This is a genomic window from Proteus genomosp. 4 str. ATCC 51469 (genome assembly GCF_003144375.1).
In the GTDB taxonomy this organism is placed as follows: domain Bacteria; phylum Pseudomonadota; class Gammaproteobacteria; order Enterobacterales; family Enterobacteriaceae; genus Proteus.
In genome coordinates this window covers 1-57,671 of record NZ_PENV01000007.1, presented here as the reverse complement: position 1 = coordinate 57,671, position 57,671 = coordinate 1, and the positions used below count along the sequence as shown (strand labels likewise).

The following is a 57,671-nucleotide window of genomic DNA, read 5'->3' as shown; positions in this document are numbered from 1 at the left end:
TGGCGTGATAGACCGTTTCAAGTGGAATTTCTAATTGCAGTACAATTATTTTGCATTTTTTCAGACTATCGGTCGCTCTATCAATATCTTCTGGCGACAAATGCTGATTAGCACCTTTAACAATTAAAATGCTATTTGACGATTGGGAAGTCACAAAAATAGGTGCAACACCACTTGTTGTACCTGGTACTTTTTCAACATAACGTGTATTGATGCCATAAGATCCTAAATTCATGATGGTGTTATCCGCGAAAATATCATCGCCGACTTTTGTTAACATCATCACTTTTGAATTTAATTTAGCAGCAGCAACCGCTTGATTTGCTCCTTTACCACCACAACCAATTTTAAATGCTGGCGCCTCAAGGGTTTCCCCCTCTTTTGGCATCCTATCTATATAGGTGATCAAATCCACCATATTTGAACCAATCACTGCGATATCCATAGCGCCTCTTACTCTTATGTAAAATTTATAAATGTGAAAATAGTGACATTTTGATAGATGTATAACAGTATCATGTTATTTAAATATCATTTGTGATTGTTATCTCGTTAAAACAGCACTAATATGTTGCCAAACTAACATGAGTGATAAATAACAATCTTCTTATTAAGGAATATACAATGCGTCCATTAGCTAATTATATCGATCATACCCTTCTTGCTGCAGATACAACTGAAGCACAAATCAAGAAATTGTGTGCTGAAGCAGCTGAACACGGTTTCTTCTCTGTTTGTATTAACACTTCTTACATCCCTTTAGCAAGAACTTGCCTTGAAGGGAGCGATGTAAAAGTATGTTGTGTTATTGACTTCCCATTTGGTGCTGGTTTAACTGCAACAAAAGCATTTGAAGCCGCTGAAGCTATCCGCCAAGGCGCACAAGAAGTCGATATGGTTATAAACATCGGTATGTTAAAAAGCGGTCGTTTAGACTTCGTCAAACAAGATATTGAAGCTGTAAAAGCGGCTTGTGGTAACACAACACTGAAAGTTATTTTAGAAACTTGCTTATTAACTGACGACGAAGTACGTTTAGTTTGTGAAATGTGTCGTGAGATCCGCGTTGATTTTGTGAAAACATCAACAGGATACAGTACAATGGGCGCCACAGAACATCATGTTGCATTAATGCGTAAAACAGTAGGTGACGAAGTGGGCGTAAAAGCGTCTGGTGGTGTTCGCGATCGCCAAACAGCATTAAACATGATCAAAGCAGGTGCAACTCGTATCGGTGCTAGCGCAAGCGTCGCTATCGCAACAGATTCAGATGCGCCTGAATCAAACTACTAATTATTTAGCGTATATTTTCTTGGAGTACGCTATTCAATAACACAAGGATCCTTCGGTGATAGAGACCAAACAGCACGAACGTTTGCGCCGCCTCAGTGAATGTATTAAACGCTCAGGTCGCATACATCTTAAAGACGCCGCGAGGATCCTTGAAGTTTCTGAAATGACAATTAGGCGTGATCTTAGTTCTGACGCTGAAAATCCATTTCCAATGTCATTATTGGGTGGCTATATTGTTGCATTAGCCCAACCTCATTTTGGATTAGTTTCAACATCATCCGATATTATTACACCGGATCAAACAGAAGAACTTCATATACCCAATCTTGCCGCCGGTATGGTCTCTGAAGGTGATGTCCTTTTTTTCGATAACGGACAATTAATTCCGACACTAATTGAACTTATTCCTGATAATCTGCATTTCACAGGGATCTGTTATTCTCATCGTGTATTTTTGGCATTAAGCCAGAAGAAAAATGCCACCGTATTACTCTGCGGAGGTGAATATCGCCCTAAAAGTGATTCATTCTACAACCCTACCCAACCTTCTTATCTTGATAGTATTAATCCTAAGAAAGCCTTTATTTCAGCTGAAGGTGTTCATCTCGATTTTGGCGTTACCTGCTATAACATCGACGATCTTTATATGAAGAAAAAAGCGATGGATAAATCTATTCGTAAAATTTTACTCACCAAATATCACTATTTTGATGAAACAGCGACAGGCAACATGGGCGATTTAGCTCAGTTTGATGTTGTTATCACAGATAGAAAATTAACAGATGATTACGAAGATTATTGCCGAAAAAGCTCAGTAAAAGTGATTTATTAATTAAAAATAGAGTGCTAACTAAAATAGATAATAAAGAAAAGTTAGCCTTAAATTAAATAAATTATATTTATTCTCTTTTATAAAAATAAAGAAAATTCACACCACTTTTTAATTGCTAATGCAAAAAAAAGTGGTTACTATGCCCGCGATTTATTATTTCTTATCCATTTCACTTAACTGCAAGGAGGTATCCCATGACAACTACAAATATGAATACTCTTTGCGGACAATCTCAGAAGTAATCTTTTTTCCTTCTTTTTGCTGTCCGCCAATCAATTTATTTTTTATCCTTTACATTATATGGATTGGTATATGGACAAGTGTGTTCATTATTTATCTGATAGCGTTTGTTATATCGCATCGGATAATACTTGGATTGAAAGCAAAGCAATCCAACAATTAGAAACAACGGCTCAACTTCCTGATATGACTTATGTCGCAGGTATGCCAGATCTACATCCTGGTCGTGGTTATCCTATCGGCGCAGCCTTTTTTTCTGTTAATCGTTTTTATCCTGCCTTAGTCGGAAATGATATCGGCTGTGGTATGACGCTCTTTCAAACGGAATTTAAAAACAGCAAACTTAACTTAGATAAAGCAGAAAAACAGTTGAGTGAAATGAGTGATATCGCACCTTCAGAATGGTTAGAAGCTCATCTACCAACTGAAATGCAAAACCACTCTTTTGCTGGCTCTTTAGGCTCTATTGGTGGTGGTAATCATTTTGCTGAATTCCAACAAATCGACCAAGTGATCAATGAAACGCTTTTTGCTGAAAGTGGTATCAATAAAAAACAGTTATTGCTATTAGTCCACAGTGGCTCAAGAGGTTTAGGACAATCTATCTTACGTGCCCATACAGAACAGTTTGGTCATAAAGGACTGGCTGCTAACAGCGAAGATGCAAATGAATATTTGCAAGCTCACAATAAAGCACTTGATTATGCAAAGCTAAATCGCCGCCTTATTGGTGAAAGAATGATGCGCCAAATTCGTACTCAAGGTGAAGTTATTTCTGATGTTAATCATAATCTTGTAGAGCCTTGTGAGTTATATGGTCAACAAGGCTGGTTACATCGTAAAGGTGCAACACCAGCACATCACGATATGGTGGTTATTCCAGGTTCACGCGGTGACTACAGTTATATTGTTAAGCCCATTGTGTCTGAATTAAGCCTTCATTCATTACCGCATGGTGCAGGCAGAAAATGGATGCGTACCGAGTGTAAAGGCCGTTTATCACACCGTTTTACACCCTTACAACTTTCACGAACTGCATTAGGTAGCCGTATTATTTGTGCCAATAAACAACTGATTTATGAAGAAGCACCACAATCTTATAAATCAATTGAAACCGTGATTGAAAGTATGGTCAGCATTGGATTAATCGAAGTTATTGCACGTTTAAAACCTGTGATCACCTATAAAACAAGTGGGGAGATGGCGTAATGTTATTACAATTCACTTCCGCACAAGGCCCTGAAGAGTGCTGTTTAGCCGTTGAAAAAGCCTTAAATTACTTTTTGAAATCAACGATAAAACAGCAAGTGAACGTTACTGTTCTTGAAAAAGAACCTTCACGTCATGGCTTAAAATCTGCATTAGTATCTCTTGAAGGTGCTGATGCACAAGCTATCGCCCAACAGTGGACGGGTTCAGTACAATGGCAATGTGCAAGCACGTTACGACCACGGCATAAGCGTAAAAACTGGTTTATTGGTGTTGCCTGTTTTGAACAACCTGATGAAATTAGCGACACAGAAATTGTCTTTGAAACTATGCGTTCAAATGGCCCTGGTGGTCAGCATGTTAACAAAACAGAATCAGCGGTCAGAGCAACACATATTGCCACCGGTATTAGTGTAAAAGTGCAATCAGAACGTAGTCAGCACGCTAATAAAAAGCTCGCTAAGCAACTTATTGCATGGCATTTAGAAGCTTATATGATGAAGCAACACGCCTCATTAAATAGTCAGCGCCATATTGCTCATCATCAAGTGATCAGAGGTGATGCTACACTCTGTTTTAGTGGTAATGACTTTGTGCTTATAAGCAAATAATGTTATTAATCTAACAAAAGCAAAGCCACGATTTTTTTATCGTGGCTTTTTTAAGACAAACAGACCCTACAATAAGATTTTTTAATTTAAAAAATCAATAAAGCGTATAGTGAGTTTTAATAAATAAATCTTACAGTTAAGATATTTATTCTATTTAATTAATCTTATTTATTTTAATAACATCACACTTATTCAAATATAAACGTTATTAATACTGATTAATTAAATGGATGCTGGTGTATTTCTCATTTTAACGGTGAACGTCACAACAGCAGAAGCGACTAATGCAATTATCATAAACATAAATGCACTATCATAACTGCCACCACTCGCTTTAATTAAGAAGCCCATTACTGGTGCGGAAACAACACCAGCCATTTGGCCACCGAAGTTAACTATTCCCGAAGCACGGCCCATGATTTTATTTGGGATAGTATCCATTAAAATACCCCAGAACATTGCCATGGCGAAGAACATAAATAATGCTGAAATACACTGATATACAACAGCCATATCCGCACTTTCAACGGTATAAGTCATATATAAGAAACCTGCTGCAATCACTGCGGTAACCATATATAACCATTTACGCTGTGATTTACATTTATCAGAAACATAACCACCTAATAATGTCCCGCCAGCACCAAATAAGAATGGAATAGCAGCCATTACCCCGGTTTTAGCCAAAGAGAATTCACGAACAGTAATTAAATAGCTTGGTAACCAAGTTGAAAATCCCCAAAAGGTAATATCAAACAGAAACCAAATCGCGGCCATTTGCCATAATACAGGCATTTTTAACACATCTTTAAAAGGTACGGCTTCAACAGGTTTATCCGTTAATGTACCATCTGCCGCTAATTCATCGAGATCTTGCTGAGTAATACTTGGGTGATCTTTGGGATTATCACGAGTAAAAAAGTAGATACCTGCGGCAATTAATAAGCCCGGAATACCTAAGACAATAAAGACCATGTGCCAGCCAAAAGCCCCGATAATACTGGCTGCAACAATAACAGCTAATGCTGGCCCTAAAGTATTTACTGTTGATTGAATTGCAGTAGCACGACCACGCTCTTTAGATGGGAAATAAGTTGAGATCATTTTCCAAGAAGCGGATGGGAAACAGCCTTCGCCAATACCAAATAAGAATCGCACTGCTAACATTAACGGTAATGTAAACACCATCCCCGTTAAACTGGTAAATACTGACCACCAAGCGATACCAATTGCCATAATTTTACGCGCACCAAAACGGTCAGCTAAGAAACCACCCGGTATTTGGAATGCAGCATAACCGACAAAGAATGCACTGATGATTAAGCCTTGTTGAGTGGTATCAAGATTAAGATCACGCCCAATAAAAGGTAACGAAACGCTCATCACCATTCTATCTAAGAATGAAAGTAACCATGCTAACCAAATCAAAGATAAAACGGTGTAACGAGCTTTCCATGTTTTCTTCTGTTGAAGATCTGGAATAATATTTGAACTCATTTTCCTGTTCCTCAGGTAAGGGGAAACCATCACGGTTGAAAAACAACCGTGATAAACAGAGATAAGATTTAACGTTTAAGAGTGCTATTGTGTTGTTATGCTCTTAAAACATGACCGCTACAGGCGTAACTTTCGACTCCATTAATTAAAGCAATACGCCCATTGACCATCACCAAATCAATCCCTTCTGGGTATTGGTTTGGTTCAACAAACGTGCCTTTATCAATAATGGTTTCAGGATCAAACATCACAATGTCTGCCGCATACCCTTCTTTAATTAAACCTCTGTCGGTTAATCTAAGGACTTCCGCTGGTTTACCGGTCATTTTGCGGATAGCTTGTTCCCAAGTAAGGCATTTTTCTTCTCTGACGTATTTCCCTAAAACACGAGGGAAAGCACCAAATACACGGGGATGAGGTTTCCCTGCGCCCATTAATCCATCAGTACAGACGTTTTGTTCAGGACGACATAAGAATTTGATAACGTGCTCTTCTGTACCGTAAAAATCCACCATTCCTACCGCATTTTCTTCTTCATATAGCAGGTCAAAGGTTGCGTTATAGGGATCTTTACCTCTCAATTTGCCTAGCTCGACAAGGCTAAGCCCAACAGCATCTTGGTTTTTTTCTGTTTTAGAGCTAGTGACATAAATATTTTCTAATCCTGCGAAATCAATAAAGTTATCCCAACCTGGAATGCCTTTTTCGATATCTTCAATCATCTTTTTACGCAGTTCAGGAGAAGCTAAGCGTTCTAATAATTTCTCTGTACCTCCTGCGTGAACCCAAGGCGGTAAAATCACCCCAAGCATGGTACTGCCTGCCACATACGGATATTGGTCAAAAGAGATACGAATACCCTCTTTTTGGGCTTGCTCTAACATACCGAGCATTTCATCGATTAATCCCCAGTTTTTCTTACCACACACTTTCATATGAGAGATATGCAACCAAACACCCGATGCTTTAGCGATATCAATAAGCTCTTGAGTAGACTGAATAATATCGTCAGCTTCACTACGCTGGTGAACCACAAAAATACCATTGTGCTTCGCGGTAACCTTACAAAGTTCAATCATTTCTGCGGTATCGCCAAAGGCGCAAGGCATATAAATCAATCCTGTTGATAAACCAAATGCCCCAGCTTTTAATTCACGCTCTAAGATCTCGCACATTTTGGCGACATCTTCACGAGTAGAGGGATTACCCTCTAATCCCATTGCTTCCATTCTGATATTGCCATGAGGCACAAGGTAAGCGAGATTAGTTGCTGAGCCTCTAGCTTCCAACATCCCTAAGTAACCTTCAGTATTTTTAAAATGCCAATCAATACTGTCAGAATCTCCATCTAATCCTGCAATATTCTTACGCCATGCAGAAATATACTGTTCTGGCAATGGTGCTAACGCGACACCATCTTGCCCTAACAATTCCGTGGTGATCCCTTGACGGATCTTTGCCGATAATGCGGGATTAAGTAGTGCAGAAAGATCAGAGTGAGTATGCGTATCAATAAAACCAGGGCAGACTATCTTTCCAGTAGCATCAATTATTTGATCATTTGTTTTTGCATCACACTGACCGATTTTTATTATTTTGCCTTCATTAACCACGACATCAGCTTGAAATGCACTTGCCCCTGTTCCATCAATAACAGTGGCATTTTTAAATATTGTTTTCATTCTGTTATTTCTCCAAAGAGCATCTGGCTATTTCGCCAGATACTCTTCTAGTAAGGATTTATTTTAGTAAGAATTAAAGGTGATAAAGGCTGTTCATAATGCTGTAGTAACCGCTTGCTGCACCTTTTAGTTGTTCAATTTCGATATACTCATCAATGGTGTGCGCCAAATTTTCGCGAGATGGACCAAAACCAATAGTTTTAATGCCGGCTTCACCCGCGTAATGACTGCCATTAGTACAGAAAGAGTATTGTGTAACAGTAGGTTTAAAGCCCGACTCATGTAGCCCTGTTAAAACGCTTTGTACATAAGGATCACTCTCTTCTAATACCCAACCTGGGAAGAAACGTTCACCTTCAATAATGGCACCGGTGTAACATTTTTCAGTACCATAGGCATAAGAGACTTTAGCTTTAAAATCAGCATCTTGATTAGCCAGTTCGTCAATTGCTTTTTGTAATGGTGCGAGTACTTGTTCTTTAGTTTCACCTACTAACAAACGGCGATCATAAGTGGCTCGACAATATTCGGGTACAACCGAAGCACCAGGATAAGGTGAGGATTTTATATCCGTCAGTTCTAAGATCCCTTTTCCTAATATCGGATGAACTGGTGGCGTTAAGGTTCTGATCTTCTCGATCAGTTTTGCCATTTTATAAACAGAATTGATCCCCGCATCTGGATTAGCGGAGTGTGCTGGCTTACCGAAGGTTTCAACAACAATTTCGGCTCGACCTCGTTGACCTATTTTCAGGTTTAATTCTGAGGCTTCACCAATCACCACGTAATCGGGTTTATAGCGCTCTGAAACCAGTCTTGCTGCCACACCTTCAAAGCATTCTTCATGCACAATACAAGAGACATAAATACGGCCAGCAAAATTGCGCTGATTATCTTGGCCATAAAAACCAATTGCTGAAATCATTGCAGCCACGGCACCTTTCATATCACTAGTACCACGACCATAAATCTTGCCGTCTTTTATTTCTGCACCATAAGGTTTTTCTTTCCAATCATGCTCACTTACCGGTACAGTGTCGATATGACCATCAAAAATAAGGGTTTTTCCTGGGTGTTGGCCTATAATTCCACCAATAATATTGCCGTATTTATCAATATGAATATCGTCAAAATCATAGCTTTTCATCATCTCTTCTATGACTTTAACAACGTTACCTTCTTCACCTGAATAGCTTTTTTGTTGGATTAATAATTGGCAATTCTTAATAACTTCATCAAATCGGTTTGCTGATAACATACTTTTTCACTCCAAAAGACTTATTTGTTTTTTAAAATTGTTTGAAGCTAGGCAACTCACCATCCCACACGATATCGCGATAACGCTCAGGATCTGTGTCACCTTCAGTGCTGATCACAAGCACTCTTGCATTTTCATCTAATCCCAGCTCTTCTTTCACGCTTTGATAAACCGGTGATTGCATTAAAATAGAGAGCAACCCTGTTGTCACAGCGCCAGATTCACCAGAAATGATGTGCGGATCACCGGGTAAAGGGTTTCCTAAAATCCGCATTCCCCTAGTTGCGACGGCATCAGGGCAAGAGAAAAATGCCGCTGAATAATCGCGTAATAAATTCCAACCAATACTATTCGCTTCACCACAAGCAAGCCCCGCCATAACGGTTTGCAAATCTCCGCCAACAGGAATGGCATCCGCTTTTCCTGATACGGCAGATTGATATAAACAGTCGGCAATACATGCTTCTGCCACAATCACTTTCGGGGCTTGTTTGCCATAAGCAGCGGTTACCATGCCTTGCACCATACCCGCAAAAGAGCCCACGCCGGCTTGCACAAAAATATGCGTCGGTGGTACTTCATGTAATTGCGCGATAGATTCCAGCATTAAAGTGCCATAGCCTTGCATGATCCATAGAGGGATCTCTTCATAGCCATCCCATGCAGTATCTTGAACCACGATCCAGCCATATTTTTCAGCCATTTCCGCCGTCATTCTCACTGCATCGTCATAGTTCATATCAACGATTTCAGCGACTGCACCTTCTCGTAAAATGGCATCCAAACGCTCTTGTGATGATCCTTTTGGCATATAGACCACTGCTTTTTGCTTTAACTGTCTTGCCATCCAAGCAACACCACGTCCATGATTCCCGTCAGTGGTTGTCGCAAAAGTTACGCCATTTAACTTTTTCCTGATCTCATCACTGATCATTACCTCATAAGGTAATTCACTTATGTCCATTTCGAGGAAATCAGCAATATGGCGTGCCATCGCGTAAGCACCACCTAACGCTTTAAACGCCTTTAAACCAAAACGGAAAGATTCATCTTTGAGATATAATTCACCAACCCCAAAAGTTTTAGCTAATTGGGGTAAATGAAATAACGGTGTAGGTGCGTATCCTGGAATAGTTCGGTGAAAATCTAACGCTTTAGCTAACTCGTCATAATAAAAAGGGACAAGCTCAGCGGTTGGTTTTCGCGTAAATGAACTTTGGTTAATCAGGTACTGCAATTGCTCCTGCATGGAATTACCTCTTAATCACACTTTAAAATTCGCGATAACCCAATATCGCGATTAATCGGAATACATAGGGTTATTCCCTATATCGCAATATGTATGCCAACTCACTCAAAAAGCATCTACTAAAAACATAATTAATTGATTTTAAATATATTTATTGTTTTAGTGATTAAGGAGGAAAATTCCTGAGACAGAAAAGCTGTGATCTAGACGGTTTTATTTAGCTGATAAATTATCAATAATAAGAAACTGTGTGAGCTTTATACAAAATAAAAGCAACTAATTGATAAATAACAACTAAATAAAACATCAAAAATAGATGATGATAATTTATTATCAATAATGATAATTTTAAGGTAAGAATGTGATGCACTCATTACTTAGTACACTGCAAGATGAAATCAGCAAATATACTGATGCCATTGCGGGGATCACTGGCACTGATGTTGAAATTATTGATAACAATTTAATTCGTATTGCAGGTACAGGGCGTTACCGTTATATGCTTAATCAAGATGTCTCCAATAATGGGCATATTTATCGCCATGTGCTGCAAGTACAAAAGACTATTTTGATTGAAGATCCGAAAGAAAATAGCCTCTGCCAACTCTGTCAAAATCGCTTAACCTGCACTGAAGAGCTCGATCTTAATGCCCCTATTTTTCTGAATAACCAAGTTATTGGTGTAATCGGAATTATCTGTTCTAACCGAGAACAGAAAATGTTTTTGATGAAGCAGAAACAAGCTTTTATCACCTTTATCGAACAGTTTTCAGAAATGATCTCAAGCCGTATTTTTGAATGCCTTGAAAGGCTTCGTGAACAAGAGCGATTTGGCACTTTCCGAAATTTAATTGATGTGATGGATAGAGGCGTAATTGCTATTGATAGCCAAGGTAAAATTTGGCACGCCAATCTTTCTGCTTTGCGTTTTTTTGATTGTGAGCTTATTGGTCAGTCTCTTGATATCGATATGACGGGCGATATCCTTTATGGTGATGAAGAAGCGTGGCTGATATTAAACCAGCAACGCTATCACGTTCTGTGTAAAAAAATCACCTTTTCATCGGTTGATAATGACCAACTTACCATGGTTATCTTTCATGATGCTCGTGATTATATGACGCAGGTAAATACCTTTTCCGTTGATGAAAATCCCCACTCTCCTTTAATTGGCAACTCACAAAACATGCTTCACTTAAAAAGTATGTTAAGTAAAGTTGCCGTAAGTCATGCTAGTGTGCTTATCACAGGAGAAAGTGGCTCAGGTAAAGAAGTGGTTGCTTATACTATTCATCAACAAAGCCTACGCACAAAGCAGCCTTTTATTACTATTAACTGTGCGGCCATTCCTGAACAACTCTTAGAAAGCGAGCTTTTTGGTTACGTACGTGGCGCCTTTAGTGGTGCTGATCCAAAAGGACGTATTGGTAAATTTGAATTAGCTCATGGTGGTAGCCTATTTCTTGATGAAATTGGTGATATGCCTTTGCATTTACAAGCCAAACTTTTGCGTGTACTTCAAGAAAAAAGCATTACCCGTGTTGGCTCTAATAATCTAATTAATATTGATGTGCGTATTATTGCCGCCACAAACAAAGATCTGCGTGAAATGGTAAATAAAGGCCAATTTCGTGAAGATCTATTTTATCGTCTCAATGTTGTTCCGATCCATACACCAGCATTACGTGATCACAGAGAAGATATTGCAGAGCTAGCACAATTTTTTGCTGATGATCTGGCTTTAACCTATCAAAGGCCCTCCACGAAGATCCCCAACGTTGTTATTAACTACTTATATTCCTATGATTGGCCGGGTAATATTCGCGAGTTACGCAATGTGATTGAATATATGTATGTTATGCAAGGCGATACCGTCGATTTAAATCTCAGCCACCTTCCGCCTTACCTGTTAGAGGCTTCTCATGGTGATATTTTAGAAAAAGAAAATTTTAGTCGTGTCTATACCAAAACTAATCCCCCCCACGAACATCAAACTCAATCTTTAAACACACAAGAACTTCTCAAAACTAAAAGCTTAACATCAGAGTATCAAACCATTATGAGCATATTAGAAAAAACGGGAACAACATTGGAAGGAAAAAAGAAAGCGGCAGAAATCTTAGGAATAAGCATTGCCACTTTATATAGGAAAATGAAAATACGATAAAAAGTATTTAAGATGAAATTTTAAATATTTTTAATTTAATCAAAAGATTTAAATAAAAATGAAAGCTTTAATAAGAATTATTTCTACTAATTATTCTATCTAGATTATTAGAAACTCTTCTTTTAATGACTATCTTTTATAAAGTATTGTCATCATGATATTTTAATATTAATGCTATTTGTAACAAAATATATTTTCCATAAAGTAAATTTAAACTATCTCTCTTTCTTCCTTACATCACATAAAAAATCAACCATATGAAAAATAAGAATAAATAATTTTATTTTTATTATCTTATTAATGTTTTTTCTAAATTACATAAGAAAACTTTGTAACACTGTACATGAGACATAATTAAATAAACTACATAGAATCCACCTGTACAAAAATTGAAGTTATTTTCTACATCTAGAATTAGTATTAATTATAAAAAGCAAAGTAATAAGAGTTGATTGTGAATTTTATGATTAATACTAAAAGCTATTTTATCTAAGGTTATATTTCTATTAGAACCATCTTTTTGAATTGCTTATATCTACTGGTGCTTTTAGTTAACTTATGAGCAATAAGGGCAAACTAATCTTAGAGTAAATAGCACTTAATATGACTTATTAAACACTATTTATATCAATCACTAGAGGTCAATAATGCCTATTTTAACAAAAAAACTACTTCCAATGGCTTTCGTTATCTCAGCAATAACGGCAAGTGCAACAGTTTCTGCTGAAGAGCAAACAGGACAAATTTCTTTTACTGGTTTAATTTACGCATCAACTTGCACCATTGATATTAATGGCACTGGTTCTGACGGTAACGTCAATATGGGGCGCTATGCTACCAGTGAATTTGACGGTGCCGGTAGCGAAGTGGGCGGAACTGGCGGTAATGGTCAATTAGATATCTCTTTAATTAACTGTCCACCTCAAGGTAAAGTTAAATTAAAACTAGAGGGTAAAACAGATAGTAGTTCTAATCGAATTTTAGCATTAGATAATCCTAATGATCCTAACACCGCAAAAAATGTCGGTATTCATATTTATGATCATGATGATTTAGATGATCCTTACTATATTAATCTTACTGAAGAATATGAAATTAAAGATAATGGCGATCTTAAATCTAAAACATTATCTTTTATTGCCAAATATGTCAGCACAGATAATGACGTTGAAGCTGGTCGTGCTGATGCAACATTAAATTATACTTTGACTTATCAATAATAAATAAATGCAGGTTAATTATTATATTAGCCTGCCTCAATTAAAGAGGTGCTTATCAATGATATTAAAAAAAACGCTGTTAGGATTAGGCTTAATATTTAGTTCAATCACATCTAGCTTTGCTGGATTTGGTTTAGAAACAACACGAGTTGTTTACAATGAAAGTAATAATAATGAAGGATTTGTTGCATTTAATAGCGATAAGAATACTAATTATTTATTACAATCTTGGGTCGAAGATCTTAATGGAAAACTTACACAAGATTTTGTTATTACACCACCATTAATTAAATTAATGGCTCAACAAAAAAACACATTACAAGTTACTAAAAATACCACCTTACCTAATGATATTGAATCTATGTATTGGATCAATGTTAAATTTGTCGCACCAAGTAATGAGAACTTAGAGAATGTACTTCGCTATTCTATGACTAATAGAATTAAATTAATCTACAGACCTCAATCTCTTAAAAATGCAAATATTAATAAAGAAATCAAAGCATTAAATTGGAATATTAAAAATGAAAACCTCGTAGTATCCAATAAATCACCTTATTTTATTAATATTGGAAAGCTAATAATCGATGGTAAAGAGATTGAAAACACACCTAGTTTTCTTTTACCAAAATCAGAAACAACAATTAATGTAGGTAAAACACTTTCGAACAATAAGAAAATAGAATTATTTTATATCGATGATTTTGGAAAAAGCCTTCCAGTGGAATTCTCATTATAATAAGAGATATTATTCAATATGAAAAAGACAATGGATAATTATTTAAATAAATCGCCACTCAATTTATTTATTGTTGGCGTTTTATTCGCTTCTTTTAATACATCTGCAAACGATTATTATCCTGCTAATCTATTAAATATTGAAGGAAGTACACAGCAAGTTACCAATGAAGATCTTAATGTCTTTAGAGAAAACAGTATTGCTCCCGATCGTTATACCGTAACACTTTTTGTGAATGAAAATCGCGTATTAACTCGTGATTTTGATTTTATTCTCATGGAAGATGAGAATGGTAATAAAATATTAGCACCTCGTCTTTCCGCTGAAGAATGGTATAACGCGGGTATTGATCTCCCTCATGATGTGATTAATAAAAACAAAAATAATGATTTTATTAATCTCAACGATATTAACAATGCCAGTGGCTATCTTGATTTAAATAGAAAAAAATATATTTTAACAATACCACAGTTATATGTTAACGAAGACAGATTAAAAGAAAATGAAATAAAGAATTGGGATTCAGGTATTCCTGCATTATTAGTTAACTATGCCTTATCTTCATTCAATAGCCGTAGTCATGGTAATACAACAGACAGTTATTATGGCAATATTCAAACCCAAGTTAACTTAGGGCCTTGGCGCTTTAATAACTATTCAACCTGGACAAAGAATGAGAATGGCGATAAAAAATGGAATACGCTAAGTAATGTGATTTCTAGAGCAATCACCAGTATTAATAGTGAATTAATGATTGGTGATCTTTATTCTTCTTCACAACTGTTTGATTCAGTAAAATTTAGAGGTATTAAATTAGTTACTGATAGATTAATGACACCGACACAAAATAGAACTTATGCACCGAGTGTTTCTGGTATTGCCAATTCAGAATCTATAGTTACTATTACCCAAAATGGCCAAGTTATTTATAAACGCAGTGTACCTGCGGGGCCTTTTAATATCACTGATTATTATCCGATGAACAGTGGTGGAGATTTACATGTTAGCGTTACTGAAGCTGATGGTTCTGAGAAAAATTTCATAGTCCCCTTTTCTTCTATTGCCAATCTTGAACGAAAAGGCGAAATAAAATATAGCTTTTCGACTGGTAAATATGACGGTAACAATAGCGGTGATGGTGCTTATGTTGTCCAAACCGAAGCTTTCTATGGTTTAACCGATTATGTTACCCTTTATGGTGGTGTACTTATTGGTGAAAAATATCAATCTGTTGGTGTCGGTACAGGCGTAAATTTAGGTAGCTATGGTGCAATCACGACCGATTTACTCTACGCCCAATCTTCCACTAATCATGGCAATGATGCATTACATGGTAATGCCGTTAGAGTAAATTATTCTAAAAATATATCAGTTACAGATACAACGCTTTCGTTAGTCGGCTATCGTCATTTCGATGCCAACTTTCTTAATTTTACCCAAGCAATGGAACACAAGGACACAAAATATAATCCCAATAATGGATTAAAAAATGAATATACATTCTCCATTAATCAGCCTTTATTTTCTAATAGCGCTTCAATTAATTTAAACTCTGTTATTTATAAGTATGTCGATGGTAAAACTGTTCGCTCTTATAATGCAGGTATTAATAGCTCTATAAATAAAGTTAACTATAGCGTTTATTACACTTATTACGATGGCAGTCGCTATAACGATAAAAATAAAAACAGTCATGATTTAAGTATGAATGTTAGTATTCCATTTTCATGGAATGAAAACTACATTTGGGCTAATTACGGTATTTCGACTAATAATGATAACCAAGTCTTACAAACTGCACGTCTAAGCGGAACCTATGGTGACAAAAACCAAGCCAATTGGGATGTTTACCAAGGATATGGCAATAAAGGTGTTAATTATAGTGGTGGTTTAAATGGCTCTTATAAAGCACAAAATGCTGTCGTTAATGCAGGGTATTCATACACAGAAGATAAACAAAATATTAATTACGGCATTAGTGGAGCATTAGTCGCAACACAATATGGCGCGGTATTTACGCCCTCATTACAACAGACAAACGCATTAATATTGACCAAGGATACCTCTGGTGTAGAAGTGGTTAATGGCCAATCCATCAAAACAAACAATAGTGGATTAGCGGTTGTTTCCGGCATGTCTCCTTATCAAAAAAACAGCATTAGCGTGAATACTAATTCGATCCCGAGTAACACTGAAATTTCAAATAATATTATTAGTAATATTATTCCGACCAAGGGCGCATTAGTGTTAGCTGACTTTGATGCTAAAAAAGGATTTAAATTCCTACTGACATTACAAACACCGGATAAAAGTACCATTCCAATGGGCGCTAAAGCCGTGATTGATAATGATGATACACAATTAGTAGCAAGCTTCCATCAACTCTATTTTGTTGCCAATAAACCACAAGGCAACATTCAAGTTTCATGGACTATTCACGGTGAGCAGAAAACCTGTCACGCAACTTATGACATTAATAATAAAGCGCCAGTTAATGGTTTATATATTTTAGATACTGAGTGTAAATAAGGAAATAAAATGACTAATTTAAAAAATAAGATGAATAAATTATTATTTCTAATTTTTATTCTTAGTTTATCTTCTCTCTCATTTTACAGCCATGCGGCACCAGATTGTGTTAATAACGGCGGTATTAAACACGGCACAATGGATGCCAGAGGTGGCACAATTGAACTAAAAGGAATGGTCAAAAAAAATCAAGAGGTGGCGCGTTTTACATTTAAACGTGATGGCTCTGATGTTGCTGTTGCGGATTGCCCAGATGGTGCTGAGTTTTATGCTTATGCAACATATAGCGAGGCAAGTGGTGTAATGCCAACATATTATGGAGATATTGATGGTAGGCCCGCATATTATGTTGTACGCAATGGCCCTACAGTAGGCTTAGACGATTATGCTTATGTTCTAATCGAAAACCAATCTGGTCTTGCATTTAGAAGCCAACCTGGACAAGAAATCCCAGTTAATGCACCTAAACTTAATACCAGAGACGCCACAGTAATTGTTTACTCTACTAAAGATAATCCTAAATCACACCGTTTTACAACTCAATATATTGGCTCTATATTAATTAATCGGTTTAATTCAGGTGGTGGCACAACAGCGGTTGGTTTTAGTTATCGTCTATCGGTAAATATTATTAGTGCACCAACATCTTGTAGTGCAGAAAATACTAATCTTGAAATGAATTTGCCTAAAATGCCTATTACCGCATTTTCTGACATCGGTTTTCCTCGCGATAATCAGTATGTAGAAGATCATCTCAGAATAAACTGTACAGGTAACAGCTCTGCTAAAATTAAACTGATGGCACACAACACCACCAGTTATGATAGACAAAAAACGATTATCAAACCCGATAATGAAGGTGATAGGAATAATGCCAAAGGCATAGGCTTTGTGGTTTCATCCCCTTTAAATGATAATACGGTATTAATTAATAATCAGTTTGTAAAACTGACTGATTTAACCAGTGGGATCAATAGTGTTCCATTAAAAGCTGAATATTATCGTTATGGTGATGAGATAAAACCCGGTAAACTTAGTGCCTCTGCAAACTTTGTATTAGAGTTTAATTAAAAAGTCTTTGATAATTAAATAACCCACTATCTTTAAACAAAAAAAAACGCTATTAAATTTAATAGCGTTTTTTTAATAAATAAGAAAGAATTAAGGATAAGCAGCTATTAATACGGCTGTACCACTATAATTACCTCCACTAGCATTTGTTCCTTTTAAAATACTTTCTATTTGGATCTGCTTATATTGTCCAACTCTAGAAGTAAATTTTTGTCCTCGATTACCTGTCTCAGCATCAATCATTTGAATTTTGCTATAGATAGTTCTATTTGTACCATCGACTTTTAAAGGTAAACGTTGTTGAGGATCACCATCTTTGGTATAAAATAGTTCAAATTCAACAGGGGTTGGAATAACGTGATCACAAGAGAAATTAATTGGTCTAACAATTCGGCTTTCATACTTTTCAGCATTTAATACACCGTGATTAATAATTAAGTTTCCTCCAACATCTGTTTGACATTCTGCTGAAGAAATAATGGTACCACCAATTAATCTCATTGGCGCAGTAACTTGATCAATAGACATAAACCCTGGTAATAATCTTCTAGTGTCATTTATATCTTTTAAATTACCAAACGCCCTCGTATATCCAGCAAAATCGATAGATGGAATAACTGTTACTCCATCTATATTTTTCTTTTTAATATAAACATCTATTTCAATAGGAAGATGTTTATAAAAATCCCTCATTGGTCTATCTTTTTCTGTAGGTTTATCACAATACGGCCCTGAAGATTGAACCCAATCATAATCCATATTCAACGAGACTTTTACTGTAATAAAAGTATTATAACTTAGTTGATATGTTTTCATACCATTAATAGTAAATGGAGCTTGTGGTACATACATAAAAACACGGTGAAATGGTTTATAACTACCTGTTTTAGCATTTGGAAGATTAATAGAAACTACACCACCATCACATTTAACTGTACCTACTTTTGTAACACCATTACCATCCTTTTTATTCTCAGGTATTAAAAAGGTTTGCCCCACTTTATAAAAATAAGTCCCATTGGAGGCAATAGTTGGATTTTTAGATATTGATGCCCTTTGACTTAGGTCAACATTATAACCATATGAAGGAGATAAAGAACGAGCCGCATATACATACCCATCCGCTGAATAGCTAGATTTCGAAAAAATACAAAGCATTAAAAGTAAAGTAAAATTTATTGAGTTATATTTTCTTATAATATGTAAATAATATTTCATACCATTCCCCTAATTATAATCAACTAATAACGAAACATTAGCTGTAAAAGGTCCCATTTTAAGCTGTGTGCCAGATCGATTTGATACTAACTGAGTGCTTAGTGATATTTTCCCTGAATTACTGCTACTAAGAATTGGTGTAATACGTTCATAACGCTGAACATTAATTTTACGTTTACCACTGGTAATATCAGAAAATTCAATCCCTAATTGATCTGTTGTTGTGGCTAATACATCAATACCATTGTAAGAAAAATAACCATTATCTTTAGGAGAAAGATATAAATTCATCATTTTATTTAAGTTACAATCTTTAATTAATACATCAAAGGTTTTTGGTGGTGTTTTTACTATTGCGTTAACATCCACATTTTGAAAATCAATAAATAGCTCTTTGGCTCCTTTAGCATCCGTCACTGTACATGCAGGATTAATTAGTGTCGCATTAACTGTAATATGGATTTCAGCTGATGAAATAGGTACATATAATAAGCCAATAGTTAGCGCTAGTATTATTTTTTTCATTATCGCCTCCTATTGATAATCAATATTAAATGTAATGGTCGATGAAAATGCACCTTCTTTTAAATCCCCTGTAACAGGTGGACGTGCATAAACCTTAAAATTCAATAAATTTTGCTCATTTTGACCTGTCACTAAAACACGAGCCATATCAATTTTTTCATTAAATTTAATGACTGTATCATTGTTATCCAGTAGACCTAATAAAACATTAGAGCCACCTTCTGTTTTTAAATAGCTAGTACCTTTATCTGTTACAAGAGTATTACTATTTAATTTTATTGAAATTGTTTTATTTAAATCACTCACATAACAATCAACAATCGGTATAGAAAAATCGACAGGTTGAGAACGTCCGTATTCATAAAGATATTTACTACTAATTTTATTAAGCTGAACCTCTAAGTTATAAGGTGATTCAGGGAGCTTACATCCTGTAGAAACTAGATTTCCCATAAAAGAAATATCTAATGAACCACCTGCATAGCTATAAGTGGAGAGGCTACATAATGGCAATAGTAGATAAATCAATTTATTCATAATATATCTCCATCAGATAGCTATGAGCACCTAATTCTCGCGCTTCAAATTGCAATGCATTTCTACCATTTTGTAATGAAAATTTATGCTTTGATAAAACACGATCATACTCAATAAAAGATAAATTAATCGGTGTCGGTGCCGTCATATTTTTAACAGTCTGTGGAGAAAAAGAATTACCCATACCACATTCAGATAAATTCGCTGTAATTAAAAAAGCGTCATAACTTAGAAATTTATTTTTTGGACGATAACTTTTTATTTTGTAGTCAATAAAATCACAAGGCGAACTGACAAGATTAGCAGTGACATAAATATAACCACTGCTTTTATTATTATATGCGCTTTCTATCGTCTCAGTAGAATTTAATAAAGGTTTTGTTTCAATAGTAATTATTTTGGCATAGGCATAACTCCCAGATAATAAAATTATCATAGATAAACAGCTATTTTTTAGATAACGAAATTTCTGGGAATTCATATTCTATTCCTTATGTTACATTTCTTTTGCTACTGTGCATTTAGCTTGTTCACACTTAAATTGCAGCGTCGGTTTTCCGCCGTAATCATTAATAATGGTCATATAGGGAACATTCGTTTTAGATACAGCGAATTCATGATCGGATTTAGGAGGGATCATCACAACGCTAAAGGCACCTGTTTCAGATGCTTTTTGTGTTGAAGCCAATCCAATCACAGTTAAATAAAAAGGTGTCACGTTATTCACGGTATACCCTTTCGCTGACGGTGTTAATGTCACATTATGGAACCACATGCTGTCTGCTTGTGACAGAATTTCTGCTGGACGATAAAACAGTTTTACTCGACTTTGTAATGCAATTTGTAAAACGTTCGCTTCTTCAGATTTAGGTGGAACTTCACGTAAGTTATAGTAAAAAACAGTCTCTCTATCTTTTGGTAATGATGCGATAGAAGGTGTCGTACTAATTTGTACGATACTTGATGATTTAGGATCTAGACGCTGGATCGGTGGCGTCGCAATTAATGGTCCTGTTGTTAATTTTTTCTCATTAGCATCATCAATCCATGTTTGTGCTAAATAAGGAAGTGTTGGATTATCATTACGAATAGTAATGTTAATCGATTTTTCAGTTCCAGGAAAAATCACTCTCGTTCTATCTAGTGTTACTGCACTTTGAGCAACACTAGAGATCCCCATTAATGAGATGAAAAGAGTGGAAATAACAGTTTTATTAAATTCTTTTTTCATTTACGGTTAACCTTATTAGCATCACTTACATGGCATTAATAGCATTTGTGTTTTTGGATCAATGGTTTCAGGTAAATTAATGGTGCAACGCTTTTCATTTCCCCAGAAGACGCCCAGTTCTTCATTTTCAGCAACACCAACTACCCAAGCTATACCTTCGTCTCCAACAATACCTAATTCCACATTATCTTTATTACGAATACTTGCCCCAAATGGTGGATGTTTACCATCACTCATCTTAACTGTGGCAAATAGCTTATAGCCTTTAATTACTTTCATTTGACGATAACCAATTGCACCTCTTGTTAAAGTGACATCTGTCATCGTATCAATCGCGTCATAGTTATCCGGTAATGCACTCACATCAATCGCTGCTGATGAACTACGGAAACTAGTAACACTAGGTATAACAGCTAATCCAAATGCGTTAGTTTTTACTGATTCACCTTCAATCGGAACACCCGCTATCCCCGGAGTTTCAATAAGTAAGCGCGTATCCCCATAAGCAGGTTGATGAAGCACCAGACCATGAGATGTTCCTGTTAAACCACCAGAAAGTGTTCCGCTTAAACTTTTATATTGACTAGGTACATAACTTGCACTTGCTGCAAGGTTTGCAAGACTCATATCTTTACTGACATAACCACTAAATGAAGATTCTGAATCGACTTCTTTTCCATGTGTTAAGCCTGCATTCATACTGTAGCTTAAACCTTCATCATATCCACTATAGCCCACGTTATGGTTGTAACGTCCTTTTCCATCTGTTTTTGTATATTGTTCAGAGAAAGTCAGGTTTCCACCTTGATCGAAAGGCACAGATACATACAAACTTAACGTATCATCATTCACGCCTTCACGCTGAGAGCGAAAAGCTGAGAGTGTTAAGTTAATATCGCGGATCTTCACTTTAGATAAAGAGAATCGCGTATTTGCATAAATACCATATTGCGTTTGAGAGCGACTATTCCAGAAAGTATTATGTTGATAATTAAGCGATAATGAGAAATTATCAAAATATTTATTTAAATAAATTTGGTAACTTTCTTTTGGAGAATAAGCATCCTGCCCAGTTCTTCGCTCTTCCATAGCTTGACTTAAGGTACGATAGTCTTCATCCGTAAAACGATAACCAGCAAAGGTAATATTGGTTTTTACTTCATCAAATGATTTCGAGTAGTTCACACGATATGAACGACCTTGTTTATCACTCTCTGATAATTTGGCAAATGATTGGTTGATATCAAAAGAGAGCGCACCAAACATAGAAAGGTCACGCCCAACACCAACCGCAACAGATTGATAGTGTTGAGATAATTGGCTACCACCATATAAGCTCCATGCATTACTCACACCATAGGAAATTTCACCACCAATTGCAGTATCACCCGTTAATCTATGATCTTCATAACGTGATTTCCCCCCCACTAATTTATAGCGGATTTGCCCAGGGCGAGTTAAGTAAGGCAGTGTTGCAGTAGAAATAGTAAACTTACGTTCTTCACCATTATCTTCACGAATTGTGACATCTAGCTGCCCTTGGATAGAGCTATCCAAGGTCTGAATTCTAAATGGTCCAGGTGGAACCGTTGTTTCTAAAATAATACGATCTTGGCTTTTAACAATAATGGTCGCATTTGTTTTTGCTACACCAACAATTTCTGGCGCATAGCCCACCAACTTAGGTGGTAACATGCGATCGTCACTTTCTAAGGTGATACCAGTGTATTGCCAAGCATCAAATAATTGTGAATAAAAGTAGTTTTCACCAACAGTTAATGTCGCGGCCAACGCTTTAATAGAACGATAAGCATAGAAACGATTGAAATCAAAATTATGTGATTCATGTTTATCACTGCTATTTCCGCCGTTTTCTTTTTGGTAACTCATACTATAGTCACTACGAAAACGCCAAACGCCCATATTAAAACCACTGGTACCATTCATAGATGCATAAACAGATTTAGAACCTGAATTATATTTAGCACCGCTGAGTGATAACGTGTAATCAATAAATGCACCTACAATACCTTCTTCCCAACGCGAAGGAGGTACCCATGAAGGATCTGAATATTGTAACCACGTTTGTGGAACCGTTAGTTTAAGCGCGAGTGCAGGCAAATCAAATGTTAAATTTGTCCCAGTTAATGGGGATAGATCTAAACATTGGCCATCATGGTGTGTTAGAACTTTTTTTTCTGCTTCTTCTGTTAACCCTAATTTTTCAAGATTATTACTAGGTACACAGACCGTATTAAATATATTTTCTGAAGATGCTGTTTTTTCAATTGGATAAACAGAGACTTTTTGACTAGGACCGATCCTTTCACCATTACTAAAAATAGTAAGATGGTAATCCCCTGGCATAATATAACCAGCACTATTAAATTGGCTGATATCAATATTTGCAGCATCGGAAGCATCAAGAATATCTGTATTAAATTCGACAGAATAAGCATAGAAGCACGGTGACATTGTGAGTAATAAAACTACTTTTGCCATATTTTTTGAAATTAGCATATTCATTCACCGTGATAATGTGATCAAAAAAATAAATTTATTATCTATTTATAATCGATTGAAAAATACACAAATGCAGAGTGTTTTCCTGCTTCTATTATTTGATTAGTAAAAGCAAATTCAATTTGATAATTTAATATAGGTTCTCTTTTTGCATCTTTAGTATGATATATAAGATGATCAATATAATAAGGCTTATTAGGGGTAATTATATTCTCATCTTCATCTAAAATATAAAAACCTAATCCATTAGAGCTTCCAGACATCGAAAATATAGAATCATTATTAGCTTCTAATCCATTAAATTGAATATTTAATGCTTTCCTATCTGTATCACTATATTGACTAACACAACTCGATAATCTTATATAAAATTTCTTTCTTAAATTTTCTCTCTTTACTTTATTATCAATAGCAGATAGCGATATATCTCCAAATTGGATATATTGGTAACGATCTTCCATTTCAATAGAGCAAGGCGATGCTATAATTGAGCCAACTAATGATGCATTACCTTTGAGAACTTTGGGTTTTACCACGTCATCAAAAGCAAAAGAGACTGATGATACAAAAAATAGTACTCCCATCGTATTTAAAATAGTCAGATACTTATTTTTATTAAATTTCATCATCTCATTACCATTATTTAAATATGTATAGGGGAAAATCCCCTATACATATATTGGTGCATTATTCGTATGAAATACGGAAGTCAGCGATAGCAGAGAATTCGCCTTCTTTAACTTCTTTAGATGCATCAACAGCTTTAGCTAAAGCAGTGAATTCAAGTACGTTAGTACCTTGTTTGTTACGCATTTTAGCTAAGATATCAGTAGCTTCACCAAATTTGTAAGTATCGATAGCGATACCAACGTTGTTAGCTTTAGTTCTGTCAGTTGCTAACAGTGTATTTGTTGCATCTGCATATGAACGTCCGTCAAATTGGATTTTCATAGTTTTAACAGGTAACCACTCGCCATTTTCGTCTTTTTTGAATTTGTCGAAGTTACATTGTTCTAATTTAATAGTGAATGCTCTTTCTCTTTCATTACCTTGCTCTAAGAACACACGAGAAATTTCACCAAATTTAACTGTTTGATTTAAACTTTCGTCAGCGATGTTACATGGAGAATCAACAACTGAACCAACGAAGTTAACTACGCCATTATTATCAGCAATAGAACCGAATGATGCTAAAGATAATGCAACTGCAGCGCCAACGATGCTTAATTTCTTAAATGTCATTATGTATACCTCAAAAGTAAGTTAATATCTGACTAACGTCATTTTTTTAAAATAGTAGAGCTTATCTTTATTAGATTAAGATATTTAAAAAAACTTAATCTAATTACCTAGATATTATTAATGGAATAATTAATTTATATTTTTAATTACTCCACCAAATTTCGTTACACACATACTATAGCTTGAAATATTTCTTTTCAATTTGTAAAAGAACTTAAGATTAAATAAAAAATAGTAATGATTTTTAATAAAATATAGGGATAAAAGATCAAATAACATCAAAAAACGATCAATAACAAGTGTAATAAACTAAAAAACAAATTAGGATAATCTGTATATGAACGGAAGATTTATTTATTAATACTCGTATTAGGATTAAAAACGACATTATTTACCATAAATTAAGACTATTCTTGGTCATTGATATTCAATAAGAAACAGCAAAATTACACGTAAAACACGTAAAATACACACATATTTAATTTCACAAACAAATTTGAAACAAATAATAAACAAAATGCGCGATGGGTATATATCAATAATTACATTTAATACCACTAACCCAGACAACGATTTAAATCAAAAAAATAATTTTAGAATTATTATCTAATAAATATCATTATTAGGTCTTTATTCGTCTATCTAAAATAGAAGATCAACATAATTGTATGGTTATATTTTTACGTATGATTAAATTAAGTATCATTACCTAACTATTTACAATCTCTTTTTTCAGATAACAGAATATTAACTGTTAAGAACAAGTAACAAAAACACATTTTATTCACAATTAACATAGATATACATAACTCAATTTAATATATTGAATTTCACTTAAATTAATCTATTTTTATTAAATGAAGTTCATTATCTTGATGTTATAAAAATAAACACCAAAAATAAAATATCTGGTAAATACTTATTTTTAGAATGAGAACGTAATTGTTTTTTATATTTTGCATAAATAATATTATCTATATTTCCTTCATAACCATTATTATCTTAATTCGATATGTATTAAACAATAATAGAAAAAAAGTAAATTTCTTCTCTCTGATAAGCTTTTCATAATCACAGGTAGGTTTGTACTATTCACTAACTGAGTAGTATGAATTGGCTAGCTATATTATAAGTAGAGTTATAATCAATTAAGCTTCTCTGTGTTGTATTGCGCACAATAGCTGTCACGCATTGTTATAATGGAGTCGCAATATCAAACTACCTGCCGTATCTATGCCTTTAATGGACCTAGGATAATGTAAGTTTTCAGTTCAGCCCACTCCCGTTGTCCTAAAGACTTTTAAGGGCTCGACAGCTATCTCCTTCTGACCACTTTTTATTAGTCACGAGGCCATCACAGAGAAGCTTGTCGAATGTATTAAATTCTTTTTCTGTTCTTCTTTAGCTTGATACAGTGAGTGATCTGTTTTAATAAAACAGATCACTTTAATAATGGAATCTAATCCAATTATTTAGGTGTTAAATGAAAAAATGAACAAACAATATTTACACCACTGAGTTTAAGCAAGAGGCGGTCGTATTAGTCACCGAGCAAGGTTATACCGAAGGAATTGGTAAACCATCCTGCTTTGATAAAAATTGAATATGGTATTGATGTTGCTGCCAACGGCATATTCTTGACTTGAGGAAAGCTAACAATGGTGTTAGTGCAATGGCAAGGCACCAAGGCACCAAGGCAACCATAACGGATATACAGATGTGATTAGAAATGCTTTAGATAGAATAGATCTTAAATCATCTAAAGAAGTTATATCGCAACAAGTAGCTAATATACAAGATATAGCTAAAAAAGGCATAATAAATGGGAATATAATTAGATCTAAAGATATGTATAACACACAAATATTTGGTAAGGATGTTAGCCAAATAGGAAGGCAAAGAGTGTTTGATTGTTGGAGTAAAATATTAGGGTGATATCGATGCATGAAACAATAGATTTTTATATGGAGCCAATGCTTTTTTTAAAAGCTCTAATTTTCTTTCTGGATCTTCTGATAAATTAGAAGAATATGAAATTATAGAAGATAAAGAAAATGCTATAAAACTCCTTTTTGATCAGAATGTTTCAAGTCCATATGCAATTTGGAGCGATTTTTTTTCTGATCTCATATCTGAATTTTATCTTCATGAGAATTATAAAAAGGCAGATAAAAATATTCTTGACAGAACAAAGCTGTCAACTGAAGACTATGTAAAGGAAAATATTAGGAAAAGAAAATTATATCTCATGAGAAAGAAGCAAGGATTAGCTGACAATATCGAATATGATTCATTTTTAGAAGAAGTTAGTGATGAGTGTCATCATATGCTAAGTATGGTTAGTATTTATCGATATTTATTTTCTTTTAATGAGAGTTCTAAATTAGAAGAAATATTCTCCATATTTAAAAAAGGTTTTATGCCATGTGGTGTTACTAAGGATAAAAAAATAGTCGTTTTTAATCCAATGGTATTAAAACAATAGTTGGTATAGAAGCAATATCTACTGCCCGCAATTATATTTATATGGAAAACCAATATTTCTGTTATTCGCCTTTTTTAACAACATTAACAGAGGCGGTAAAAAAGAGAAAAGCAGAAGGATATCATTTATCCCTGTATTTATTTGTAGTGACAAATACCACGGTACTTGAAGAAATGAAAGTGGGAAGTTTTACTATATACTAAAAAAATTAAAGTACCTTGATTTGTGTCCTAATTTTTTTAAGAAAGACAAATTATCTGAAGATAAAAAAATGAAATGATAGAAAAAAGAATACCGGACTTAAATACGATTATTTGTACGTTAGTGTCGACTAATCCAGATATAACTCATAAATCTCTTTGGCAACTGACTTATGTTCATAGCAAAGTATTAATGATGGATGATGTCTTTATGACATTAGGATCGAGCAATATTAATTATCGCAGTATGCGATTTGATAGCGAATTAAATATTAATATACAAGATACCGATTCCGTAGGAATAATTAAACAAATGCGAGAATTTTTATGGCGACTTCATTCGGGAGTAAGCCTAAATGATTTTGGAATAGTATTTGGTAAATGGAATAAAATCATTGATATAAATAAAGAAAATAAAAAAGAAGGAAAAAACGTTACCAAAACAATCATTAATTTAATTTTTAGATGAGAATACCTCATGGAAAAAACAAGAGTAATAAAATCCAATATTATTATTTTATTTATTACTGTAATGCTGGTGCAAATTTCAGGCTGTGGAGCGAAAAAACAAACGCATGATAACCTTAAAAACTTTCAATTTACCTGTGTACATGAAAAAGATGTTTTTCCACCATTAGATCCGCAAGCAGACAATTGGTTTAAACAGGCGGTGCAATTAAGCGAACAGGATAAACCCAATTTTAATCAAATCGTTTAGCGATGAACTATTTGGTTGTTGATGAAAATTACTCGCAAGCTTTATTTTATTATCAAGAGGCAGTTAAACAAGGAGATCCCCAAAGTGCTTATAATTTATCAGGAGCATTTAAAACGAGTGATCCTAATAATAGCTTGGATTATTTAGGACAGGAAATCGACTTAGAACGATCTCGCCGTTATGCTTTGATTAGTGATGAAATAGATGCCCCCCAACGCCAAATTCCCCGATATCGATAAAATCGTCCCTCTTCCTCCTGCTGAACTGCCCGAATGGGATGGTACTTTTGAATATCAAAAATAGACTCAAAATCAATAATAGGGTTTAGGCTAAATATAAAAAAGACGCTCTTAGCGTCTAATTTTTGGTGCGAAGGCCGGACTCGCTTTTAATAGGCAATACATTGTTTTTGTTTGTTATAAATTTAAAGATAAATTTTTGTATACTTAAATGTATACTCAGTGAATTAGACTGTATTTACTATCATTGTCCTATTTCTTACTATGAAATAAAAGAAAGAATATAACTTTCTGTTTTAATTCCTTTTCTCAATAGATTAGAGCGCATAATTTTGTAGCCACATTAAGAATACAAACATTGCCGCCATTAACCCTGAAAATGCTTTTTTAGGTGCAAATATATTAACCAACTTAGCAAAATTTATTATTAAAACTACAATTATAATGTTGAGCAGCAAGATAGGAATAAATATACCCCATGCAAACACATATTGAACAATTATCATTCCTAATAATATTGCACTAATCATAAAGGCTAGAGTCCAAATTTCTACATTAAGATCTTTAGAAAAACCGAGTTGCTCTAACAAATTTAGCAAAGGTTCTGAAAATCGACCCAATAATGAAACTTCAGACTGAGATTCTAAAAACGCTAAAAAAAATGGAGATACCACTATCAACAACACAATCCTGAGGTTACCTGCAACCATCTTTTTATGTTGAAAGCACCATGAAACCCCCCACAAGCCAAGAAGGCTTATACAAAAGCCTATAGTAAAAATAAAAGTGTATCGTTCATTATTTAAAGCTAAATAATTGCCTATCAAAAGAAGTAAAAAGAAAACCAAAACCATATACCCATAAATTTTTTTTAAAAATTCCACCCCATCCTTAACGTTAGTTTCTTTAACCTTTTCGTTAACTCTCCCATAACCATCTTCTAGTAAAATTAAAAATGCATCAAATTTAGGATTTTGACGTGCCATATTTCCAAGACAATAAATACCAACTATTACTTGAAGTATGAATACAATAGCTTTTAACATCTCGACCTCTAAAAATTAACACATTGAATGATTTGATTATATGGTTAATAACTCAGCTTTTAAGTTGTGGAATAGTTGCTCTCTAGTTTTAAATAATTCATTAAGTAGGCAAATACACATTGAATCAAGCTATTGCCTACATATTGGAAGTGACAATTAATCACTTAAAAAACATCATTTATAGGTATAAACCCACACTTTATATACAATCCATCTTTGTGTTCTATCACAAAATTCTATCCATCCCCCCTTTATGTGACGAAACTTAATACCATTACTATATGCAGTACGTAATATAGCTCCTTCTGGTGTTTTTGAATCATAGAGATTTGGATTTTTAATAAAATCACAGATGATTACTCGGTCAATATGAATTTTGTCCATAAACTTTCCCTTCATAAAGGATAACTATTTAAAATTAGGCTAAAAAGATTAACAACCAAAGAACATCAATCGTACATTTAGCATCACATCAAAGTATTCAAAGAAAATCCACAGCATTTATCTTATTTACAAAAAATGCTCATACATCTTTTCCGTCATCACCCACAGTGCCTTATTCAACTTGATATCCCCATCAATGCCATTCACTGAACGAGTACGAGCGCGTTTACCTTTGGCATTTCTACCTGATAATCCGCCTTTGATTAAATTCTCCTGCAAGCGTTGGTACACTGTCCAAAGATCATCTTTCTTATCTTCCCATCGGCGAGGCTGTAAAACCTGTTCCTCGGTAATCGGTTGATGTTCTTCACCAAAGCGATACGTTAAAGCTGCTTGAGCCAAAGCTTGTTGTGCTGGTGGTGGTAATAGAAGAGATTGCATCTTTTCTCGCTTTTCAGCGACAGCATCAAACGTTTCTAGTATTTCATAAGCCCCTTCAATCACTTTATCTACGACATTACCTTTGTGCGGTACACGTACTTCACCAAAGGTGTCTCCGCACACTAAACCATTTTGACACACCGCTCTAAATAACCCCGGTAACATTTGATAACTGCTTGAACCATCATGGCTATTAAGTAAGATAATTTCAGGCACTTGTATTCCTGTAATTTGGTCATGTCGACGTAGGCGTAACATATGCTTAGTATGCTCTCGACGACTGGTATCACGTACACGAGTCTGACAGGCAAAGAACGGGTAGAAACCTTCCTTTTGAAGACTATCCAATAAGGTAATGGTTGGTATGTAAGTGTATCGGTCACTTCTGGATTCGTGTTTTTCTTCAGAGAAAACACTCGGTACAGTACGGAATAATTCTTCAATGGTTAACGGGCGGTCACGACGGATCACATTCGCCGCACCAAAGCGAGAGGCTAAACGAGTCATAGGAATTCCTTTAAAATTAATTAAATAAGATAAGTTAAAATAGAAGAGTAAATTTAGAGGGAATTAATCGATTAAATGAAAGATGGTAGAACTTTCAGGATGTTGAATAGCGTAGTCACGAAGTTGGTAGAAATGCTCAACCAATAACTCACTTTCTGTTCTAAATGACCATTGGCTATACAGCATCAAGCACACAGCTACTCCAGCCGCTTCAGGGCTTAGTACCGCTTCATTGCCATTGTGCATATTGAACAGCGTTAATGTTTCATGATCCAAGTCAGGATAAATAAATACGCCACCGTTGGGTAAGGTGCAGTATTCCCAATAGCCGCCTGTGTACTCATCACAGAACTGCCCCATAATAGTAAATATTACTACTTCAAACGTGGCGAAACCTTTAACTGTGCCAAAGTGGCTTTGCCAGAAATCGAGCCTTTCTGACACAGATACTTTATTGACTTGAATATATTCAAAACCATCTTTAGCTAACATTGTTGAATTCATTATGTATTTCCTTCAAATAAAGACAAATAAGCTTGTCGGATAACCGACAAGCTTATTCATTGAAATAGAAAAGAGTTAAATCTAGGAATGAGTATGTGAAAATAAATACATCAGATTGGTAGATGAGTTATGAGCGAATATATCTCCACTCTTTTGAACAAGACACACTTGAGCCTTTCACTATGCATTGACTAAATAACACATGACCGACATAAGGTTGAGACTTAAGCCCTACCATTTCGTTTGATAATAACTGTTTTGTACTTGTATCATAAATATCAAGGCCACAAAGATAATTACGAGAGTCATACTGCCCACAGGAATTAACAGCTTTAATCTCCCCTATACGATAGTAAGTTCTTTCCTCCCCACTACAACCTTTATAGAGAACTATAATCCCAAATACGGAAAACAATATTATTAAGGTTTTTGAATACTCTTTTAATTTATTTAGTACATTTGAAAATATCATAGTTATATTCCATTAATTAATATAAAGAAAAATAGGTATTAATAATCAATACCTTTCATTGTTCGTTGAAAACTATCGAAATAAGGTAATCCTTGAATAAAATCATCTTCCTGTGATAACTGACAGATATCTTGTCGTCGACAACTCATTATTTCTGTAATGTGAACAGTTTGGATCTTATCCAAAGGAATAACGACTAATCTCAGTACAATGCACGCAATGAGATACCAATGGGCACCTTGAAGAACTAGCCGATAAGGTGTGAGTTGTAGCCATTCGCTATCTGTCTGCTGGATACGAATATCAACAGTTGACGTAATCGCAGTAATAATGCGATAAAAACATTCAGCGCTGGTGGGGTGAGTCTCAATGGAAGTGTGCCAAGCTAAGCAAGGGTAATGAATATCACTATTAAGCAGGTGATTTACAGCCTTACGTGTTAACCCCGGAAAATAACGAGATAACCCTACTTTTTGTAGAAAGGTAAAAATATCGGGTGGACGCCAAGCTGTTAAACGCCCAGATAAACGATATCCTTCTTTATCTGAAACTAAATCAAGATGAGATAATCGCTGATTAAAATCTCGTTGAAGAGTTCTTTCTGACACACCAAATTCATCAGAGAGTGCTTTTAGAGATAATGTTTCCCCCGCTAATAACCGACTAATGATTAGCGATAACCGCATAGCTAAGCGGTCATGGCGAGCTTCATTTCCCTGCATATCCCTCATCTCCTGTGCCATATCAAACAAGCCTCAGTATAAGAAATGCATCAGACAGGTTATGTCGTAATTTAAAATTAAATGAAAAGATTTTTCAGAAATTAAAATCGCTAATATATTGATTTATAAGTATATTAAATCCATTCACTTCAGATTTTTTAAGAACGACACACCCTGTCGAGTCACATTGAACGATATATGTACAAAACATACTATTTGAAGGAAATTTGCTTTATTTTAATAACGCTAAAATAACCATCGCCATAATGAAGTTACTGCATCAACTAAGATGCCTTTTGTTTTCACCAATACAGTTTTTAGTAACGTGGATAATGAAAGTTCATGAATTAAAGAATCAACAGTTTCTGTTACACTTTGGCCAAAATTCTGTCGAGCAATATATTCAACAGGCTCAGTTCGATATTTCCGTTGTAGCTGACTAACTACACTGCTACTAGCGTGTGAAGGTAATGCTGATATCAATGCTTCAGCAAACAAATTCAATTGATAAGATTCTTTCGCTGAAATAGCAATAACAGGATGGAGAGGTGAAAAAGTATGCTGAACAATAGCGACTTTCTGTTGTAGATTCTGATGTTGCATAGCTGAAGGTTTACAATGCTCTGTATCCCATTCTCGACAAGGTTCAATTTTGTCTGCTTGATTTAAAACAAAAAGAAACTGTGTTTTATCATAACCACATTGCTCTGTTAGAAATCGATACGTTATTTCATCAGATAACCATGCTCGTTCATCTGCCCTCAATACCCAAATAATTAAATCAAGTCTAGGTAACAGTTGTTTATATTGAACCAGATAAACCTCATCGCTTGCGATACTTTCACCAATACCCGGTAAATCTACGAAAGTTAATGTTCGTGTGCTTAACTGCATTTCAAAATATTTAGCTTCATGTGTACCACTGTGAATATCACTCACTGGGGAAATATTGGCTTGAAATAAGGCATTACATAGACTGGATTTACCGACACCTGTTTTACCCATTAAACCAATGGTAGGAGAATAGTGAATTAGGGTATTTAATTTACTTTCTATATAAGTGTGTAGATATGAGAGGGATTGAGGAAGTACTTTAGTTAATGTGGTAGAAATAAGGTTTGATTTTGACATAAATTAATTATCTCCTTGTGTAATAACAAAGAGATAATATAGATTTCATTTTATATGAAATTTAAATTTATCGTATAAATATTAAATTCTCTTCAATTTTTCTATGCTTACTACAATGTTATCTGAATTTAATTCTATCAACATGTTATCTTTATATTTACTCTTAATACACTCATCTATTATACAAGGATCTAAAGGTGATTTAAGTACCGGGCAAAAATATCCACCATACTGAGTGTGAATAAAACAAAAGCTTTCATTAAATAAATTTTTTTTATAAAGATTAAATGGTATAAAAATATCTCTATATCTTAAATATTTGACTTTTAAAAAATCAAAGAATAAAAATCCTTTTATGCTAAAATCAATAAAGAAACGACTCCAATGTATTGTAATATTAAAATTTAATATTTCTTCATTATTTATCTCATCTTCTCCAGAGATATCAGCGCTATGAATATTTACTATTACTTTTTTAAATACAATCAAACTAAAAACTTTTTCTTTTTCTTTTTCTTTTTCTTTTTCTTTTAAGAAGATAGCTTTTTTTAACTCTTCCTTTAAAAGATCATGTAGATATTTATTGTTTTTTATCTTTGAAATATATTCATCAGTCTTATTTTTATAAGATCTTATTTTTTCAAAATCATTACCAATGATATGTTTTGATGGTATTTTTATTTTTAGTGGAGATATATCTCTTACACTTCGTATTCTCATTAATTGAATAGCAATTGAAATGTAATCTGATTTTTCTTCATCTTCCTTATTTTCATTTTTATATTTCTCCTCTAGTGCTAAGTTAATTAAATCTGTATTTGAAATACCATATACTTCCTTTTTTTTATTTAAATAATTAATAATTTTTTGATCTTTAATAGTAATCAATTTTCTCGTTATTTTTTTATTCATACATCCTCATCACTACAATCATAATAAACCCTTAATTGATATATAATATTACAAAGCATATGTTTCAAATACTTATAAACATCAACTAGACTACCAATCTTGTAAATATAATGCAAATAGTATAAGGATTTGAAGTAACAACGTCAGAGTAAAACAAACGAGAGAATCCCAATAAATAGGGTATCCCATACGGATAAAAGTATGTTGGTATAGTATTATATATATCTAACATACCTACAGATAGACTATTACATCGCAATGTAGTATTAGAATTATATTACTACCCTTAGTTTAAAGATAATGAAACGAAAAAAAATAACAATCTAGAAAAAATAAATTAATACGTATCTCTACAATCTATGAAATCTCATGACTAAAAGGTGCGTACATGAAAATAAATATTCATTTAACCAATCCAAAAATGACCTCGGTAAACTTAAAAATCAAAGAGAAGATAATTAAGACGTTAGACTCTGTGTTAGAACAATCTTCCAGAAATTTTATCGTTAGGATAGATCTAAGGTTTCCTCTAAAGGTTAAACATAAAAACGACTCCCGTGTTATATCTCGATTCTTTGAATCATTAAAATCAAAACTAAAAGCTCACGAAAAACGGAACAAAAAAGATAAAAAAAGAATATATCCTAATAAACTAAAATATGTTTGGGTCAGAGAAATTGGTCCTATTAATAAACATCAGCATTATCATTGTGTCTTATTTTTTAATAAAGATGCTTTCTTTTCTCTCGGTAGTTTTGAAGATACATATAACCTTTACTCAATGATTAACTCAGCTTGGTTTAGCGCAATAGGTATTGATAGAATTACTTCAGGCTTAGTCCATTATGTGCCTTTTGAAATAAAGTATTTAAATAAAAAAGATCCAGAATTTAAAGAAAAAAAGAATAAATGGATTGATTTTTTAACCTATTTAGCTAAGGACTTTAGCAAACCTTATAACGATGGGCATAGAGTGGTGGGATGCAGTCGATAATTAATTACTGGAGATGGAATGTCATGAACAGAAGTGATATCAATTTTATTTATTGAATATCACTTCTGACTTTATCCATTAAAGACAGGATTATTCATCATGACAAGTTCAATGCCTTCACCTATATCTCTTCTTGATAATCAGTTTATTGATATGAAATTTATAACTCAATTAACAGGTCTAACAGATAAATGGTTTTATAAACTTATTCAAGATGGTGAGTTTCCAAGACCAATTAAATTCGGGCGTAGTTCACGGTGGCTTAAAAGTGAAGTTGAAAGTTGGTTACAAATTCGCATTAAAGAATCGCGCGCTTAATTCTCAATTTACTAAGCCTCTCTTCTTTTAGAATTCGTCACATAATCAATTAACTATATAACAGGCGGTCAACGGCTTAGTTTCGGGCGCTTGTTATAAAGGGAGGATTCTCGTTAGGATAGCCATCCTTTTTATCCACTGTTCTAATATTTTTCTTAACATGATGGCTATTAATTCATTTCCTGATATATAAGATATAAACTTATACCTTATATCCTAAAGTAGGAGCTATCTCTATCACTACTAATATTAAAGCTTATCGTCACCATCCTTAATAAAAGATATTTAGTAGGGCAAAAAATACCAGCATAGGAATATCCATAACAACACAGTACAATATGCAAACTCTAGCAAGGTAGTTATATATCTCAGCTATTTTTATTAAATTGATTTTTAAGGATAATTTAGTGATTCAGAACCCTAAACGTTCAACAGACTTAACACTTGGTAAAACGTGTTGGTATGATTACTATGCAGGGTATTCACATTCCTTCGTAAAGAGTGTGTTAGATTTAACAGACTTATCCCCACAATCAATAATATTAGATCCATGGAATGGAACAGGTACGACAACTTTAGCTAGTTCATTAGCAGGCTATAAATCTATCGGTGCTGATTTAAATCCCGTGATGGTTGTAATCGCAAAGGCTAGGTTAGCCTCCCATGGCGAAACCGAAAATGCAATAAACAACGGCTTAGCGTTAACAAAAAGGTACAAAACTAAACTAATTGAAAATGACCCATTAACTCAATGGATTACTATAAAATCAGTTGAGTTAATAAGAAAAATTGAACTATTTATACTAAAAGGAAAAAGTTTTAATTCTTTATCAGAAAAAGTTACAGCATTATCAAATACTCAATGTATACAATACGTTGCACTTTTTAATACAGTTCGTGGGTTGTTAGAGGCATTTATCCCTACTAATCCAACATGGATTAAGAAAGCAAAAGATGATAGCAACAAAATAGAAATCAATTGGCAAAAAATTAAAACACTATTTATTTTTAATCTTCAACAGATTTGCAGTGAAGTTAAAAATAGCTCTACTAAAGCTTGCTATTCCTTAAAAGTTGCTAGCTCAACAAAATTACCTCTAGAGAACTGCTCTGTCGATTTGATCCTATCTTCACCTCCTTATTGTACTAGAATTGATTACGCTGTCGCCACACTACCAGAATTATCAATCTTGTCAGTTAATGGCGAAAAAGAGATAGATGTAATACGTAGAGCTTTGATGGGAACAACAACAGTTCCCAAATTAGTACCAGATAACTTGAGCTTCGGTTCTATCTGTGATGATTTTTTAAGTAAAGTAAAAAATCATGACTCTAGGGCGTCTTCAACATATTACTATAAGAATTCATTTCAATATTTTAATAATTTATATTTATCCATAAAAGAAATAACAAGAGTGTTAAAACCTGGTGGAAAGTGTTTTCTTGTTGTTCAAGACTCCTATTATAAAGATATACACTGTGATCTCGCTGCTATTATTGTTGATATGTTTCTCTTAAATGGTGGCTTACACGTTCAATCTCATGAGTTTCGTAGTAAAAATAATATGGCTAACATTAATACTAAAAGTAAAAAATATAGAGCTAAAACTAAAGCAATTGAAACTGTTATTGAACTAATAAAAATAAGGTGACTTATGCAAAATGAAGAACTTTTAAAAGAACTTGAAAGAAAAATGGAAAAGGTTCACACATCGAGCCTTGATATATCTTTTAATGAACTTCTGGATATGTATATAGATGGAGAATTAGATATTAAGCCTGAATATCAAAGACTCTTCCGATGGAGCGAAGGCGCTCGTTCGAGGTTCATTGAATCTTTACTTTTAGAGATGCCCGTTCCACCTATTTATGTTGTAGAAGATGAAGATGGTTCTTATCAATTAATCGACGGATTACAACGCTTTTCCTCATACTTACATCTGAGAGGTCAACTTGATGCTCCTAATTTACCAAACCCAGTAGCCAAGGGAGATATTCTAAGACTTCAGGATTGTGATATTGTCCAAGAACTCAATGGATTTACCTATGAAGAGCTTCCTCTGTCACTAAAAATTCGTCTAAAACGAGCCTTTGTTCGAGTTGAAGTAGTAAGAAAAGGTAGTGATAATAAATTTCGTTACCATATGTTTAAACGGCTTAACACAGGGGGAGAAGAACTAACACAACAACAAATACGTAATTGTACTATTAGAATGCTTTCCCCTACTTTTATTGATTTTATACGTGAACTAAGTCAAACCGAAGATTTTTCTAATTGTATTAGTCGCATTTCAGATATACAAAAATTGGGTTCTTTCGATCAAGAACTTGCTTTACGATATTTTGCTTTAAAAAACTGGCAAGACAAATTCGTACATGATCTTGCTGATTTTTTAACCGAATATATGGAAGTAGTTTCTGACCCTGAATCAGTAAATACCGTTTTCGATTATCAGCAGGAAAAAGATAATTTTATGAAAACGTTTAAAATATTAAATTTAACTTTAGGGGATAAAATTTTTGGGCGGTGGGGTGCAAATGGAGCACAAGCAAACTTTGCAGTTTATCAATTTGAATCCATCTGCATTGGGATACAATGTGTAATTAATAATATAGATCCTGATAACACAGAGCATATAATTTTAATAAAAGCAGCATTAGAAGAGTTAAAACAGAATGATGAGTTCGTCAGCCAAACAACAGGGGGAGGCAAAAACTCAAGAGGTTCTTTGACTAGAAGAATCGATGTTGCTAAAAGTCAATTTTCGGCTATTAAATTATGACATTAGAAGAGTTTCAAACTGAATTAGAGCTTGAAAAACAGTGGAGGGAAGATGACATTCGTTTTTTCCATAACCTTCAAGCTACTCTTGAAAAAATAGAGGATAGAGAACGTCTGCGTCGTTCTATCGTAGGAATGTTGTATGCCCATATTGAAGGTTTTGTGTACTTCTCTTTTAACTTATACCTTAATTCGATAAATAAGTTAGAATTAAAATGTAAAGATGTAAAGCCTGCTATTGCAGCAGCCTCTCTTAATAAAGAATTTGTAGCCTTAAAAAATCCCGAGAAAAAAAATCCCCTTTTTAAGCGCCACCTTCCTGAAGATACCAAACTACATCAAACCTGTCGTGAAATAGATTTCTTGGAAAATTTTTATACTATTCAAGAACAGAAAGTTAAAATTCCTAGAGATTATATAAATACGGAAAATAATATTGGCCCAAATGTACTACGAAAGTTATTATACCAGATGGGATTAGATTACAATGACTTAGATGGAATAAGTATTGAGCTATCCCAATTACTAAACATTAGAAATGATATAGCTCATGGTAAATCGAAGGCAGGAATAGAAGATAAAGACTACAATAATTTCAAAGATTGTTTTAACACTATATTTTCGCGACTTTCAAATTTGCTAGTTAACTCTTTTTCTAATAAAGATTTTTTACTTGCTGGCTAGTGAATATAATCTATAGAAAGAGTAAGTCATCTTTACAATCATGGCTAAAGATGACTTATAATTATCAAAAGTTCACACTAACCACATTATCCAAGCTCCCCTCCAACTCATCCATGTAACCCACATATCGCTGCATTATTTCTCTGTACCCATCCACATACTGAACATGGTTATACATGCCACGGATCGTGTTCTTATCGATATGTGTGAGCCGGGTAAGTTATAAAACCTTCCTCATGCAAGATAGTACCCGTCTTGTAGCAGAAATCATGCCCTGTTTGTCTTCCCTCATACCCAAACAATTAAATAACCTGATTTACGCTTTCTTGACTAACCAGCTTTTGATGAGCATTTAGTAAAGTATGCAAAACTGTATCTGCAAACTTCACTCTATCTCATTGCCTAAATTCGCAAAACTAAACGGAGAAATTTCTTTCTCCCTATTCACATCCAAATAATCCGCCCACCACTGCACCATCAGCCGTCTTTCCTCAATATGTTCTGCCTTATGAATATAAGCCGCACGCACTGAGTTGCGTTCTTGGTGGCTCATCTGCCTTTCTACTGCATCCTTCGACCACAAGCCTGACTCAATCAACGAACTACATGCCATCGTTCTGAAACCATGTCCACAGACTTCCGTCTTAGTGTCATAACCCATCACACGTAATGCATTGTTTACCGTGTTTTCACTCATCGGTTTTCTAGCGTTATGATCGCCTATAAAGATCAGCTCATGGTTACCACTGAATTGATAAATCTGTTTTAAGATCTCAATGGCTTGTCGACTTAAAGGAACTAAATGGGTAGTACGCATTTTTGATCCACGATGTGAATGCTTAACCCCTTCTATCGCTTCGCGTTCTGCGGGGATCGTCCACATCGCATTGTCAAAATCGATTTCATCCCAACGAGCGAAACGCAATTCACTGGAACGAATAAAGACTAACAAGGTAAGTTTGACAGCAAGTTTAGTTAAAGGTCTTCCTTTATAATCATCAATACGTTGTAAGAACTCAGGTAGGCGTTTAAGTTCTAAGGCTGCTCTGTGGACTCGTTTGCCTGTGGCAACTGCGCCCGCCATATCTTGTGCCGGGTTATAATCTATCAAACCACTTTGTACGGCATAACGCATAATAGCTGTCACACGTTGTTGTAAACGTGCAGCCACCTCAAGACGTCCAGACATCTCTACGTCTTTAATCGGTTCGAGGAGATCGCGAGTTTTTAGTTCAGCAATATTACGTTTACCAATAGCAGCAAAGATATTGTCCTCAAGACTTTTGAGGACTCGATGGCTATGCCCTTCAGACCACTTCTTATTCGTTGCATGCCAATCGCGCGCAACTTTCTCAAAGGTATTGAATTCCTTTTGCTGTTCTTCCTTTAATTCTTTCTTGAGTTCGCGTGGGTCGATGCCTAGAGCAACTTGCTTTCTGGCAGCATCCCTTCTTTCTCTTGCATCCGCTAAGGAGATTTCAGGGTATACACCAAAGGCCATTAAATGTTGTTTACCGCCAAAGCGAAAACGGAAGCGCCAATATTTAGAACCATTAGGGTGAATATAAAGAAATAAGCCATCACTGTCTGTCAGTGTATAAGCTTTCTCGTCTGGTTTAGCTGCACGAACTTTCGTATCGGTTAATGCCATATTCTTTGTCCTCTCACCTTTGAGCAAGCATATACTCTAAATAATTCGAATTACATGTAGGCGGCAAGCAAGTGAAGATAGCCGAGGAGCATAGATGACTATGTGACTCGGATAGCTGAACGAAGCCAACAACCATGTAATTCGAAGCATGACGAGTATACATTCATTATCGAAGCGACGTATATACTCAGTTATATACTCACTCGGAGGTTGATGTGGGTTGAGTTAAGTTGACATGCATTGACTGAAAACGCGAGGAAAGCCTTATAGAACTGGGATTTTAGATACAAAAAAAGACGTCTATTGACGTCCATTGATGTTCATTGATGTTCTTATGGTGCCGAAGGCCGGACTCGAACCGGCACACCCGAAGGCGGTTGATTTTGAATCAACTGCGTCTACCAATTTCGCCACTCCGGCACTGAAGTGTGTCTGGAAAACCCGCTCATTATACTTGCATGGTGAACCCTCGCAACAATTATTGTTAGTTTTCAGCTTGATTGGCGAAAAAAAGTGCATTTATGTTGTTGCATTGCCATTAAAGTACAATTGTTGTGTTGTTCAAAAACCACCGTTGTATAGGTTTAAGCCGCATTATATCAATCATCAAAATTCTTGAGGCAATTTTACCTAGTTTTTATTTATTTCTATTCTTTTTATATATTTCATCTTTTATTTTATTCTCATTTATTTAAGAAATAAATTAATAGTAAATATATTTACTCTCTATAGTAATATCTTTTTTCCATTAAAATAATTTTTGAATCATTATTATCTTACACAATCGATATATTATAATTTATATAGCGATAAATAAAAAAAGGATCAAAACTTGGGTTAGTGTTTTGATCCAACAGTACTGCTAATAGAGGGCTTAATTTTATTTTAATGACTATAAGTTATTTTTATAGCGTCATTGCCCTTTTCTTCCCTGGTGTGAGGAAGAAGGTAGTTATATTTTAATATGATAAATAAACTTCTTTATCGGTACTACATTTTATTGATATAAAGGTACTTATTATTAAATTAACAAACTTACTTTTAAAACAAAGGGGTACATAATTACTATAACGAAAGTTCTACTATCTAATATAAAGGTACTTCTTTACTACTACAACGAAGGTACAGCTATCTAATATCAAGGTATTTACAACTAAATTAACAAACTTACTTTTAAAACAAAGGTATACATAACTACTATAACGAAAGTTCTACTATCTAATATAAAGGTACTTCTTTACTACTATAACGAAGGTACAGCTATCTAATATCAAGGTATTTACAACTAAATTAACAAACTTACTTTTAAAATAAAGGTATTACTATTTAATATAATGGTGTTGAAAAATTACTACTAATATATAACTTATTTATTATTTAAGAGGCTATTTTATAATATGCCTTCTTATTGCTTCGCTCTATTATTGCTGTGTTATCTTTGCTCTGTAACGCTTATATTCTCAGTCTCTCGACTTGATGAAACTATAATAAGTTTAATTTCATGTTCCCACAATCACTAAATTATTACAAAATATGACACACTCTTATATTATCTTTATAAAAAACCACAAATATTATCTAAAAGTGACACTATACAAATTATAGCACCAATAAAATCAAGCTATAAGAGATATAACACCATTCATTAACATTTTCTTGATATACACATTTTAACTTAATAATAAAGAAAAACTAATAATAGAGTAAAAATGTACGATAAACGAAGGAGATTGTAACTTAACGGTAATACTTATCTCATTTTTAGATGAGAAATAGCAGGGAATTATCTTTTTATGATGTAGTTTTTCTTTACTATCTTTATATCAGAGACAATTTGACACATTTAATGCCAACTTTCTGATAACTGGCACTTGCACTGATAGACATTCTTATTTCTGATAATATAATCAAAATTTGGTTTAAATCGGATTAGAAGGCGGTGTTATGGGCATTGTTGGCTGGATTATAACGGGTATATTTGTTGGTATTATCTTGGGTGCCGTATTAAAAATGATAAAGAAAAAATAGCGCGATAAGAAAGGCACCAATTTAAAACATAAGCCACTTATGTTGATCGCACTCCTTTCACCTCACTGACTTCTGTTGAAAGTAAAAATGAAAAAACATTTTCTAAAATATCTTATGATCCCAGTCGCTTTGCTGACATTGAATGCCTGTAGCCAGCATTCATCACTACCACCAGCAACGCAACCTTCTATGTTAAATCAGCAGAATAATAATGTACCTGAACTTACACAATGGCCTACAGCATTAAGCCCTAATGTGAGTAATGCGCGGGTGTTGTTTGATAAATATGCTTCTCAGATCTATCAAAAGAGTAACCCTCAAGGCATGGTTATTGTCATGATCAATAATTCTCAAACCTTGAATCATGCTTTTGGGACAACAACGCCTGAAAGTCGCAATGCACCATCAATGAATTCGCTTATTCGTATTGCTTCAATAACAAAATTAATGACCAGTGAAGTCATGCTTAAACTACAAGATGATGGGAAATTATTAGTTACTGATCCATTACAGAAATACAATTACTATGGTGTTGATATCCCATTAGTGAGTGCTCAATCACCTATCCGCCTTTATCATTTAGCCAGTCATACCAGTGGTTTTCCACGAGAACAACCTGGTGGAAAATGGGGAAGACCTGTTTTTATTTGGCCAACTCATGGCGACCGTTGGAACTGGTTAAAAAAAGCAACATTAACATCACCTGCGGGTAATCAAGCTGCGTATTCAAATTTAGCGTATGACTTATTAGCAGATGCCTTAGTGAAAGCATCCGGTAAAAGTTATCCGCAACTCCTAAAACAATATGTTACTCAACCTGCAGGAATGACCAATACCACATTGACGCCAACACCTGCACAATGCCAACGATTATTAGTCGGATATAAACCAAGCCCATGTTCTGACACAATAGCAGCGGCAGGAAGTGGTGGTGTGTACTCAACACCTGCAGATATGCAACGTTGGATGCAAGGCTTTTTGACCTCTCATAATGCCATGCGAAAAGCAACGGCAAGTAAAGAGCAGTCTGTCTATTTTCCTCGTAATCGGCTCTCTTCAATAGAGGGAATGGATGTTGCAGGTCGTGCCGATGGTGTAGGTTTAGGTTGGGTTTATATGGCTCCAGCCAATGGAATTCCGGCTATCTACCAAAAAACTGGTGGTGGCGGTGGATTTAATACCTATATGGCAACAATACCTGAATTAAATATTGGTGTATTTGTTGTGATCACTCGTAAACCAAATGGCACTAAGTTTAGTGAAGTGACCCAAGGCACTAATGCTCTTGTTCGCGCACTAGCAAAAGATTTTTATCAGTGAACACATCCCCCGATAGAAACAAAAAGCGCCTTGTTAGGCGCTTTTTGTTTTTTCTGGCTGCAGTGGATATTACCTAACGATTACGCCTCATCAATAACCATAGACTTAACGTTAGGAATAATATTCCTGGCACTAATGCTGCAATCACAGCAGGTATGCCATAAACCAGACTTAATCGTCCTGAAACTTCATTGACGATATAAAACAGGAAGCCAAAAGAGATACCCGTTAGAACTCTTAATCCCATTGGCACAGTACGTAATGGACCAAAGATAAATGACAATGCCATCAACATCATTACTGCAACAGAGACTGGTGCAAAGATTTTTTTCCAGAAATTCAGCTCATAGTTTGCTGATTCTTGTCCACTCTGTTTGAGGTATTTAACATATTGATAGAGCCCACTAATCGATAATGCATCAGGATCTAAGGCCACAACGCTCAATTTTTCTGGCGTTAATCGGGTTGGCCATTCAAGTGATACCTGTTTTTTACCTGTGATTTTTTGTGGATCGGTTAAATCTGACTGTTCGACTTGTTTTAACATCCACGTTTTTTTATCAACATCATAGGTTGCACTTGATGCATAACGCACAGTTTCTAGTTTTCTATCATTATTAAAATCATAGAGTGTGATGCCTTGCATCTCATTTTGGCTCTTTATTCGGTTGATATGAATAAATTGATTGCCATCTTTAGCCCACATACCACGGTTAGTGGAAACTAAAGAGTTACCCATGATTTTTTCAGCGCGATAGTTACGTGCATATTGTTCACCTTGTGGTGCTCCCCATTCGCCAATCAGGACTGTCAACAGTACTAATGGGATAGCAGTTTTCATCACAGAGCCTGCGATTTGCAAACGTGTAAAACCAGATGCCTGCATCACCACCAGCTCACTGCGTGTTGCCAATGCGCCTAACCCTAATAATGCACCGAGTAACGCAGCCATGGGGAAGAAGATCTGCACATCTTTAAGGATATTTAAGATCGCATAAATACCCGCATCAAGTGTGGTGAAATCCCCTTGCCCTACTTTACGGAGTTGATCGACAAATTTGATAATGCCAGATAGAGAAACCAGCAAAAATAGTGTCATCAAAATCGACTGTAAAATAGTACGCCCGATATATCTATCTAATACACCAAACATCAGGCAACTCCTTTCTTAAAGCGAGCACGGAATTTACGCATAGGCAAGGTATCCCAAATATTCAATAAGATAGCTAAGCCAAGATAAACGCCATTAACACTCCACATCGCAATGAGAGGGTCAACTTTTCCTTTTTCGCCATTAGAATGTAGCGAGCTTTGTAATAAGAAAAAGACCAGATAAAGCAACATTGCGGGTAACATACTTAATACGCGACCTTGGCGTGGGTTCACCTCACTTAAAGGCACCACCATCACAGCCATAATGACAACAGAGAAAATCAAAGTTAATCGCCAATGGAATTCAGCGATAGATTCTGTTTCATTAGAATGCCAAAGTTCCGTCATCGTTTTTTGTTCTACACGATTACTGCTAATGGTAGATTCGCGATGCCCGATAACAGCTTGGTAGTCATTAAAATCGGTGATACGAAAATCACGCAATACAGCCGTACCTTCATAGCGAGTTCCCTCACTGAGCACAACAATCTGATTTCCGTTAGGCAATTCCTTGGTATAACCTTTATCTGCCACCACAACCGACGGACGCTGATCTTGCGTTGGACGTAACTGTGCGAGGAACACATCTTGGAATTGGTTACCTTTTACGCTACCTAGATAAAGTACCATATTACGGTCACTGGACATTTTGAATTGCCCTTCCATCAAGGCCGCCAAGCTTGGGTTTGCCTTGGCATCTTCAAGCACTTGCTCTTGATGCGCTGATGACCATGGAATAAGCCAAATGACATTCCCTGCGGCTAATGCGCTAGTCAGCAATGAAAGCAATAGTGCTGCTTGCACTAATGCTTTTTTACCTATCCCGCACGCATTCATGACGGTTATCTCACTTTCAACATAAAGTTTGCTGTAAGTCATCAGAAGCCCAAGAAAGAGGCTTAATGGAAGAATAAGCTGTGCCATCTCTGGAATTCCCAGCCACAGCAGAGAAACCACGAGGTTTGTAGGAATGTTACCTTCTACAGCAGCCCCTAAAATTTCAACCAGTTTCTGGCTAAAAAAGATAAGCATCAGGATAAACAAGATGGCTATCTGGCTTTTAAGGGTTTCCCGAGCTAAATATCGAATTATAATCACGCTAGTTATGCCTGTGAAAACTTGTCTTTTTGCAGGAAAATCGCTAACTTCGTTGTATATCTATCATTTGTGCATCTCAGTTAGACATTCTTGCAGCCCAAATGATATCAAAACATGCTATAAACAGGTTCCCAATAAGAACAAGCTTATAAGTTAGCTAAATTAGTTGTGTTCAATTAATGCATTTAGCTTAACATAAAAAGTAAACTTTCTATGGGGTAGATTAATGCGGATCACTATTCTAAACGATACTTTCCGTTTTTGTCTTTAATATTCAGGAGAACGCATGGAGTTTAATGTAAAAAGCGGCAGCCCAGAGAAACAACGCAGCGCTTGTATTATCGTGGGGGTGTTTGAGCCTCGTCGTTTATCTCCGATCGCGGAGCAACTTGATAAAATCAGTGATGGCTATATCAGCGCCTTATTACGCCGAGGTGAGCTGGAAGGCAAAGTTGGACAATCATTGCTGTTACATCATGTACCTAATGTTCTCTCTGAGCGCGTTTTACTGATCGGTTGCGGTAAAGAGCGTGAGTTGGATGAACGTCAATATAAACAAATCATTCAAAAAACTATTAATACGCTCAATGAAACTGGCTCAATGGAAGCGGTCTGCTTTCTTACTGAGTTGCATGTTAAAGGTCGTAATAATTACTGGAAAGTACGTCAAGCGGTTGAGACTGCAAAAGATTGCCTCTATACCTTTGATCAACTAAAGAGCAATAAGACAGAATTACGTCGCCCATTACGTAAGATGGTCTTTAATGTTCCTACTCGTCGTGAACTACCTAGTGGTGAACGTGCCATTGCTCATGGTTTAGCTATCGCATCAGGTATTAAAGCATGTAAAGATTTAGCAAACATGCCACCAAATATCTGTAATGCCGCTTATTTAGCTTCTCAAGCGCGTCAATTGGCAGACTCCTCTTCAAATGTTTCTACGCGAGTTATTGGCGAAGAGCAAATGAAAGAGCTGAACATGAACGCTTACCTTGCGGTAGGTCAGGGCTCTCAAAATGAATCTTTAATGTCTATCATTGAGTACAAAGGCAGTAAAGATCCTGAAGCTCGCCCAATCGTATTAGTTGGTAAAGGGCTGACATTTGACTCGGGTGGTATTTCTATCAAACCTGCTGATGGCATGGATGAGATGAAATATGACATGTGTGGTGCTGCAACAGTCTATGGCGTGATGCGTGTGGTTGCAGAACTACAATTACCGATTAACGTTATTGGTGTACTTGCGGGTTGTGAAAATATGCCGGGTGGAAAAGCCTATCGCCCTGGTGATATCTTAACAACTATGTCCGGCCAAACCGTTGAAGTATTAAACACTGATGCTGAAGGCCGCTTAGTTCTATGTGATACGTTAACTTATGTTGAGCGCTTTGAACCTGAGTTAGTTGTCGATATTGCAACATTAACAGGTGCATGTATGGTGGCTTTAGGGCATCACTACAGCGGATTAATGTCTAATCATAATCCGTTAGCACATGAGTTAATGAATGCATCAGAGCAAGCGGGCGATCGCGCTTGGCGTTTACCATTAGGCGATGAGTTCTATGAACAAATCGAATCTAACTTTGCTGACTTAGCAAATACAGGTGGTCGTTTAGGCGGTGCAATTACTGCAGGTTGTTTCTTAGCGCGTTTTGCGACGAAATATAACTGGGCTCACTTAGATATTGCAGGTACAGCATGGCGTTCTGGTAAAGCCAAAGGCGCAACAGGTCGTCCTGTTTCTTTACTGTCTCAGTTCTTACTTAATCGCGCGGGTTTGAATAGCGACGAGTAATACCGCATAATTATCAGGGTTAAGGTATTACCCTATTATTATGGTAAATAGAGCAGACTCCAAGAAGGGTATTGCAACGCAATACCCTTCTGTTATCGGGATATCATGAAAAACGCCACGTTTTATTTAATGGAACACCCATCAATACACGATGATTTACAGGCTCACGAGTGGCTTGCCTGTCAACTTACCGCTGAACATTGGCGCTTAGGCAAACGTATTTTGTTGGTTTGTGAGTCTCAGGCTCAAGCTGAATTGCTTGATGAGGCATTATGGGCAAGAGAACCTCATCAGTTTGTTCCTCATAATCTTGCAGGTGAAGGCCCTCGTTATGGCTCTCCTGTTGAATTATGTTGGCCTGGAAAACGTGGTAATGCGCCTCGTGATCTCTTGATTAATTTGCAATCGCAATTCGTAGACTTTGCCACAGCTTTCCATGAAGTGATAGACTTTGTACCTATTGATGAACAATTGAAACAGTTGGCGCGTGAACGATATAAAATTTATCGTAGCGTCGGCTTTACTTTGACAATGGCTACGCCGCCAACCTATTGAATACGTAAAAAATATGGAAAATAAATCCGCACCGAAAGAGCCATCGCTCGACACAACTTATAACCCAGCAGAGATTGAACAACCTCTGTATCAGCATTGGGAAAAAAACGGCTACTTTAAAGCCAATGGCGATACAACAAAAGAAAGCTTCTGTATCGTGATCCCACCGCCAAACGTCACAGGTAGCCTACATATGGGCCATGCTTTCCAGCAGACCATTATGGATACCATGATCCGTTATCAGCGCATGCAAGGTAAAAACACCTTATGGCAGTCAGGGACTGACCATGCGGGTATCGCGACTCAAATGGTCGTTGAGCGTAAAATTGCCGCTGAAGAAGGTAAAAATCGTCATGACTATGGTCGTGATGCGTTTATCGACAAAATTTGGGAATGGAAAGCTGAATCAGGTGGCAATATTTCTAACCAAATGCGTCGTTTAGGTAACTCTGTTGATTGGGAACGTGAACGTTTCACCATGGATGAGGGTTTATCTAAAGCCGTTAAAGAAGCTTTTGTGCGTTTACATAAAGAAGATCTTATCTACCGTGGTAAACGCCTTGTTAACTGGGACCCTAAATTACACACAGCGATTTCTGATCTTGAAGTTGAAAACCGTGAAGTTAAAGGTTCAATGTGGCACCTGCGTTATCCTTTAGCGGATGGGGCAAAAACAGCTGAAGGTAAGGATTACCTCATTGTTGCAACAACTCGCCCAGAAACCATGTTAGGTGATACTGGTGTTGCGGTTAACCCTGAAGATCCTCGCTATAAAGATTTAATTGGCAAAGAAATTATTCTACCAATCGTCAACCGCCGTATTCCTATCTTAGCGGACGAACACGCGGATATGGAAAAAGGGACGGGTTGCGTAAAAATCACCCCTGCTCATGACTTTAATGACTATGAAGTTGGACGTCGTCATCAATTACCAATGATTAATATCATGGATTTTGACGGCAATATCCGTGTTAGCGCAGAAGTATTAGACACCAACGGTGTTGAATCTGACATTTATAGCACTGAAATTCCAGAAGCCTACCAAGGCATGGAACGTTTCGCAGCACGTAAAGCTATGGTCGCTGAATTTGAGCGTTTAGGCTTATTAGAAGAGATCAAACCTCACGATTTAACCGTACCTTACGGCGACCGTGGTGGCGTGGTTATCGAGCCTTTACTAACAGACCAATGGTATGTTCGCGCAGCACCTTTAGCGAAACCCGCAGTTGAAGCTGTTAAAAATGGCGATATCCAATTTGTACCAAAACAGTACGAAAATATGTACTTCTCATGGATGAATGATATCCAAGATTGGTGTATTTCTCGTCAACTGTGGTGGGGTCACCGTATCCCTGCTTGGTACGACAATGAAGGTAATGTCTATGTCGGTCGTGACGAAGAAGAAGTTCGTCGTGAAAACAATATCGCCGCTGATATCGCATTACGCCAAGATGATGACGTACTGGATACGTGGTTCTCATCTGCACTGTGGACATTCTCAACATTAGGTTGGCCTGAAAATACCGAAGCACTGAAAACATTCCATCCAACGAATGTATTAGTCAGTGGATTCGATATCATTTTCTTCTGGATCGCTCGCATGATCATGATGACCATGCACTTTATCAAAGATGAAGACGGTAAACCGCAAGTTCCATTTAATACGGTTTATATGACAGGTCTTATTCGTGATGAAGAAGGCCAGAAGATGTCAAAATCCAAAGGTAACGTACTTGATCCTCTGGATATGATCGACGGTATTTCATTAGAGAACCTGTTAGAAAAACGTACTGGCAATATGATGCAGCCACAAATGGCTGAAAAAATTGCTAAACGTACTAGCAAAGAGTTCCCAGAAGGTATTGAAGCACACGGTACAGATGCCCTGCGTTTTACCCTAGCCGCATTAGCTTCAACTGGTCGCGATATTAACTGGGATATGAAACGTCTATCAGGCTACCGTAACTTCTGTAACAAGCTGTGGAACGCAAGCCGCTTTGTTCTGATGAATACGGAAGATCAAGATTGTGGTTACCAAGGTGGTGAGATGACATTCTCACTGGCTGACCGTTGGATCTTAGCTGAATTTAACAATACCGTTAAAGCCTATCGTGAAGCGTTAGACAACTATCGTTTCGATATCGCGGCGGGTATTTTATATGAGTTCACTTGGAACCAATTCTGTGACTGGTATCTTGAGTTATCAAAACCTGCGGTACACAAAGGTAATGACGCACAAAAACGCGCAGCACGTCATACTCTGATTGAAGTGCTAGAAGGCTTACTGCGTCTTGCTCATCCAATCATTCCATTTATCACAGAGACAATTTGGCAACGAGTGAAGGAAGTTAAAGGCATTGAAGGTGAAACCATCATGCTACAAGCTTTCCCTGAATTCGATGCTTCACTGGTGGATGAACAAGCACTGAACGATCTGGAGTGGATCAAGGAAGTTATCGTTGCGGTTCGTAATATCCGTGCTGAAATGAATATTGCTCCGGGTAAACCACTTGAAGTTATCTTACGTGGTGCCGATGACAATGCGAAACGTCGCGTTAGTGACAATATTGGTTTCTTAAAAGCAATGGGTCGTTTAGCCGATATCCGTCCATTGGCAGAAGGTGAAGAAGCGCCATTATCAGTAAACAAACTGGTTAACGGTGCAGAATTACTGATCCCAATGGCAGGCTTTATCGATAAAGATGCAGAGCTTGCACGTTTAGATAAAGAGCTTGAAAAAGTAGAAAAAGATATCACAACTTTAGACAGCAAATTATCTAACGATGGCTTTGTTAGCCGTGCGCCAGAAGCGGTTGTTGCTAAAGAGCGTGAACGCTTAGCAACATGCTTAAGTGCAAAAGAGAAGCTAATCGCACAGAAAGTCTCTATCGCCTCTTTATAAGCACTATCGCTTTAAAGACGCTGAGATTAATAATGAAAACCCGCGTTTATCGCGGGTTTTTACTTAGTCTCTTTCAGCCAGAAAATAAAACCATTTTTCACTTCATTTTTTAATATTCACGGTTCTATTCTCGTCAATACGTCGTTTCATCCTCTATTTTCACTTAGATTTAATCACTCACTAAAATATAACGCTAGAAATAAAGGGAGAAATTAAGCAAAGAGAAAGGGTTAACGGTTTACAAACACGTTTAATCAATTAAGATAGTTTTTGTAGCCATCAGTGCTACTTTCAATGAAGAAGTTCCTTTCCGGTGCTCTCTCAATAAATAATCAAAAAATATTCTACTAATAAGTGAAAACGATGAGTGCAACTATGACTGCAACCCAAGCTATAACCTCAAATATTGTTATTCGAGCCATTGAAGAAAAAGACAACGCAAGTATTGCTCGCGTTATTCGTGAAGTCTCAGCTGAGCACGGTTTAACTGCCGATAAAGGCTTTGCGGTTGCCGATCCAATTTTAGATACCCTCTATGAAGTTTATCATCAGCCACGCAGTGCTTACTGGGTTGTTGAAATGGATGGAGAAGTTGTTGGTGGGGGTGGTGTCGCACCACTAGCTGGTGGTGATAGCAATACATGTGAACTACAAAAAATGTACCTTTCATCCAAATTACGTGGCAAAGGTATTGCGAAAAAAATCGTTCTGCAATCTCTTGAGTTTGGTAAAGAGCAAGGCTTTAGCCGTTGCTATTTAGAAACTACCGATATCTTAAAAGCGGCTGTCGGTTTATACGAAAAACTAGGATTCGAATTTATTGATGAAGCATTAGGCAACACTGGACATAGTGATTGTGAGATCCGTATGGTGAAGCCACTTTAAGCGTTCTTGCTGTTCCCTACGTAATACAATAAATAAAATAAGCTCTACTTGACCCGCATTTCTTATGCGGGTTTTTATTAGCAATAAATAGCATCTATTAACACAAATCCAGTTTATCAAAATGATATAAATACAGTATATTTATATGCTTATTTTCTCAATTAATTTCTTAATTAATTATTATCAAAATATTATCAATGAAATTCTCATCTTAAATTTTATTAAAAACCACAAGTTTAAATTGTTTTTAATTCCACTCTAGATAATTACATTATCCCTCTTAAATAAAATATTATTTATCTTATTTTATATTTTAAAAAAGAGATTTTTTTATATTGCTATTTATAGCTAATTTAATATCTTTATGCAGATAAAGTCATGCATTGGCTTTTATAACTCTAAAATTTAAAAGGAATTTTTTCATGAAAAACTTTGTTAAAATTGCACTTATTGCTTCTGTAATTACCGTAATGACAGGCTGTACTGGTAGCGTATACAATAAAGAAAAAGATTGTAACTACGACTACTTACTGCACCCAGCAGTTTCTATTTCTAAAATCATTGGCGGTTGTGGCGACACAAGCAAATAAGATTTAAGAAATAAACACATTAATAAACTACATTCTGACTTATTGTTGCTAAGAAAGAATGTAGTTTTTTGTTTTATCATACCTTATATTTTTACTCGTTTTTTATGAGTTGCACTCCTCACCAACATAAGAAATCAGAGCTTAGTGTTTCCATTTTAATGGAAGATAGATTAAATTAACCATTAATAAAATCTATTTTAGGTAATTTTATATGACATTAAACTACAAGATTATTATCGTCACATTATTTTTATCTATTCCTATATTGGCTTATTCCTCCTCTCAAATTAAATGTATTGCCGAAGAAAAGAACTTCTCCGCATGTGAGATATTAGCAACGCAGGGAGATAATAAAGCATTATTAGTACTCGGACGTTTCTATGAAACGGGTACCGGAGTTGAAAAAAATGTAGAGAAAGCAGAACAAATCTATCAACTCTTAGCAGATAAAAATGATGCTGATGGATTTAATCAACTGGCAATGCTTAAACAAAATCATAATAAAGAACAAGAGGCTATATTACTTTACCAGAGAGCAATAGAACTAGGCTCATCATCTGCTAATTATAATCTAGGCATACTATACAAATATAATAATAATTATAAAAAAGCAAAAGAGATGTTTGAGATAGCAATTAAAAAAGATCACTCCAGTAGTGCTATGATGAGTTTAGGCGATCTATATCGTCATGGTAATGGGGTTGAACAAAATATAGAATTAGCCAAAAAATGGTATAACGCATCAATTCAAGCAGGTAATTATTTTGCATTTACTCGCTTGGGAATATTGTACAGTGAATTAGAAAAATATGATGAAGCGATAATATATTATCAAGAAGCGATCAAAAAAGGTGATCCCGCTGCAATGAATTCAATGGGATTACTATATCAACATGGTTTTGGTGTAAAACGTGATATTAGTCAATCTGTCAAACTATATCAAGATGCAGCAAATAAAGATGGAATTGGTGGGTTGATTAATTTGGGGCTGATGTATGAAGAAGGCCTTGGAGTACCTCAAAATTATGAAAAAGCCATCGAATTATATACAAGAGCCTATCAATTAGGTTATACCGATATTCAGTTACGAATTAATTTCTTAAATAAACACTTTATAAATAATAACAAAAATTAATATAACCATAAAAATTAACTTTAACATATTAGTTGCTACGGTAAATAATTCCAGATGTCTATTCATCTAAATAGGTTTATTTATAGTTTAACTATGAATAAATAAAAAGGAGATTTATATGCAGTGTGGTGATTTAGAATGGTTTTACTGTAAAGATGGTGAAATATTAAATGCTAATGAGGCAATGGAAAAGCGACTTATTATTTACAAAAAAATAGGTCGGGAACTAAAAAGTGCACATAGTCTTGCCCAAAAAACTTGGCAATATGAAGACTCTTCTAGTGCAAATCAAAGACGCTCAAAGGAATGCTCGCCCAGTGGATTGGATGAATTTATTTATTATAAATGTGAAGGAAGTGCTCCTTCTGTTGAAGTAGCTCTAAATAATCCTTGGGTAAAATATATTGAAGATTTTGGTATTACTTCTGCAAAAGGGGTAAACAGAACAATAGATACATTCATTGAATTGGGTATACTCCCACCAGCTCTTGAGGGTATGAATTATGTTCTTAAATCTCGGTTATCTAGAAAACCTCGGATCATACAAGAAAATATTGAAGCCATTTATCTACTGCGGTTTGTTTATAAACCTTATGAAAATATTACGGAAGTTGTCAATATTATTATTGATACAATAATCAATAATATGTCTCCATCTAGAAAACAAAAACTATCCGATTATGTTAAAGTAGCAACCACTATTTCTAATATGAACAACCCAATTAATTTCCGTGATAATTTTGATATTGAAGAACAGGTTAATTCATCAGTTAGAAATTTTGCAACAGATGTTGGTGTCGACATTATGGCTGATTCTAAAATTCGAAAATTTATTGTATCCGCTATAATCACTCAAATGGTTGCAGGTATTATTACAAATTACCCATCCTTTTTTAAACCTTTTAGACCAACCCAAATTATCAAAAGGACAACTTTAGTTGCAACATTAATGTACGGTTACGGTACGATTGAAAAAATGTCGGAAGCAGCAAGAAGACTTGAAAATAAAAATAAAATGGTTTACGACGTAATGAATAAAAGCAAGATCACTATGGCCTATTATTTTGTTGAAACGGAATTAGGACCTTTAATTACTTTAGCTGCAAGCCCAAGTAGTGTAGCTAGTGATGATGCTTTTATTTCTGAAGTACGCCATTTAATCAATAAATATAAAAATTAGAATACATTCTCATCTGATATACTATACCCAGAAGTACCAGCCATAATTTGCGAGGTGGTAATATCACGATATCTAACAGTTAATTGCTCTTCAGGATCGATATCATTGCGTAAAATATTATTTGGGCATTGATGTGAATAATCAATAATAGATGCTTCGTTTAATTTCACTGTAAAATATTTTTCAATTCCACCATTTTGTGCGGTACGATAATAATCAAAAACTAAACTAAGAATTTCATTATTTGAAACCGCAACAAGTAACAGAGGGGAAGATTTATCAATCAATTTGGTAAACTCTATTGGTTGATGAGCTAAATTTTGAGTTCTAGATACTGAAAAATTTAATTCTGTAACAAATATTGCATTTTCTTTCCCTAATTGATAACGATTTCCTATTGAATCTAATGTTCCACAACCACGAGAGATCAGGCCTTGTTGCTGACCTTCTAATGTAAGATAAATTAAATTAGCCATTAATAAAATCTATTTTAGGTAATTTTATATGACATTAAACTACAAGATTATTATCGTCACATTATTTTTATCTATTCCTATATTGGCTTATTCCTCCCCTCAAATTAAATGTATTGCCGAAGCAAAGAACTTCTCCGCATGTGAGATATTAGCAACGCAGGGAGATAATAAAGCATTATTAGTACTCGGACGTTTCTATGAAACAGGTACCGGAGTTGAAAAAAATGTAGAGAAAGCAGAACAAATCTATCAACTCTTAGCAGATAAAAATGATGCTGATGGATTTAATCAATTGGCAATGCTTAAGGAAGATCAGGGCAAAAAACAAGAGGCTATTTTACTTTATCAAAGAGCAATAGAACTAGGCTCATCATCTGCTAATTATAATTTAGGTATACTGTACAAATATAATAATAATTATAAAAAAGCAAAAGAGATGTTTGAAAAAGCAATTACCGATAATAATTCAGGTAAAGCTATGATGAGTTTAGGCGATTTATATTTTGATGGATTTGGTGTTGAAAAAAATATGGAATTAGCGGAACACTGGTATAAAGCCGCTATTCAAGCTGATAATTATCTTGCCATTACACGATTGGGAATACTGTATGGCAATCTGGAAAAATATGATGAAGCGATAATATATTATCAAAAAGCGATCAAAAAAGGTGATCCCGCCGCAATGAATTCAATGGGATTACTATATCAACATGGTTTTGGTGTAAAACGTGATATCAATAAAGCAGTTAAATTTTATCAAGATGCCACTGAACAAGACGAAATCGGAGGGCTAATTAACCTTGGTCTAATGTATGAAGAAGGCCTTGGGGTACCTCAAAATTATGAAAAATCCATCGAATTATATACAAGAGCCTATCAATTAGGTTATACCGATATTCAGTTACGAATTAATTTCTTAAATAAACACTTTATAAATAATAACAAAATTTAATATAACCATAAAAATTAACTTTAACATATTAGTTGCTACGGTAAATAATTCCAGATGTCTATTCATCTAAATGGGTTTATTTATAGTTTAACTATGAATAAATAAAAAGGAGATTTATATGCAGTGTGGTGATTTAGAGTGGTTTTACTGTAAAAATGGTGAAATATTAAATGCTAATGAGGCAATGGAAAAGCGACTTATTATTTACAAAAAAATAGGTCGGGAACTGAAAAGTGCACATAATCTTGCCCAAAAAACTTGGCAATATGAAGACTCTTCTAGTAAAAATCAAAATCGCTCAAATGGTTGCAGGTATTATTACAAACTACCCATCCTTTTTTAAACCTTTTAGACCAACCCAAATTATCAAAAGGACAACTTTAGTTGCAACATTAATGTACGGTTACGGTACGATTGAAAAAATGTCGGAAGCAGCAAGAAGACTTGCAAATAAAAATAAAATGGTTTACGACGTAATGAATAAAAGCAAGATCACTATGGCCTATTATTTTATTGAAACGGAATTAGGACCTTTAATTG

Annotated in this window: 54 protein-coding genes, 1 tRNA gene and 1 pseudogene (1 of these 56 running past the window's edge); 30 read left to right on the top strand and 26 right to left on the bottom strand. The window is 35.3% G+C overall.

Annotation, left to right across the window (positions count from 1 at the left end; all coding sequences use genetic code 11):
• Positions 1-445 carry the start of a ribokinase gene (rbsK, locus tag DK866_RS08660; RefSeq protein ID WP_109408568.1) on the bottom strand. 476 nt of this gene lie to the left of the window's left edge, so the window shows 445 of its 921 coding nt (coding positions 1-445); it begins with the start codon at positions 443-445; the stop codon falls past the left edge of the window.
• A gap of 179 nt (positions 446-624) precedes the next feature.
• Here rbsK and deoC point away from each other — a divergent pair, with 179 nt between their 5' ends.
• From deoC to prfH, 4 genes are all read left to right on the top strand, one after another.
• The gene (gene deoC / locus DK866_RS08655; RefSeq protein WP_072069516.1) at positions 625-1,293 is read left to right on the top strand and encodes a deoxyribose-phosphate aldolase; all 669 of its coding nucleotides are present in this window, start codon (positions 625-627) and stop codon (positions 1,291-1,293) included.
• A 55-nt stretch (positions 1,294-1,348) separates the two neighbouring features.
• Positions 1,349-2,125 carry a DeoR family transcriptional regulator gene (locus DK866_RS08650; protein ID WP_109408567.1) on the top strand — a complete coding sequence of 259 codons (777 nt, stop codon included), beginning with the start codon at positions 1,349-1,351 and terminating at the stop codon, positions 2,123-2,125.
• A 312-nt stretch (positions 2,126-2,437) separates the two neighbouring features.
• Complete coding sequence (locus tag DK866_RS08645; protein ID WP_109408566.1) at positions 2,438-3,574, top strand: RNA ligase RtcB family protein; 1,137 nt, start codon at positions 2,438-2,440, stop codon at positions 3,572-3,574.
• On the top strand, positions 3,574-4,185 hold the full coding sequence (prfH, locus tag DK866_RS08640) for a peptide chain release factor H (protein WP_109408565.1): 612 nt from the start codon (positions 3,574-3,576) through the stop codon (positions 4,183-4,185). Before DK866_RS08645 ends, prfH begins: the two co-directional genes overlap by 1 nt.
• A 222-nt stretch (positions 4,186-4,407) precedes the next feature.
• Here prfH and DK866_RS08635 read toward each other — a convergent pair whose 3' ends face one another.
• The 4 genes from DK866_RS08635 to dpaL form a co-directional block, all read right to left on the bottom strand.
• Positions 4,408-5,682 carry an MFS transporter gene (locus DK866_RS08635; RefSeq protein WP_109408564.1) on the bottom strand — a complete coding sequence of 425 codons (1,275 nt, stop codon included), beginning with the start codon at positions 5,680-5,682 and terminating at the stop codon, positions 4,408-4,410.
• 95 nt (positions 5,683-5,777) lie between these two features.
• A complete protein-coding gene (locus tag DK866_RS08630) occupies positions 5,778-7,364 on the bottom strand; it encodes an N-acyl-D-amino-acid deacylase family protein (RefSeq protein WP_109408563.1) in 1,587 nt (528 codons plus the stop codon).
• 73 nt (positions 7,365-7,437) lie between these two features.
• Positions 7,438-8,622, bottom strand: a complete 1,185-nt coding sequence (locus tag DK866_RS08625; RefSeq protein ID WP_109408562.1) for a YgeY family selenium metabolism-linked hydrolase — start codon at positions 8,620-8,622, stop codon at positions 7,438-7,440.
• A 31-nt stretch (positions 8,623-8,653) separates the two neighbouring features.
• Positions 8,654-9,871, bottom strand: coding sequence for a diaminopropionate ammonia-lyase (dpaL, locus tag DK866_RS08620; protein ID WP_109408561.1), 1,218 nt, complete (start codon positions 9,869-9,871; stop codon positions 8,654-8,656).
• 364 nt (positions 9,872-10,235) lie between these two features.
• On the opposite strand from dpaL, the gene DK866_RS08615 reads away from it, so the two are divergent.
• The 5 genes from DK866_RS08615 to DK866_RS08595 all read left to right on the top strand — a co-directional run bounded on the left by DK866_RS08615 (position 10,236) and on the right by DK866_RS08595 (position 17,597).
• Positions 10,236-12,038, top strand: a complete 1,803-nt coding sequence (locus DK866_RS08615) for a sigma-54 interaction domain-containing protein (RefSeq protein WP_109408560.1) — start codon at positions 10,236-10,238, stop codon at positions 12,036-12,038.
• A 647-nt stretch (positions 12,039-12,685) separates the two neighbouring features.
• A complete protein-coding gene (locus DK866_RS08610) occupies positions 12,686-13,258 on the top strand; it encodes a fimbrial protein (RefSeq protein ID WP_109408559.1) in 573 nt (190 codons plus the stop codon).
• Between the two features lie 58 nt (positions 13,259-13,316).
• A complete protein-coding gene (locus DK866_RS08605; protein ID WP_109408558.1) occupies positions 13,317-13,997 on the top strand; it encodes a fimbrial biogenesis chaperone in 681 nt (226 codons plus the stop codon).
• Positions 13,998-14,015: 18 nt separating this feature from the next.
• On the top strand, positions 14,016-16,526 hold the full coding sequence (locus tag DK866_RS08600) for a fimbria/pilus outer membrane usher protein (RefSeq protein WP_244179676.1): 2,511 nt from the start codon (positions 14,016-14,018) through the stop codon (positions 16,524-16,526).
• A gap of 9 nt (positions 16,527-16,535) precedes the next feature.
• Positions 16,536-17,597, top strand: a complete 1,062-nt coding sequence (locus DK866_RS08595; RefSeq protein WP_244179675.1) for a fimbrial protein — start codon at positions 16,536-16,538, stop codon at positions 17,595-17,597.
• A 90-nt stretch (positions 17,598-17,687) separates the two neighbouring features.
• Here the strand turns inward: DK866_RS08595 and DK866_RS08590 are convergent, their stop codons facing one another.
• The 8 genes from DK866_RS08590 to DK866_RS08555 all read right to left on the bottom strand — a co-directional run bounded on the left by DK866_RS08590 (position 17,688) and on the right by DK866_RS08555 (position 24,873).
• Positions 17,688-18,815 carry a hypothetical protein gene (locus DK866_RS08590; protein ID WP_109408556.1) on the bottom strand — a complete coding sequence of 376 codons (1,128 nt, stop codon included), beginning with the start codon at positions 18,813-18,815 and terminating at the stop codon, positions 17,688-17,690.
• Between the two features lie 9 nt (positions 18,816-18,824).
• Entirely contained in the window at positions 18,825-19,340 is a 516-nt protein-coding gene (locus DK866_RS08585; protein WP_109408555.1) for a fimbrial protein, read from the bottom strand.
• A gap of 9 nt (positions 19,341-19,349) precedes the next feature.
• A complete protein-coding gene (locus DK866_RS08580) occupies positions 19,350-19,877 on the bottom strand; it encodes a fimbrial protein (RefSeq protein WP_109408554.1) in 528 nt (175 codons plus the stop codon).
• A complete protein-coding gene (locus DK866_RS08575; RefSeq protein WP_109408553.1) occupies positions 19,870-20,358 on the bottom strand; it encodes a hypothetical protein in 489 nt (162 codons plus the stop codon). The genes DK866_RS08580 and DK866_RS08575 overlap by 8 nt, the downstream gene beginning before the upstream one ends.
• Before the next feature lie 15 nt (positions 20,359-20,373).
• Positions 20,374-21,108: a fimbria/pilus periplasmic chaperone gene (locus tag DK866_RS08570; RefSeq protein ID WP_109408552.1), complete on the bottom strand. Its 735-nt coding sequence runs from the start codon at positions 21,106-21,108 to the stop codon at positions 20,374-20,376.
• A 21-nt stretch (positions 21,109-21,129) separates the two neighbouring features.
• Positions 21,130-23,634, bottom strand: coding sequence for a fimbria/pilus outer membrane usher protein (locus DK866_RS08565; protein WP_409076916.1), 2,505 nt, complete (start codon positions 23,632-23,634; stop codon positions 21,130-21,132).
• 38 nt (positions 23,635-23,672) lie between these two features.
• Entirely contained in the window at positions 23,673-24,257 is a 585-nt protein-coding gene (locus DK866_RS08560) for a fimbrial protein (RefSeq protein ID WP_162556995.1), read from the bottom strand.
• 61 nt (positions 24,258-24,318) lie between these two features.
• Positions 24,319-24,873 carry a fimbrial protein gene (locus tag DK866_RS08555; protein WP_109408549.1) on the bottom strand — a complete coding sequence of 185 codons (555 nt, stop codon included), beginning with the start codon at positions 24,871-24,873 and terminating at the stop codon, positions 24,319-24,321.
• Positions 24,874-26,592: 1,719 nt separating this feature from the next.
• Here DK866_RS08555 and DK866_RS20135 point away from each other — a divergent pair.
• From DK866_RS20135 to DK866_RS20120, 5 genes and pseudogenes are all read left to right on the top strand, one after another.
• The gene (locus DK866_RS20135) at positions 26,593-26,808 is read left to right on the top strand and encodes a hypothetical protein (protein ID WP_244179674.1); all 216 of its coding nucleotides are present in this window, start codon (positions 26,593-26,595) and stop codon (positions 26,806-26,808) included.
• Between the two features lie 313 nt (positions 26,809-27,121).
• Positions 27,122-27,358 carry a hypothetical protein gene (locus DK866_RS20130; protein ID WP_244179673.1) on the top strand — a complete coding sequence of 79 codons (237 nt, stop codon included), beginning with the start codon at positions 27,122-27,124 and terminating at the stop codon, positions 27,356-27,358.
• Positions 27,359-27,634: 276 nt separating this feature from the next.
• Positions 27,635-28,027 carry a phospholipase D-like domain-containing protein gene (locus tag DK866_RS08540; protein WP_109408548.1) on the top strand — a complete coding sequence of 131 codons (393 nt, stop codon included), beginning with the start codon at positions 27,635-27,637 and terminating at the stop codon, positions 28,025-28,027.
• A 9-nt stretch (positions 28,028-28,036) separates the two neighbouring features.
• On the top strand, positions 28,037-28,276 hold the full coding sequence (locus tag DK866_RS20125; protein ID WP_109408547.1) for a hypothetical protein: 240 nt from the start codon (positions 28,037-28,039) through the stop codon (positions 28,274-28,276).
• 2 nt (positions 28,277-28,278) lie between these two features.
• A pseudogene (locus DK866_RS20120) lies at positions 28,279-28,579 on the top strand (DUF6396 domain-containing protein).
• Between the two features lie 253 nt (positions 28,580-28,832).
• On the opposite strand, the gene DK866_RS08525 reads toward DK866_RS20120, so the two are convergent.
• From DK866_RS08525 to DK866_RS19815, 8 genes are all read right to left on the bottom strand, one after another.
• Positions 28,833-29,561: a hypothetical protein gene (locus tag DK866_RS08525; RefSeq protein WP_109408546.1), complete on the bottom strand. Its 729-nt coding sequence runs from the start codon at positions 29,559-29,561 to the stop codon at positions 28,833-28,835.
• 174 nt (positions 29,562-29,735) lie between these two features.
• Positions 29,736-29,945 carry a hypothetical protein gene (locus tag DK866_RS08520; RefSeq protein ID WP_109408545.1) on the bottom strand — a complete coding sequence of 70 codons (210 nt, stop codon included), beginning with the start codon at positions 29,943-29,945 and terminating at the stop codon, positions 29,736-29,738.
• Positions 29,946-30,071: 126 nt separating this feature from the next.
• The gene (locus DK866_RS08515; RefSeq protein ID WP_109408544.1) at positions 30,072-30,893 is read right to left on the bottom strand and encodes a DUF932 domain-containing protein; all 822 of its coding nucleotides are present in this window, start codon (positions 30,891-30,893) and stop codon (positions 30,072-30,074) included.
• A gap of 63 nt (positions 30,894-30,956) precedes the next feature.
• A complete protein-coding gene (locus DK866_RS08510) occupies positions 30,957-31,385 on the bottom strand; it encodes an antirestriction protein (RefSeq protein WP_109408611.1) in 429 nt (142 codons plus the stop codon).
• A gap of 139 nt (positions 31,386-31,524) precedes the next feature.
• Positions 31,525-31,869 (bottom strand): hypothetical protein, encoded by a 345-nt coding sequence (locus DK866_RS08505; RefSeq protein WP_109408543.1) that lies wholly within the window; start codon positions 31,867-31,869, stop codon positions 31,525-31,527.
• A gap of 38 nt (positions 31,870-31,907) precedes the next feature.
• Positions 31,908-32,591: a helix-turn-helix transcriptional regulator gene (locus DK866_RS08500; protein WP_238601672.1), complete on the bottom strand. Its 684-nt coding sequence runs from the start codon at positions 32,589-32,591 to the stop codon at positions 31,908-31,910.
• A 246-nt stretch (positions 32,592-32,837) separates the two neighbouring features.
• Positions 32,838-33,722 (bottom strand): GTPase family protein, encoded by an 885-nt coding sequence (locus DK866_RS08495; RefSeq protein ID WP_109408541.1) that lies wholly within the window; start codon positions 33,720-33,722, stop codon positions 32,838-32,840.
• 81 nt (positions 33,723-33,803) lie between these two features.
• Positions 33,804-34,634, bottom strand: a complete 831-nt coding sequence (locus DK866_RS19815) for a hypothetical protein (protein ID WP_162556994.1) — start codon at positions 34,632-34,634, stop codon at positions 33,804-33,806.
• A gap of 388 nt (positions 34,635-35,022) precedes the next feature.
• Between DK866_RS19815 and DK866_RS08485 the strand changes: the two genes are divergently transcribed.
• From DK866_RS08485 to DK866_RS08465, 5 genes are all read left to right on the top strand, one after another.
• Complete coding sequence (locus DK866_RS08485; protein ID WP_109408539.1) at positions 35,023-35,628, top strand: inovirus Gp2 family protein; 606 nt, start codon at positions 35,023-35,025, stop codon at positions 35,626-35,628.
• A gap of 111 nt (positions 35,629-35,739) precedes the next feature.
• Positions 35,740-35,946: a helix-turn-helix transcriptional regulator gene (locus DK866_RS08480; RefSeq protein WP_109408610.1), complete on the top strand. Its 207-nt coding sequence runs from the start codon at positions 35,740-35,742 to the stop codon at positions 35,944-35,946.
• 407 nt (positions 35,947-36,353) lie between these two features.
• On the top strand, positions 36,354-37,598 hold the full coding sequence (locus tag DK866_RS08475; RefSeq protein WP_109408538.1) for a hypothetical protein: 1,245 nt from the start codon (positions 36,354-36,356) through the stop codon (positions 37,596-37,598).
• 3 nt (positions 37,599-37,601) lie between these two features.
• On the top strand, positions 37,602-38,729 hold the full coding sequence (locus tag DK866_RS08470; protein WP_109408537.1) for a DUF262 domain-containing protein: 1,128 nt from the start codon (positions 37,602-37,604) through the stop codon (positions 38,727-38,729).
• Entirely contained in the window at positions 38,726-39,412 is a 687-nt protein-coding gene (locus DK866_RS08465) for an MAE_28990/MAE_18760 family HEPN-like nuclease (protein ID WP_109408536.1), read from the top strand. The genes DK866_RS08470 and DK866_RS08465 overlap by 4 nt, the downstream gene beginning before the upstream one ends.
• Before the next feature lie 385 nt (positions 39,413-39,797).
• Here DK866_RS08465 and DK866_RS08460 read toward each other — a convergent pair whose 3' ends face one another.
• Positions 39,798-41,063 carry a tyrosine-type recombinase/integrase gene (locus DK866_RS08460; protein WP_109408535.1) on the bottom strand — a complete coding sequence of 422 codons (1,266 nt, stop codon included), beginning with the start codon at positions 41,061-41,063 and terminating at the stop codon, positions 39,798-39,800.
• Positions 41,064-41,398: 335 nt separating this feature from the next.
• Positions 41,399-41,483, bottom strand: a tRNA-Leu gene (locus tag DK866_RS08455).
• A gap of 1,695 nt (positions 41,484-43,178) precedes the next feature.
• On the opposite strand from DK866_RS08455, the gene ampH reads away from it, so the two are divergent.
• Positions 43,179-44,411, top strand: coding sequence for a D-alanyl-D-alanine-carboxypeptidase/endopeptidase AmpH (ampH, locus tag DK866_RS08450; RefSeq protein ID WP_109408534.1), 1,233 nt, complete (start codon positions 43,179-43,181; stop codon positions 44,409-44,411).
• A gap of 73 nt (positions 44,412-44,484) precedes the next feature.
• Here the strand turns inward: ampH and lptG are convergent, their stop codons facing one another.
• Together lptG and lptF are read right to left on the bottom strand one after the other, a co-directional pair.
• A complete protein-coding gene (lptG, locus tag DK866_RS08445; protein ID WP_109408533.1) occupies positions 44,485-45,564 on the bottom strand; it encodes an LPS export ABC transporter permease LptG in 1,080 nt (359 codons plus the stop codon).
• Positions 45,564-46,661, bottom strand: a complete 1,098-nt coding sequence (lptF, locus tag DK866_RS08440; protein WP_072069541.1) for an LPS export ABC transporter permease LptF — start codon at positions 46,659-46,661, stop codon at positions 45,564-45,566. The genes lptG and lptF overlap by 1 nt, the downstream gene beginning before the upstream one ends.
• A 286-nt stretch (positions 46,662-46,947) precedes the next feature.
• Between lptF and pepA the strand changes: the two genes are divergently transcribed.
• From pepA to DK866_RS08405, 7 genes are all read left to right on the top strand, one after another.
• On the top strand, positions 46,948-48,456 hold the full coding sequence (gene pepA / locus DK866_RS08435) for a leucyl aminopeptidase (RefSeq protein WP_036939243.1): 1,509 nt from the start codon (positions 46,948-46,950) through the stop codon (positions 48,454-48,456).
• 105 nt (positions 48,457-48,561) lie between these two features.
• The gene (locus DK866_RS08430) at positions 48,562-49,011 is read left to right on the top strand and encodes a DNA polymerase III subunit chi (RefSeq protein WP_023583544.1); all 450 of its coding nucleotides are present in this window, start codon (positions 48,562-48,564) and stop codon (positions 49,009-49,011) included.
• 13 nt (positions 49,012-49,024) lie between these two features.
• Positions 49,025-51,913 (top strand): valine--tRNA ligase, encoded by a 2,889-nt coding sequence (locus tag DK866_RS08425; protein ID WP_109408532.1) that lies wholly within the window; start codon positions 49,025-49,027, stop codon positions 51,911-51,913.
• A 375-nt stretch (positions 51,914-52,288) separates the two neighbouring features.
• Complete coding sequence (locus tag DK866_RS08420; protein ID WP_109408609.1) at positions 52,289-52,798, top strand: GNAT family N-acetyltransferase; 510 nt, start codon at positions 52,289-52,291, stop codon at positions 52,796-52,798.
• Between the two features lie 422 nt (positions 52,799-53,220).
• Positions 53,221-53,388, top strand: coding sequence for a YhfL family protein (locus tag DK866_RS08415; RefSeq protein WP_036914671.1), 168 nt, complete (start codon positions 53,221-53,223; stop codon positions 53,386-53,388).
• 211 nt (positions 53,389-53,599) lie between these two features.
• Positions 53,600-54,523 carry an SEL1-like repeat protein gene (locus tag DK866_RS08410; protein WP_109408531.1) on the top strand — a complete coding sequence of 308 codons (924 nt, stop codon included), beginning with the start codon at positions 53,600-53,602 and terminating at the stop codon, positions 54,521-54,523.
• Between the two features lie 118 nt (positions 54,524-54,641).
• Positions 54,642-55,703 (top strand): hypothetical protein, encoded by a 1,062-nt coding sequence (locus tag DK866_RS08405; protein ID WP_109408530.1) that lies wholly within the window; start codon positions 54,642-54,644, stop codon positions 55,701-55,703.
• On the opposite strand, the gene DK866_RS08400 is transcribed toward DK866_RS08405, so the two are convergent.
• On the bottom strand, positions 55,700-56,179 hold the full coding sequence (locus DK866_RS08400) for an Hcp family type VI secretion system effector (RefSeq protein ID WP_036939258.1): 480 nt from the start codon (positions 56,177-56,179) through the stop codon (positions 55,700-55,702). The two genes, DK866_RS08405 and DK866_RS08400, sit on opposite strands and share 4 nt — an antisense overlap.
• Before the next feature lie 28 nt (positions 56,180-56,207).
• Between DK866_RS08400 and DK866_RS08395 the strand changes: the two genes are divergently transcribed.
• The 3 genes from DK866_RS08395 to DK866_RS20030 all read left to right on the top strand — a co-directional run.
• Positions 56,208-57,131, top strand: a complete 924-nt coding sequence (locus tag DK866_RS08395; protein ID WP_109408529.1) for an SEL1-like repeat protein — start codon at positions 56,208-56,210, stop codon at positions 57,129-57,131.
• 118 nt (positions 57,132-57,249) lie between these two features.
• Positions 57,250-57,474 (top strand): hypothetical protein, encoded by a 225-nt coding sequence (locus tag DK866_RS08390; RefSeq protein ID WP_109408528.1) that lies wholly within the window; start codon positions 57,250-57,252, stop codon positions 57,472-57,474.
• Positions 57,434-57,671: hypothetical protein (locus DK866_RS20030; RefSeq protein ID WP_208624175.1), on the top strand; the 238-nt coding region annotated here is incomplete at its 3' end. The genes DK866_RS08390 and DK866_RS20030, both read left to right, overlap by 41 nt.

Excerpts from the sequence above, each read along its gene's own strand:
- deoC (WP_072069516.1), top strand. The coding sequence starts at position 625 with ATGCGTCCATTAGCTAATTATATCGATCATACCCTTCTTGCTGCAGAT.
- DK866_RS08645 (WP_109408566.1), top strand. The coding sequence starts at position 2,438 with ATGGACAAGTGTGTTCATTATTTATCTGATAGCGTTTGTTATATCGCA.
- prfH (WP_109408565.1), top strand. The coding sequence starts at position 3,574 with ATGTTATTACAATTCACTTCCGCACAAGGCCCTGAAGAGTGCTGTTTA.
- DK866_RS08635 (WP_109408564.1), bottom strand. The coding sequence starts at position 5,682 with ATGAGTTCAAATATTATTCCAGATCTTCAACAGAAGAAAACATGGAAA.
- DK866_RS08630 (WP_109408563.1), bottom strand. The coding sequence starts at position 7,364 with ATGAAAACAATATTTAAAAATGCCACTGTTATTGATGGAACAGGGGCA.
- DK866_RS08625 (WP_109408562.1), bottom strand. The coding sequence starts at position 8,622 with ATGTTATCAGCAAACCGATTTGATGAAGTTATTAAGAATTGCCAATTA.
- dpaL (WP_109408561.1), bottom strand. The coding sequence starts at position 9,871 with ATGCAGGAGCAATTGCAGTACCTGATTAACCAAAGTTCATTTACGCGA.
- DK866_RS08615 (WP_109408560.1), top strand. The coding sequence starts at position 10,236 with ATGCACTCATTACTTAGTACACTGCAAGATGAAATCAGCAAATATACT.
- DK866_RS08610 (WP_109408559.1), top strand. The coding sequence starts at position 12,686 with ATGCCTATTTTAACAAAAAAACTACTTCCAATGGCTTTCGTTATCTCA.
- DK866_RS08605 (WP_109408558.1), top strand. The coding sequence starts at position 13,317 with ATGATATTAAAAAAAACGCTGTTAGGATTAGGCTTAATATTTAGTTCA.
- DK866_RS08600 (WP_244179676.1), top strand. The coding sequence starts at position 14,016 with ATGAAAAAGACAATGGATAATTATTTAAATAAATCGCCACTCAATTTA.
- DK866_RS08595 (WP_244179675.1), top strand. The coding sequence starts at position 16,536 with ATGACTAATTTAAAAAATAAGATGAATAAATTATTATTTCTAATTTTT.
- DK866_RS08590 (WP_109408556.1), bottom strand. The coding sequence starts at position 18,815 with ATGAAATATTATTTACATATTATAAGAAAATATAACTCAATAAATTTT.
- DK866_RS08585 (WP_109408555.1), bottom strand. The coding sequence starts at position 19,340 with ATGAAAAAAATAATACTAGCGCTAACTATTGGCTTATTATATGTACCT.
- DK866_RS08580 (WP_109408554.1), bottom strand. The coding sequence starts at position 19,877 with ATGAATAAATTGATTTATCTACTATTGCCATTATGTAGCCTCTCCACT.
- DK866_RS08575 (WP_109408553.1), bottom strand. The coding sequence starts at position 20,358 with ATGAATTCCCAGAAATTTCGTTATCTAAAAAATAGCTGTTTATCTATG.
- DK866_RS08570 (WP_109408552.1), bottom strand. The coding sequence starts at position 21,108 with ATGAAAAAAGAATTTAATAAAACTGTTATTTCCACTCTTTTCATCTCA.
- DK866_RS08565 (WP_409076916.1), bottom strand. The coding sequence starts at position 23,634 with ATGAATATGCTAATTTCAAAAAATATGGCAAAAGTAGTTTTATTACTC.
- DK866_RS08560 (WP_162556995.1), bottom strand. The coding sequence starts at position 24,257 with ATGAAATTTAATAAAAATAAGTATCTGACTATTTTAAATACGATGGGA.
- DK866_RS08555 (WP_109408549.1), bottom strand. The coding sequence starts at position 24,873 with ATGACATTTAAGAAATTAAGCATCGTTGGCGCTGCAGTTGCATTATCT.
- DK866_RS20130 (WP_244179673.1), top strand. The coding sequence starts at position 27,122 with ATGAGAAAGAAGCAAGGATTAGCTGACAATATCGAATATGATTCATTT.
- DK866_RS08540 (WP_109408548.1), top strand. The coding sequence starts at position 27,635 with ATGATAGAAAAAAGAATACCGGACTTAAATACGATTATTTGTACGTTA.
- DK866_RS20125 (WP_109408547.1), top strand. The coding sequence starts at position 28,037 with ATGGAAAAAACAAGAGTAATAAAATCCAATATTATTATTTTATTTATT.
- DK866_RS08525 (WP_109408546.1), bottom strand. The coding sequence starts at position 29,561 with ATGTTAAAAGCTATTGTATTCATACTTCAAGTAATAGTTGGTATTTAT.
- DK866_RS08520 (WP_109408545.1), bottom strand. The coding sequence starts at position 29,945 with ATGGACAAAATTCATATTGACCGAGTAATCATCTGTGATTTTATTAAA.
- DK866_RS08515 (WP_109408544.1), bottom strand. The coding sequence starts at position 30,893 with ATGACTCGTTTAGCCTCTCGCTTTGGTGCGGCGAATGTGATCCGTCGT.
- DK866_RS08510 (WP_109408611.1), bottom strand. The coding sequence starts at position 31,385 with ATGTTAGCTAAAGATGGTTTTGAATATATTCAAGTCAATAAAGTATCT.
- DK866_RS08505 (WP_109408543.1), bottom strand. The coding sequence starts at position 31,869 with ATGATATTTTCAAATGTACTAAATAAATTAAAAGAGTATTCAAAAACC.
- DK866_RS08500 (WP_238601672.1), bottom strand. The coding sequence starts at position 32,591 with ATGCAGGGAAATGAAGCTCGCCATGACCGCTTAGCTATGCGGTTATCG.
- DK866_RS08495 (WP_109408541.1), bottom strand. The coding sequence starts at position 33,722 with ATGTCAAAATCAAACCTTATTTCTACCACATTAACTAAAGTACTTCCT.
- DK866_RS19815 (WP_162556994.1), bottom strand. The coding sequence starts at position 34,634 with ATGAATAAAAAAATAACGAGAAAATTGATTACTATTAAAGATCAAAAA.
- DK866_RS08485 (WP_109408539.1), top strand. The coding sequence starts at position 35,023 with ATGAAAATAAATATTCATTTAACCAATCCAAAAATGACCTCGGTAAAC.
- DK866_RS08480 (WP_109408610.1), top strand. The coding sequence starts at position 35,740 with ATGCCTTCACCTATATCTCTTCTTGATAATCAGTTTATTGATATGAAA.
- DK866_RS08470 (WP_109408537.1), top strand. The coding sequence starts at position 37,602 with ATGCAAAATGAAGAACTTTTAAAAGAACTTGAAAGAAAAATGGAAAAG.
- DK866_RS08465 (WP_109408536.1), top strand. The coding sequence starts at position 38,726 with ATGACATTAGAAGAGTTTCAAACTGAATTAGAGCTTGAAAAACAGTGG.
- DK866_RS08460 (WP_109408535.1), bottom strand. The coding sequence starts at position 41,063 with ATGGCATTAACCGATACGAAAGTTCGTGCAGCTAAACCAGACGAGAAA.
- ampH (WP_109408534.1), top strand. The coding sequence starts at position 43,179 with ATGAAAAAACATTTTCTAAAATATCTTATGATCCCAGTCGCTTTGCTG.
- lptG (WP_109408533.1), bottom strand. The coding sequence starts at position 45,564 with ATGTTTGGTGTATTAGATAGATATATCGGGCGTACTATTTTACAGTCG.
- pepA (WP_036939243.1), top strand. The coding sequence starts at position 46,948 with ATGGAGTTTAATGTAAAAAGCGGCAGCCCAGAGAAACAACGCAGCGCT.
- DK866_RS08430 (WP_023583544.1), top strand. The coding sequence starts at position 48,562 with ATGAAAAACGCCACGTTTTATTTAATGGAACACCCATCAATACACGAT.
- DK866_RS08425 (WP_109408532.1), top strand. The coding sequence starts at position 49,025 with ATGGAAAATAAATCCGCACCGAAAGAGCCATCGCTCGACACAACTTAT.
- DK866_RS08420 (WP_109408609.1), top strand. The coding sequence starts at position 52,289 with ATGACTGCAACCCAAGCTATAACCTCAAATATTGTTATTCGAGCCATT.
- DK866_RS08415 (WP_036914671.1), top strand. The coding sequence starts at position 53,221 with ATGAAAAACTTTGTTAAAATTGCACTTATTGCTTCTGTAATTACCGTA.
- DK866_RS08410 (WP_109408531.1), top strand. The coding sequence starts at position 53,600 with ATGACATTAAACTACAAGATTATTATCGTCACATTATTTTTATCTATT.
- DK866_RS08405 (WP_109408530.1), top strand. The coding sequence starts at position 54,642 with ATGCAGTGTGGTGATTTAGAATGGTTTTACTGTAAAGATGGTGAAATA.
- DK866_RS08400 (WP_036939258.1), bottom strand. The coding sequence starts at position 56,179 with ATGGCTAATTTAATTTATCTTACATTAGAAGGTCAGCAACAAGGCCTG.
- DK866_RS08395 (WP_109408529.1), top strand. The coding sequence starts at position 56,208 with ATGACATTAAACTACAAGATTATTATCGTCACATTATTTTTATCTATT.
- DK866_RS08390 (WP_109408528.1), top strand. The coding sequence starts at position 57,250 with ATGCAGTGTGGTGATTTAGAGTGGTTTTACTGTAAAAATGGTGAAATA.